The organism is Legionella stuttgartensis, from assembly GCF_977063405.2.
Window position 1 is genome coordinate 230,687 of the sequence record NZ_CDRUHA020000011.1, and the last position, 57,671, is coordinate 288,357.

Below are 57,671 nucleotides of genomic sequence, written 5' to 3' on the forward strand. Positions count from 1 at the left end.
GAATCAGATTGGCCTATCCAGGGTATCGCTCTCTGAATCTTCTATCCACTACATGATTTGATGAATGGAGGATACTTGAATTAAAATTCTGTTTTCGAGTTAATAATCAATTTTTAGGTACTGCTCAAGATTGTCGCTTGGATGTAACGCCAAGCCTATGCTTGCCAAAACCCTCATACCGATGCAAAAATGGTACAATAAACTCATCAATTAAAACGGACTTAACTGTATTCTATAATTTTCTAAATCTTGTCATTATCAGTGACAATGAATTACGGTAGAGGGTGTAAATGTTAGCTGCTCCTATTATATGTGGAAAATACAAGCATTATAAAAACGAAAAACTATATGAAGTCATTGGCCAAGCGCGTCATACTGAAACAGATGAAGAAATGATAGTGTACAAAGCCCTTTATCATTGTGAGCAATTTGGGGAAAACCAGCTTTGGGTTCGTCCTATGCAAATGTTTTTTGAGAATGTCATTCATAATGGAAAAACAGTTCCTCGATTTCAACGAATAGAATAGAAATAAAGGGTAAAGAATATTTCTGGATACTTTTAGTCTATTTGACGAAGAGAGCCTGCGTTGAATATCATGCATCAAATGACTACAATAATAAAATTTTAATGATAGAGTTCAAATGCGTTTACTTTTAGCTATATTCTTACCCTTTTCAGTCTTTTTTACTATTGGTCGTCCAATAGCGGGAATTTTTTGTTTAATATTACAAATCACCCTTATTGGCTGGATCCCCGCTGCTTTATGGGCTGTTTATTCTCTCTCACAATATAATACAGATAAAAAAATACGCGAATATCATAAACGCAGAGAATAACAATATGTTTGCCGTTCATGTTGTTTTTTCTTGCTCTCTAATAAGGCAGTCTACAATTAATTAATAAGTTCCGTAATCGCTACGCTTGCTGATTAAACTGTATTTTATAATGTTCTAAATCTAGAATAAAAAATAAAGGGAATATAAAAAATGGATTTTATACTTAGAAAAGGGATTGGTTTAATATGCACGTTTTTCTTTCTTGCTAATGGTTTTGCACAGACCTCTGCAACTCCAATTATATGTGATCAGGATTATGCGCTTTGCACTTCTGCTCGCTGTATTCCCACACCTGGAAGCTTAACCGATGCAATTTGTGATTGTGTCGTAGAAAAAGGTAAAAGTGCCGGTTATAAAACGTGTGAAGAGAGAAAACCTGTTCGAGATAGGTACAAAGTGATGTCACTCGTTTCAACATTTTCATTTGAACAATTTGCAACTAAAAGACCAATGAATTGTGCAGAGGGATTACCCTGGACGAATTGTGTAGATATGTTGTGTACAGTTGATCCTCAAAATTCAAAACGTGCTTTGTGCAACTGTAAAATAGAGAGCAAGCAAGCGTTTTTTACTTTTGGCGGTGATTGTAACACAGCTACCTGCGCTACCGGTTTTTGGTCTGGAGCAACCGAGGAAGATGGTATCATTCTTCGTAAAGCATTAATGCAAGAAGTACATTCGCTACCTAAGAAACCCCAGGCTTGTCCTGTTAAATCATCAAAAAAAACTGAGAGATAATACATGACTAGACAATCAATGAATCGGTCAAGGGTACCAAAAATAGTTATAATAGTATTTTGGGTGCACTGAATTCTACTCCTAAAGCTCATATTCCGGAAAATAATATGCAACAGGGCATAGAAAATATCCGAAGTGAAAGATTGGCTATTAAACAAGACGTTATCACGCCTATGATGATAGAACACGGCGCACTATGGCAAGAGATCGGGGCAAAACTTCATGATGCTCTTGCAGATAATGTGAAAGACCCAACAAATTCCTCCTATAGGACAAGATTTTAGAAGGCATTAGCAAACGTAGGCTGGGCTGAAAAGCCCAGCAAGTGATTTGATGAATGGAGTGATACTTGAATTAATATGCTGTTTTCGAGTTAATAATCAATTTCTATCAATGATCAAGATTGGTCGCTGGGTTTTATAGCCTATCCTACCCTTGCTGTTACTTGTCATTAAAGATTTTTATCCAGAACATACTTAATAAACTGTTGCGTTTCATTTAATTTATTTAGTTCTGAATCTGGTTCCCACGCGAGAGCTTTTGTAATTAAGTCTTCCCAAATATTATATTTGTTGATTACCCATTTGGCGGCTTCTATCTTTGAGGCGATATCGTTCATTTCTACGGAATAAAGGGTTCGACACATTGTAAGGATTGCAAAAACCTGATAATCACTTCTAGTTAACTTTGCTAGATCAAATACCATTGCTTGCCAATAATCATAAAGATTGTTCTTAATAGCTAACTGTAAATCTTGAGTGGAAATTTCTTGAATTAAATTTTTAATAGGGGGGCCCGATATACTGAATCCTTTGTTTCTAAGCATATATAATTCTATTATAAAATTACTGCCATAAGGGGCGTGATATAATTTTCCTTCATTAAAATAGGGGCGTGAATTTTCTGGATTAAAATTCCAAAGCTCAGATTGTGAAATATACGAAGCTTCAATTTTTCTTGCATAGGGAAGCGGGCTTGAGTATAACTGATTATGCATGATTCCAATTTGAGTAATGGTATTTTCAGAAAGAAGCTCGGTGGTAACAATATAACAATCGATATCACTTGTTTTGGGATCAAAACTATTATTAGCTATTGAGCCGCCAACATAAAGACCCACGAATCGTTCTAACAGAATTGATTGCAGTTGATAATGGAATTCCTGCAAAAGTGTAGTTACTTCACTACTAACCGATAGATTATTAATTTTTTCTTTGAGATTTTTATTCATCAGTTTCAAAAATTGATTATGTAAGCTATGACAATATTGGTCGCTTGCTCTTAACTAGCTATAAGCGCTCTGAATTATAATAAGGGCATTATACCTTAATTTAACAAAGTAAATTGAAAAACATTTGCCTGATTCATTGATCGGATCGAACTGACCTGGACCGGTTGATAGTCGATAATAATGAACGCTGAATTCTGAGGTGTTAATAGATGATCCTTCCCTGGATCGCGGACAGTTTCGCTGGTCATAACAGTCTCCATTCAAGTTATGTGCTCGCGGTCATAGGTCTGCCTATGTAGATCGCGCTTCGAGAGAGTATAGCTATCAGCTATACTATAATCAAATTGTAGCTTCGTCTAAACATGGTAAACGTATCTAAATCTTAAATACTAAACCAGACCTTTTTGCCTATGCAACCTGCTTTATGCTCTACATCCGGGAGATTTGGAATAGCATCAAAGCTAGATTCCTCGCACCGAACGTAGACATTTTGGTTTGATAATATCCGTTTGGATGCGTTAACCCTGTTCCTCTAACTACAAAATGAGCCTGAGAAATAGTAATTCTGTCTCAGGAGATGTCTTTCGTCAGTCAAGCTAAATAACTAAATTGATTGCACTTGTAACCAATACTCGAATTAGTTGCTAAAATATTAATTAGGTATAAATTATTTACTCAAGGAGCATGTTATGAAAAAACACGGAAAAGAGCATCCTGAGGTAACCCATATTGAACATATTTGCGATATAACACCTAACAATCCGCATACAGGAGAGGTTTGTGATAAAGTGAATAAACATAAAGGTTTTAAGCAAAAAATAAAGTCACATCAGAAAACCAAAAAAACTTAAAACCAGGGAAAATTCATCTTTCATCATATTGTTGCTCAAAAAATAATCTTATCCCAAGTTCCATAAGAAGATCGGATTTTTCCTCGTGGAATGGATAAGAAGAATAAAAGAACGCCGCTAATGAAACTTGCAAAAATTCCCCATGCTGATGCATGATAAATAAAGGGTGTAATAAACAAAGCAACTGCTAAAAATAAATTAAGTAGGCGTAGAATACGAACTGTTTCGGCTAATGCGGTTATGGTAATTGTTATGATAAGACAACCAATGAGGTGATCACTATTAGCCATTGTACCCGTTGCGTCCAAAGTGATACGGGTAAACATTAGCCAGACACCGATAAGTATACATCCTATTAAATTCCAAGGTAATGTTATGCCACCGCTCAACATTTTTCGTAGAATTATTTTAGGCGATTGCTCAAAATTATCGTCTTCTTTTCTAGTTTGGACGTTTTCTTCATCACTATCACCAACAAATAAAATTCTCAATAATGGCCTGCCAGCTTTCCATCTTCGCCAAAGAAAAGTACTTGTTGCAATTAATTCATCAAAGGAATAGGGGACTTGAATGAGCATGGCAGCCGCAGCGATTAGACATAAAGTACACCAGGTATTTAAAAGAATAGGTTGAATGACGATAAAGGTAATAGAAACTATTCCTAATGGTACAATCATAATACCAAACAAAAGCACCAACCAGGGCATTGTACGCCACCGATTTGAGCCACCAATAATACCTGTTAAAATTTCTAAAATGTAAACAGCAGCCCCTAATCCTGCATCTGGAACTGGAAACGCTTTAGATATAGAAGACGTAATAATCTCTTCAGTTCCATTTTTTGCATCAGGTAAAGCCCCCATAAAAAAAGGTTCCCAGACATGATCAATGTAACCGAGTTGATAAGCCGTCATATAGCGTGAAATAAAAAAACCAATATAAGCCAAGATGATTATCGGTAACCGCTGGAACCAGCTTGAAGGCGAAAAATCCCATCCAGGAGGAATGACAGGTCCTTCTAAAGCAGCATTAGGTGCTACTCCTATGTCAGGCCGAACTATTACAGAGAAACCAACAATTAGGGTGCCAATAAGAGTATCATTTAAATACGCGGCAGCGGTAGGGGCCCAAAAAATCAAAGGGGCAAATATTAACCAAAGACCGATTAAAGCACAAACCCATCGAGCAGATGATATACGCCAGGACAAGCTTAAAACAGCAAAGAAAATAAGGGCACTGCCACTAATAATATCACTTAATATTAGAGGATAAGATGTATACCCTGAGGATGCAGGCGACGTGATTAGCCACAATCCAAAACCCATATTTAAAAAATGTGCCCATAGGTTTTGCTGATGTTGTTTGCGGAAGCTACTTTCATACAAGGCGCGTATTTTCTCTGGGTTATGCTTAATGGCAACCATCCAGTCGGGTTGGATTAATCTATTTTTTTCATACCAAATTTCCGGATCAGTCTTTAAAGAATCGATGATTTTAGGAAGGGTTTCTTCAATTGAATATTGGGGTTCCCAATGAAGATGTTTTTTTGCTTTCGTAATATCTAAAGCATAATGATCTGAAGCAAGGTCTATCATAAATGAACGAATAAATGGTTTTTCGCCTTGATCAAAATCATCAGGTATCAAGGGTTCTGCTTGATGCTCCAGCCAAGCACCTGCTTTAGCGACAGTAGCGGGAACCTTGTAGAGAGAAGATTTTTCACCATGAATTAATTGGGCTATAAGATTTTGTAATTTCCTGTAGCTGAGTGTTTTGGGTTCTCCTGCTAAAATAATTTCATTTTGCGATAATTCATTACGGTAAAAAAGAGCTTTTTTGAAAAGCTCTATCAAGTCTTTCTGATGAATAAATGACTGACCAACATTTAAATCTCCCGCGTATAAATGACTTTTAATCTCTCGTTCATAGGTTCTAGCAATTTGGTTAGCGAGTGTTGGAACGCAGGTCGTGTCTTCATACAAACCTGCCAAGCGAAAAATCAGATAAGGTATTTTTCCATGATATTCTTTAATTACTTTTTCTGCTTCTAATTTGGATTTTGGATACGACCATTTTGGTCGAAGAGGAGCATTTTCATTAATAGTTTCCCCTAAAATACAAGGCTCATGTACGAGCATGGTGCTAGCATAGATAAATCGTTCCACCTCAAAATCTTGTAATGCAAGGAGTAAATTTTTTGTACCATTTACATTTACAGATTGATACAATGAAGACTCTTCGCCTGTAAAATCAAAATAGGCTGCAAGATGAATCACGGCGGCAATTTTATTTCCATATTTTTCTTTAAATAATCGAAAAGAAACAGCTAAAGAGGTAGCTGAGGTAATATCACAGGGAATCTCACAAGCATCTTTATCTTGGTCAAAGCCTACAATTTTATAAGAGTTTCGTAAAGCACGAGCAAGCGCAGTCCCTATTTTGCCACTGGAACCTGTGATAATGACAATGGGTTTGTCGGCTTTCTTAGCCATATAAAAATCCTTTTATAAATTTATCCCGTTTAACGATTAAATAGTTAGTACTATACTCTGAAATAATTTTACATAAATTATATAGGTATACTGCACTATTATTAAAAAAATTAAAAATCTTTATATTTTTTAATCATAAAAATAGATTTTTGATAGGGATGTCGCAAAGAATGTCAAACAACAATGTGTATCGAACCCAACCAGAGAGAAATCATGGAAAATTTTTTAGGGACAGACGAGCTCTTGGATTATGGCTTGTACTTACGAGGTATAGTGATTACCTTATATGCTATTGTGATTTTCAGAATGAACTTGTCTCGACTTTATGGAAATCATAGTGCCTTGGATTTTATTATTTATATAATTTTGGGTGCCATTCTGGGAGAGGCTATTGTTAATAATATTCCTCTATTACCTTCTATAATAGTATGTACACTCATTGTTCTTATGTATAAATTAATGGCTTTTTTAACTTATAAAAGTCATCGAATAGGAAAATATATTAAAGGAGAAAAAATTGTACTTATTAAAAATGGGAAATTAATTAAAAAAAATCTTGAATGCACTCGAATTACGAGAAACGATATAATGCAATCATTAAGATTACAATACGGTCTTTGTAATCTTCAATTAATAAATACGGCTATCCTTGAAAGAGGGGGGCAAATTTCCTTTCAAATGAAGCGTAGCGATTGCAATAAAACAACCTTATAGGCTAAATTAATGGATAAACCTACGCATCTTTTCAGGAAAAACAAGGCATCCATAGAACCAGGGAATAAATCTATCCATTAATATAAATATAATTATGTCCTTTCTACTATAGCTGTTTTGAGAATAGACTCAGATTTTAAAAATAAGTGTTTTAACTCGCTCATTACATGAGGGGAGTCAGACCTAAATAAAAATGACTTCTTTGATGTACTATAATTTTTCTAATAAATTTTTTTCTAGAGAAACAAAATCTAGATAATGGAAGCTCATTTCTAATCTAAAATGGAAACATAGAATTATACTTTTCGTTTAAGAGTTAAAGGGATAAAAAAATGATAAAGGGAATTTTTTCTAATTTAAAATATGACTTTCAGGCTTCGATAGTGGTATTTTTTGTCGCCCTACCATTATGCCTCGGTATCGCCCTGGCATCAGAAGCCCCTTTATTTTCGGGGATTATTGCTGGAGTAGTGGGAGGGGCTGTTGTTGGATTTCTCAGCGGCTCAGCATTGGGAGTCAGTGGTCCAGCTGCGGGTCTTATAGCGATAGTTCTTGCCGCTCAACAATCCTTAGGTTCTTGGAAAGCATTTTTATTAGCCGGGTTTATCGCAGGTATCTTGCAAATTGCAGCGGGGTTTCTACGTGGTGGAATTATTGCTTATTATTTCCCTTCGGCGGTAATTAAGGGCATGTTGAGCGGCATTGGGATTATTATTATTTTAAAGCAAATTCCTCATTTGATTGGATATGATGTTTCCCCTATTTTAACCGATTTAACCAATGGGCGGCTCGAATTTTTTTATATTAATAAAGCGATTGAGAACATTAACTCAGGAGTTGTCATCATTAGCACAATTTCACTGTTAATCATGATATTGTGGCAATGCTTAATTAATAAAGGGTACAAACTATTTGAGATGTTACAAGCTCCTTTAGTGGTGGTTTTGTGCGGATTTATTCTGTCTTTGCTTTATAAAAACGGTGGGCTCCCTTTTCATTTGGAGTCGTCACAGCTCGTACAAATTCCTGAATTTAAAAGTATTACTGATTTCACTCAAGCAATAACTTTACCTGATTTCACTCAACTAGGTAACATGGAGGTCTATCAAGTGGCAGTCATTATTGCTTTAGTCGCAAGCCTGGAAACTTTATTGTGCGTTGAAGCCACTGATAAGCTAGACCCTTATAAACGAGTTACATCCACAGACCGAGAATTAAAAGCTCAAGGGGTAGGTAACATGCTTTCTAGCTTAATTGGTGGATTACCCATCACCCAAGTAATAATACGCAGTTCTACAAATATTACCTTTGGTGCTAAAACCAAGTTATCCACGATTTTGCACGGAGTGTTACTTTTCGTTTGCGTGCTCGCTATCCCGATGATATTAAATCAAATCCCATTAGCATCTTTAGCGGCAATTTTAGTCATGATTGGCTATAAACTAGCCAGCCCATCTGTATTTAAACAAATGTATCAAATGGGGTGGGAGCAATTTCTACCATTTATCGTTACTGTGGTCGGAATTGTAGTGGATGATTTACTATTTGGTATCAGCGTTGGTTTTGTTGTAGCTATTTTCATTATTTTACGCCACCACTATCTAAACGCCCATGATACCAGTATTGTTATGGAAAAAGGGATGGTTTATCACATGGAGCTGGCGGAGGAGGTATCTTTTTTAAATAAAGGGAGCATCATCCATCAGTTTCGAAAAATTCCACCGAAATCGACTGTAATCATTGACAGCAGCAGCTCAAAATACATCGATAATGATGTGCAGGAGGCGATTAACAATTTTTTAGAAAGTGCTAAAACAAAAGACATAGTCGTTGAAATGCGAGGAGTCCACACTTCAAAAATAACCTAATGATGTAATCCATTCTCCAAACGAGATATCATAGAGTGTTTTTCCTAGCATGAATGCTCATAGCAATAACAATGCCTGCAGGAGTTGCATGAACACTAGATTTTAATACAGCGCTATTTTTTAAGGTCCAATCCGAGATCGTCCGTCTCCAGTAATAAATAAATTTCAGTGAGCTCAAAGCTAACTTGCCGATGCCATTTTATTCATTGTTATTTTGGCTCAAATTTAGGCAAATCTACTCCTTCTGATTTTTCTTTAGACGTAAGTTTTTCCTCATCTCCATTGGATTCATTTAAAGACTTTTTGAATGCTTTAAATTTTGAAATAGCCAAAGATGCTAGCGATTTTTTTGTTGTTTCCGTAAGTGCAGATTTTTCTTGCTTTTCCTCTAAAGGCTTGCTTGTTGTTATTGATGAAGGAGCAGGAATGTCCACCTCTTCTTTAGATTGTTTTACAGTTTCCACTTTAGAGGTTTTCTCTACAGTAGCGTGTTGATAGCTTTTTTTGGAAAAAATATCGGGATTATCGCCTACAGTTTTACTTCGTTGTCTTCTTTCTTCATTTTTATCTGTTTGCTCTGGTGTTCCAATGTCATCCACAAGTGTTTTGTTATATCTCCTCGTCTTCCATGTTCGCTGTAGTTCACCTGTTGGTGAGAACTCGTGGGTAATACTTGATCCTTTAGCCAGTGGGTCATGTAGGTAATTTTTACTTCCTAGTTCTCTGGATTCTTTGTACCACTGTTTTCTAGCTTGTTCTGTAGTTTCTTTTACATTAGGCGGTTCAGCTAGTTGTCGTTTTGCTCCTACAACAGTACCACGAACAGAATACTCAATTTCGCCTTCGAAATTTTCTACTGGATGAGTTAGATCCTCTTTACGAAAAACACCTCTCATAACAGTGCCCTTACCTTCTTTATTCGCAAATCGATTTGCTACATCATAAGCAGGTGTCCAAGAAGTGTAAGAAGAGTCAGTGGCGCCATCAATATGGTCTCCAACCGAGATATTTTGATCTAAAGGTTTTTTAGGGCCAATTACTGATTGTTTTTCACGAGTTTGTTCTTCATGGAGGTTAGTTTCATAAGTTTTCCCCTCAAAAAGCTTTCCCTCATGCGGTCTAATTCCTCGATAAAGTACAATTGTACCCTCCATATGTTCATCGTAGTCAGCCCGTATAATTCGATTTCCGGTTTTAGTGGAGTTACTTACGTCACTTTCACTTTTAGATCGAGATCTTGCCATGCTAACACCTACCCTTATTTATTAGTGCTAATGAAGGTGCACTAATAAAGGAGTATAAAAACAAGTCCTTTTATTCAGTTCCTGATGCTTTCTCTTAGTATAGATCTTAATTAGCCAATGTGCTCTTGAAATGACCATGGAAAGTGCATCTTCAAGTTAACTTTGCAACCACATGACGAATAGGATTCATATTCCCAGAAAATATCATTGCATCTAAAATTAGGTTATTGTTTCTGCATAAAAGCGAAGGAACATTTGGATAAGGGCAGTATAGAATCATTTGAAATTTTTTGAAGTATACAATAAGTTAATGATTTTTTTTGATATCAATTCATAAAGTAGTTTTATCTAAAGTTTCCTGAATGGCTTGAAAAGATGCGTGTGTGCCTACCTGGCGTATTATAATATTCCATTAAGCTTTCTTGTCTATAATTAAAACAATTAACCTCCACATTGAACTGAGCTTTTATGGCTTTTAATTGGAAACCTCATCCTATTAAGGTAGAGGATGAATATAAAATACTTGAATCTATCTTTTTGGATTTACACAAAAATCAGGAAAAAATTCCCGATTACACCACCTTTATCCGTGATTGTGCAAAAATTATAACCTTTCTACAAGATGAGAGTATCGTTGCTGAACATCTAAAATATTTAAATACGTTACTTGTTGAAGAAGCAAAAAAACAAGGTCTCTCCCTTGATAATCAAACTCAAGGGACTTATTTAAAACATAAAAAAGTTTTAAGGAATGTTTTAGAAAGAGAGCTCGCCAAAATGGGATTTCAACCAAAATTTGGAAAAGTTCTTCTTCCTATTTACCCGTCTTTATTCTTGGCTACGGTGTCCGAGGGATTTGTTCTTAAAGATCCTGGTGCAGGACTTGCACATGGGGAATTTATTCATGCTATTCAATGGCTTATTATCGGTTGGCAACAAAATCAAACTCAATTTTTAACTAAACCTATCATCCATGTATATAAACAACTTGGATTAGAGGACGAGAAAATGTGGAATTCACTGGTTGATAGGGTGGAAACCAATTGTGAGGATTTTAGAAGCCCTGAACGATTGCAACGATTTATTAGAAGAAGTAATGATCCGGATTTATCCTTATTAAAAGCGCTCTTTGATTCAAGAGTAGAAAAGAGAAAACATCAGGGGAGTTTTTTTAAAAAACAAGATTTATCAAATAAAAGTTATCAAATATATAAAGATAATGAAACGCTTCTTTTACCCATTTTTCGCAAAACAAATTTAGAATGCAAAACGATCTTGATAGCTCTTTATAGAGTTTCAAAAGATAAAGATAATTTTCTCGCCAATTTAAAGGAAATTATTATGTCTTCAAAACCTAAAGATCTAGATAGTGATTCGCTTCAATCAGAAATAAACAATTTTATAATCGGAAAAGCCACAGCAGGTTATGATGAATATAACAATAATCAAAATTCTGATGGTTTTAATAAACTTGTTTTACATTTAGATGCGGCTTTAAGTGATGAACACTTCTCCATTATATTTGCTAAACTTGATAAAAAAATCTCCCTTCTTAAGAGTGAAAATGATGTGGTCAAGCAAATGCCCTCACCAGGTTAATAGTTAAAAAAATCATCATAATGTTTTAAGAAAAGTTGTCGGGCCAAGGCCCCACCTACGCTAATGGTAGTATGATCATTTGTCTTGTAATTGAACGACATTATTCTTGAGGAATTATTTTTTGTTTCGCGCGTTTCTCTGATAGCAAAATTGCAAAAAATATCATTAATGCCCCAATGAAAAATTGGACAGTTAATTGCTCATGCAAATAGATTGCGGCAGTTATTGTTGCAAATACAGGTTCAAGAGAAAAAATAATTGCTGCTTTAGTAGAGCTGACATATTTTTGGAATTGGAGTTGTAGCAAAAAAGCAAAAATTGAAGCAAAGATACTGCAAAATAAAATGGAAATCCAAACATTACGTTGAGAGGGAATAGCAAGTTTTGTAGTAAATAAACTGGCAACTCCAGCTAAAATACAAACAAAAATTGATTGAATGAACGTTAAAGAGATTGGTTGATGAATCTGAGAGGCTTTGCCAGCGAATAAAATATAACTCGCAAAACAAAATGCACACAATAAAACCCAGAGATCACCTTGATTAATTGTTAATCCATCAGAAAGCGTAATGAACCCCACACCAACCAAGGCAGTTATAGCAGCCCCAATTACATAGATGGACGGCCACTGTTTATTAAGGAACGACTCGAAAAGGGCAACTAATATAACTGACAGTCCAGTGATAAAACTCGCTGTCGATGCAGTGGTGTAGCGTAAGCCGATGGTTTGGAATATCACTGTTCCAGCCAAGAAGAGACCTAAAAATGTACCATGAAATAGAGTTTGCCGATCGAACCTTATTTTTTTCAAAAAAATAAGGAATAGTAACAAGCTAGCAATACCAAAACGCCAAAACAAAAAGTTAAAAGGTGTTAGTGTTGCAACCGCATCCTTAATAAATGCAAAGGTCATTCCCCAAAACATTGTGGCTAATAAGATTGCTCCAGCACCCAAAATAGATTTATTTTTATTCATTGCACTTAATACTCTGGTGTTGCCTGCGAAAGCAAGGATAGCTTAGGGAGCGAAGCGGATTATGGGCTACCCTTGCTTAGCAGTCTCAAACTACTTCAATTTCAACAGGAGCAGTGCCTTTTATACCGAGTTTTTTAGCGGCACCAAAGGATAAATCAATTAGTCTGCTCGATAAAAAAGGACCTCGATCGTTAATTCGAACCACAATCGAGCGGCCATTATTCAGGTTTTTGACTCGTACTCGTGTAGCAAATGGGAGTGTTGGATGAGCTGCTGTCATCGCATACATGTTGAAGCGCTCTCCGCTCGATGTTTTTTTATTCCGAGCGTGTGTCCCATACCAGGATGCAACTCCTTTTGCTTTGTAGTGTTTGGCAGACTTCATCACATGATATGTTTTCCCTTTGATCCTATAGTGATCCGGACCATTAGCTTGCTGATGCACACAAGCAACCAGTAGCATTGGGAGTAAGCCTATAATGAGTCGTTTAATGATTAACAAAATCGCATAATAGTTCATAAAGTTATCTTCTACTTCCGTTACAGATTTTTAAAATGATGAATAGATCACAAGAAACAAAGTTATTTCCTGCAAAGAAAATTGTCAATGGTTAACTTATCATTGTCCATCATAAGACAATTTATTCTCCAGTGATTCTAAGCGGTCCTTAAGCGATAAATAGCGCGGTAAAACATAACTTAAAGAAGTTAATTTATTAGTATAAAAGAATGAATTATTATATGTTTTTATACCTTTTAAAATTACCTCTACTTCCTCATCTATGTTCATCTCGGTTTGTAGCCATCCTGATGCATCATGCACCAATAAAGGTAAAGTAATGGCTTTAGTTGACAGAGCTTGATTCAATTGACGACTATATATTCGTAACTGAAATCTTAAAGGGTCCGCTATGCAAGTTTGAACACTATAACCTAATGTAAGTAGTTTATTGGTTTCTCTAGGGGTTATACCTGGGATCGCAAGTTCTTTAAAATCATTAAAAGAAAAACACTGTGGTACTTTCTTTAAATAATTATAAACAACGGTCCCTTCATCGTTCTCAGCCACTCTATTTGGGTTGGATGAAGGAATTTTAGATAAGCCTGCATCATCCAAAAACATAATAATTTTTAAATCGAGATCACCCTTACCAGTTTTTTTTATTAAATCAATCGTAAACGGTCCATCCATGAAAGCAACTTCACGTTTAATAAAGGATAAGTCTGTATCTGTATCAACATGAGTTAAACTAACATTCCCTTTTTTATCCGCAAAAATTATTGCTACACAACCTTCTAATCCCACCGTAGCAGGGAACCCATTTTGCATTGCTGTTTTTCTAATGGTTTCATTTTGACCCGCTATCCACATGACTCTAGGTTCTTGCTCATAGATTTTACTGTTATACATCTTATATTCTTTAAAAAATAATTTAAGAGGTTTTCAATTATAATTGAATAGGGTCTACTAAGTACACCTTCCAGTTCGAATATCCAAAACGAAACTGAGAAATGCAATTCGTGCGAATAATGTTGAGCATACCAAAACTACAAATAAATTTAAGATTCATTGAATGAGTTAAAGACAACCTACTAGCTATGCGACGATATGGATCCATGAGAATCAGGCCTATTCATGATTTTATTTATCTGTGGATCTTTATATAAATTAGCACGAATATTGGCAAAGGTAGTTGAGGTAGGACTATTAAATGCAGCTCTCAACGAATGAACCTGCGTGTTTTCATCAGGGGCAGGGTCCATTTGAGAGATTTTCTTAATTTCAATGATGCTTTTTACAATATTCGATTCATTATTATAATCTATTTGTCTAAGAATATTCCTTAACTCTTTAATATAGAGAGGAGAAGTATTTTCTTCATTATAAAATAATGGGTCAGATAATAAATTGTAAATTGCGTTTATATTTGTGCGTCTATCCAGAGGGTCAATCTTCATAACATTAAGATGTATTCTCGAGGTGTTGGATTCATTAGAAGTAGTGGTTTGACTTAAGCTTCTTATGTATTTTAGACCGTCCAGAAAAGCCATATGTGTTGCATCATATAACTTCAATGATTTGTTTAATTTATTGCAAATCTCAACAGAAGTTAACTCAAGGTGTTCCCCTTTATTGGGATCAAAAAATGAATAGGTATTATCAGAGTTCTTTTTGATTAACATGGAGTGCCCCACCATTCTTCCAAATGATTTACTAAAAGCCATAAATTTTATATAAGTACCAGCTTCAAGTTCATCTAATTTTTTGGTGAATAAGGCAGGATTCAGCTGTTGTCCATCCTTACTTACATCTGATGAAGAAAAGAGCGAGTAAGGATATATATTTAACATGTAGGCTTTTAACTTTTCAAAGTGACTGCTAGTCTCCAAAATATGACTACCTAATACCCAGTTAGTATTTAATTGATATACTCCTGCCAATAACCGAATATCATTTAAATTTGAGGGTAAGATTCTGTTAAAACCACTGTCATCTACAGAGTCACTTTGAGAAGATAACCCCATTAGATCTTCTTTAATAATGTAATTGCAAATTAATTCACAAAGACCTGAAAATCTTAGGCGAGCGCTATTCAGTGATTGATAATTACTATCTTGTTGGAGTTTTGCAATAAAATCAGCTTGGTTATAATATTTTTTTACGGGCGCAGTAGGTGGGGTGGGGCTACTCCCCATTTCTTTTTCATCATAATTGGAAACAATTTTTTGGGTTAAAAAATCCAAAACATTTTTAAAGGATTCCATATTTTCTTCACTTATTGACTCATGCTCTTCCTTATTTTGTTCAAGAAAGTCATATAACTTATGGAGTATTTCAGTTTCGTTTTCTTCAAGAGATGTAGTATTTTTGTAATTTAGTAGTGCAGATAATAGTTGTGGCTTCAATTCATTCAAAAGAGGAGTGGATTTAATATAAGTATCTATAAAATATAATAAATTTTGCTCCGGGCTCGTATTTTTGGCTAACTCTTCTTTTAATCTGAGTTTAACGAGTTCTAGCGAGGAATTATAAATCATTTCAAGTTGAGCGGGCTCCCATATTTGTTCATCTTTTTTATGAAACTCATGCTTCATTTCTTTAAGTACTCTGAGCATTCCAGGGAGATCATTTTTGGATTGCGCGTCACTTAATAAAGTAAGATAGGAACTTTTTATTCGTTGATTTCTTTGTAATAATTTCTCAAGCTCTACCGCGCTGTTGTCTGAAATTTTTTCTCGGTCAAAATCAACTGAAGTAATGCTGATATTATTTTGTAAACTATCACATAAATCTTGGACAGAATTGAAATCATTTTCGATCAAATCAAGATGAACCAGTGTATTATTGTGTGGAAGTGCTTCACTCAAATACTTTAATCCTGTATTACTTATTTGATTTCTTCGTAAAACTAAAGTAGTTAGTGATTTGTTACTTGGAATTCCAGCTGCTAAATGACGAAGCCCTTCGTCGCCCATGGAGTTAGCCGTTACATTTAAAGATTTAATCGAGGAACTGTTTTTAATGATTTCAGTAGCTATAGGATATTGTGTAGGGCCAAACCCATTTGAGGATAAATCCAAATCGGTCAAGGAAGGATGTTTGCCCAAAACTTTAGCTAAATACTGTAATCTCCCAGGAGTAGAGGCATCTAATCCACAGGAGGATAAATTTAATCCTGTTAAATTTTTATTCTTGTTTAAGCCATCGGTTAAGTAATCTAAATCGTAGTGCCCAAAGGTGTTCATGCTCAGGTTTAATTTTTTTAAAGACTTGCTCTCAGTCAAGAGCTGCGATAAACCTGTATCAAGTTGTAAATAGGAGTTGCTTAGGTCAAGTGCTTGAAGCGATTCGTGTGTACTTAATATTTGGAACAAAGCGTTTGTACTTAGTCCAAGATTACTACCAGCAAGTCTTAATAATTTAAGACTTTTATTTTCCTTTAGGGCGAGTATAATTTTATAGAATCCCATATGATCAAAATGAGTATAACTTAAATCAAGTTCTTTTAATGTAGTATTAGACTTTAACATTTCTGCAATAAAAGTAGCCTCTGTATTTTCAATGGGATTATTTCTTAAATCCAAAGTTTTTAAATGTGTATTTTTAGATAAAGCAGAGGCTAATAGCTTTATAAACTCACAAGTTACCTGATTTTCAGGTAAGTTTTTACACCATAAATATTCTACCTTGGAATTATCCGCTAACGTTTGTATCGCCCATTGCCATTCGCGAAAATCCTTCGCAAGAGAAGATAAGTCAAGCACAGAGCTTGTTTTTTGTAAGCTTTTTAGCCTGGGATCCTCATGTAAATAAGAGGAATAATAATGGCGTATGAGTGACTCAAAAAGCGCTATTTGTACAACAAACATGGAGCTCTCAAAAATAATAAGTTTAATATACAGTATAGATGAATCTAATGTTTTTTATTTTGTAGTAATCGATTAGTAGGCTACTTGCTTGCCAGACATGGGCGTTTCTCGCTTGGCGTTATAATCTCAATTCTGATGATATCAATCGACTATACTAAATGATAATGCTATAGGATTTGGAGTTGTACCGATCATGGCAAGAGCAAAAGTTCAATCAAGTAACGATCTCCCATTCCAGATAATGGTCTGTGGAACCAACAATTCTGGTAAAACAAAACTATGTAATGCATTGCGAGGTGGGAGTTCTACGGGGAACGTACATACTTCTTCTATTGATATGTACGACACACTAATTGAAGATGGAGCTAAACTTAGATTGCTTGATTTCGCAGGATCATACGAGGGAGTAGCTCCATACATAAGAAAACATTACGTTGAACAATCACAAATTTGTGTGGTCTGTGTCGATAGACAAAATTCGCATTCATTTGAGGTTGCTAAAAAAGCTGTCGAAGAAATTCGCGAATTCGATCCTGGAATTCCTATCGTTATCGCTCTTACTAAAGAAGATCAAAATTTGGGTTTACATGACTATGAAATACTAGTGAAAGATAGGGAACTTAGAGCGCTTGAAGAAAAATATGGCCTCGAAGGCTCTATCAAAACCAGTGGAATAAATAATAAGGAGGGGACAGTAGAATTGCGAAGTACACTGCTCAAACTTAGAGAGGAGATCATTGTTAAGGAAGAAAAAGAAGTGCCTGATATTGAATCCATAGAAGAATATTTCCCTGAGACCGAATCCTTGGACGAAGTAAAAAAGAGAATGCATAATTTATCTGTACTCGTTAGTAACGCTCGGATTGAGCTGGCGGCGGATGCTGCTTTGGAAAGTAAAAAATCTGCTGCTGATGATCTTGCTGCAAAAAAATCAATGGATGTAGTGTCTGAATTTTCAAAAAAATTAACTGAGATAACAAAAATTCCGGATCAGATGAGGGGGGCATCAGATACAGAGAAGAGGGATGCCATGCTTAAAGCATATGAAGGAGCACTTAAGGAGTTTGCTCGCGAAGTCAAGTCCGACGTATTCACAATCCATCCTCCAAAAAATGTGAAGCATGTCTTAATAAGAATAGTGCGTGCGGTGCTTCTCAGGAAATTGTATACCGATGATGAAAAGGAAGAACTGCAGCGCGTTAAACACCAAACTGACTTCAAAAACCGACTTCAGAAAGAAGAGGGTCGATATAAGGAAAAAGATAGCAGCAAGGAACAACAAGCAGAAAAAAAGGACAATTCTGCATTAGATTCTAATACGCCTTGAATAGTTAACACATAGCTGAGCTATGCGCACATACTATAATTCCATGAGTTATTTCATCACAGAAATGGAAAAATACGATTACATTGTTCTATAAAGTATGTTTTCCATAGGTTCAGGTGTCTTGGTAGAGACTAATTGCGGTGTATTATACTTGGTAGTGAACTCGCTTACCTTAAACATATAACCAGTACCAGTCTCATTTTTCACCATCTCGACTTTTGCTTTTATTTCGGCGATCGGAACTATATTGTTTTCTGTTTCGCCTGTAACTTCTCTACCACATTGCTCCATGGTTTTCGCCAGCTCCTCATCATTAAGCTCTATTAAAGAAATACCATCACTAGCCATCGCAAAAATTCGTTGAGGACTACTTGTGTCAATAGGATCCGCATAAGAACAGGAGAGGATTTTCAAATTAACTGTTGCATAGAGTGAACCGTTACTACTCTTTTTAGACCAATTAATGTGTCCAATAGTACGTCCACGTTCTAAGCCTTGGATATCCCCCTCAACCAACTTAGTTGTATTAGTAAATTCTTGCAAGAGGCTGCCATGTAAAAATTGACCACCAAAATGATAAAGTTTATTCGCTCTTGAATGAGGTGTATCAATCTTATCACCAGCAAAATTTTGTATGGCTTCAATGAGTACCCTGTCTTTATGATCATCCACATTCCCCGGAATAATCGCAGCACCATATATTGTTACCCCTTTTCGGACAATATCTTTAATAACCGTAGACTTATCGCTCGTTTCTTCTTCTTGGGTAGAGGTTTCTATATCATAAAGTACTTGTGATTCCTTAAGCTCACTTTGGCTATAAGTAATTTCGCTGCAGGGGATTTCACCTTGAGCATGAAGATTGGCCAATTCATGATGACTGATTAAGGTATTATGGGTTTTGACAAGTAAACGAAATAAAGCAGAGTTTTCAGGTATTGAACATTGAGCATCTTTTTTCTCTGAGATACTTTCGTTCGCTTTCTTCTGTTCAATACCAATGTTTTGAGAGGTTTGATAACGATTTTCATCTAACCAGTGGGCAAAGGAAACTTTTTTAGAATCTGCGTTAGTAACAGTTAACTGTTCTAAAACGTGCAACGCGTCAGTCAATTCACCAATAGTCATTGGCTGACGATCAAGTGCTATCAGATTAAAAAAGTGATTAACTGCTGTTAAGCCACCGCCGGTTTTAAAAAAACTCTTCTCTTGACCTCTATTAATCAACTCCCTTAAGTTACCCCATTCCTTTGCAATGTGTGCAAGTGCGGTATGCTCTGTTTTCATATCATTGTTTCTCATAAAAATTGATCATTATGCTTATTTTATGATATAAAAATTAAGTCTATATTAAATTGAAGATGTTCATCTCAGGACCTGATATGAAAAAAACTCCTAACCTCATCTAATTTAAGAATATTTTTTTGTCTTCTTGACAGAATTATTCCAAGATTAAATTTAAATTATAAGGAAGTTTGACGATCATTCAGTTGTGTCTGCTCTGAATTTGCTATTTTAAAAGGGAGAATAATATGTTTTTTAACCAAGCACCCAAAAGAACTATCGAAGATGAAAAAGTACATTGTTTTTTCATTCCCATCGTGGAACAAATAAAAGCAAGTGATTACAATAAGACATATGTCTGGAATTTGGCGAAAGAAAACAATATAACACGCAAATTTTATTCTTCACCCGAGGAGCTCGCTCGCAGGGAAGCAGGACGATTGGGGCCAAGCGCTGTCTTATCTTGCTATAAAGTCTTATTGAGCGAAGCGCAACACCAACAATTAAGAGCAGTTAGCGGTAGAGACAATGTCTTTCTGGGTTCTTTGAATTTTAGCTACTCTGATATTGAAAGCATGATCCATTTTATTCAAGGCCAGCAACAGGAACATGCGAACCCTTTCTATGAACAGAATACCATTTTAACGCAACCGGTTTGTGCTGCTTAACTAATAAAACGAAAATTTATTACGAGCCTACAGAAAGTACCAAGTTTGGGGTATCCTCTTCACATCCTGGCTGGATTGTAACTTCATTAATTCGGGCAACCCAGTCAGCCACGGTACGCACTAATAATCCTTCCAAGGTTTTAGCTGGTGAAGTATCCATTTTAAGAATAAGATTATTATTAATCAAAATATAACAAATAAGACGACAGGCTCCGGTGCGAATATCAGGATTTTTGTTTTCCAGCAAGTTTTTATTTTTAACTGAATCGATAAGTTGATATAGCATGTCCTTATCCATTGCTGAAATAAATTTTAGGAGGCCGTTTAATGCAGAGACGCATGTCATTGGAGATGAGCTAACTAGAGTTTTTTCAAATGGGTATATCAGGGATATCTGAGTTTTTTTATCCATAAAAGGGGAGAGAGCTGCTAAACAATCTAGAGCGTTACTACGGGTTATCTCATTTTGACTATCGAGTTTACTTTGTAGGTCATTAATAAGCTTTTTCAGCGTATTTTTATTTATTTTAGAAGCAAATGCTATTAAACAGTGGCATGCTGCATGCCTGACATCTGAATTGGGTGCATCCAATTTGCTTTGTACGGGTTGTACAAGGTGTTCCAGTATTTTGGGGTCAATTCGAGAAGCTGCTGCTCCTAAAAATTTTAATATAGCTTTAGATTCAATAAATGTACTACCAATTAATTCTTTTACTAAATCAATCAGATTATTCAGTGTTTCTTTTTTCATGCTGGTGGCAAACTTTGCCAAACATTCGAATGCTACTTCGCGGACTCGTTCATTTGCGTCATCCAGTTTGGTTTTTATTATATTTATAATGTCTTCTGGATTTTTCTCACCCTTTGTAGAACATAACGCTACTAAATAATACAAGGTAAAAATTCGAACATTAAAATCGGGATCATTACTCATTTGTTTTATTAGCTCAGTAACAGGGTTTAGCATCTCTGTTTTAATTCGCGGTGCGAACGTTTGGAAACAGTGTAAGGCTGCACTCCGAACAGAAAATTCATGGTCATTAAGTGCATTTTTTATGGAATCAATTAGGTGCCCCTCAATTTCTTTTTCCAATACAAAAATAAGTTGTTTTAAACAATCCAATGCATGAGTTCTTACTTTCGGATTGTCGTCCGTCAGTGTTTGCTCTACTAAATTGATAAGTTCTTCCTGCATCTCTTCATCCATTGCGGGAACAAGTGTGGGTAAATAGCTTAAGGTAATACATTTAATATTCCATTTATCATTTCTAAGTTTATTCTTAATAGAATCGAGAAGGCTGAGGCGTAGCTCCGTGGTCATGCCAGAAGAACATGCTGACAAACATTTGGCTGCCGCTAGTGAACGACTAAATGAAGGAACATCAAGTTGTTTTTTTACTGGCTTGATAAGGAGTTTCAGTGAACTCTTTTCCATGGTAGGGACCAGCTTGGCGAGGCAATTTAATGCCTCTATACACACGTACTCCGGGTTTTCTTTCATTAAATGGGTACCAGCACTATCCATAATGTCTTTAACTAAATTGACCAGAGGTTCAAGAGTTTCCTTTTCTATTTTAGGCGCTAAGGTTGCTAAATAGCGAAACGCGCCTACAAACGGTCCTTTTTTGTCATCCAGGTGTTGCTTAACTGAGTCTAAAAGGGGCGCCAATGTTTGGCTGTCCAATTTGGTGGTCAGTATGGATAGGATTTCATTTATCGCGCCAGTAAGCAAACTATCGTTATAAGGGAGTATACTAATTAGCGGATCAACTAAAAGCGTGAGCGTTTTTTTATCTACCTTGTGGGCTAAGACTGATAAAAATACTATTGGGCTAAAATATAGCTCAGAATCTGAGGATTGCAGTATACTCTTTAAGTCATCAAATAAGGACTCCAGATCGTTTTTAATCACTGTTTCAATTAAAACCTTCCTTAAAACGGATAGCTCAAGGAAATTATGCACAGATAATGTATCGACAATATTTAAAGAGGGTAGTTGGACTTTATTTATCGCTGCTATGAGCTTTATCCCTTGTATTAGTTGCTGGATGCTTAAATTGGGATTATTTAATAGAGTTGCCAATTTTCTACCTAAATAGGATAGATGTCGGGGATCCATTTCTGTTAAGGTATTTTCAGAATCGATCAGGGTGCTTAATATCTTGACTTGGGCAGGATAAAATTTAATGCCCTCTTTGTGAAACAAAGCAAGTTCAATTGCTCGTTGATGTCTTTGAGTCCGTCTCTTTGGAGCATCATTTGCTAACCATACCGCTAAGAAATCCTGTGGAGTATCCATCTGAGAATACAGATATGTGGCTACTTCAAGTGGAGATTTTTTAAAGAATTTAGAACCATAAGACAAAGAGTTACCTCCGGTTGATAGTATGCGATGTAAGGGGTAAATATATATATCGCTGGGCTTTCACCCAGCGGGTCATACCCTCATCAAGAATAACGCTTTGCAGTAAATGAAGCTTGACCGAATATACTAGCGGCCAATTCTTCATCGGATATGCTGGTATCTTCGTTTGATTTATTGACCTTTGTTTCAAAGAGTCCTGGTGAATATGTGGAATTTGAAACGGTTTTGCTCTTTTGCTTACCTTGAGCAAATTTTGATTCAAATAAATCGAGCATTGTTCGTGCGTTGACATCATAGGGGTTACTATCGTTTTGAACTGCATAATTAAACGCTTTATGATTAGGATTGAGCTCAATAATTTTCTTAACTACCGCTATGGATGGGTGCTCAGGATCAGCTCCATGCTTAATTAAAGCACCAATTAGCCTGGAATCACCACCTCGCAATAGTAAGTAAGCAATAGGATTAACCGCGCAATAAATCGGTATGCCTGAATAGGTTTTAATGTAGAAGGTATTGTTAAACTCAACATGATGCTTTTTTAATATTGTTAGATTACGCAATGTTTTTTGGTGGGCGTAACTTTGGTGTATGGCAGCAAATACAGGGGACCAACCTTTCACTGTGGTAATGAAAGATGCCAAACCATCAGTGTTGTTCAACGCTTGTTTCAAGCTATACGTATCTCCTGAAAGCAATGATTCTTGCAATATGGCATAACTTCTTGAACTTAGAATATGGTCCTTTATGAGTTTTGCTGCTGCATGAAACTGTTGGGATAGAGCAAAAAAAAGAGGGGTACTATTTTGAAAGCATGCATTTTTAGTATTAGCCCCATTGTTAAGAAGGCATTGAACAACTGCTACTGCATCTAAAGAGTCACGATTAGAGCTGGATAATTGATTATTTATAGCGCGGTGCAAGGGTAGTTTTTTCATATTGTGATCAGGTATATCGGGGTTGGCACCCATATCAATTAATCTTTGGACTATTTCAACATTTTTACCATATTCGCAAACCAAACCTAACATGGTATGGCCATTGTCATCAAAAGCGTTAGCAGCCATATGAACTAATTTAGAGGGGTATTTTTCTGGGTGAAAAGATTCTAATATTTGTAGCCAATTATTCTTACCGTGATAAGGAAAAAAAGACATGATTTCCTTTAATTGCTCGATTTGCTCTACCGAAAGCTGCTCGTGACTGTCTATATAATTTTTTGAATTATTGAAATAATAACGCTTCATAATAAGTCCCTGTTCTTGTTTTTATTATTTTGCAGTCATTATATACACTAGTTCATAATTTTTGAATTTAAAAAGAGCAAAGGGTCCATCATTTTCAAAGACTGTGACTAATTAACAATCAGGGAACGTTCAGAAGTTCTTTTATTTGGGAAAAACAATAGATAGCGCGGTTGGTATGATTCAAAATGCGACAATCAATATGCATTCATTCGCTTATTTAATACTAATACTCTTTCCCTCTATAAAAGAGTATTAGTTAATAATTCAGTGTCTTAATCTATGCGCAGTATTAAAGCAAATCAAAACGATCTGCGTTCATGACCTTCACCCAGGCAGCAACAAAATCTTTTAGGAATTTTTCTTGGTTATCATCCTGAGCATATACTTCGGCATATGCGCGAAGAATCGAATTGGAACCGAAAACAAGATCTACTCGAGTAGCTGTCCACTTAAGAGCCCCAGTTTTGCGGTCACGAATTTCATACAAATTATTAGCTATTGGATTCCATGTGTTTGCCATGTCAGTAAGATTGACAAAAAAGTCATTGGTTAGAGCTCCTTCGTGTTTGGTAAAAACACCATGCTTCGTATTGCCGTAATTTGTGCCTAACATTCGCATACCGCCAACAAGGACTGTCATCTCAGGAGCGGTGAGTCCCATTAGTTGCGTGCGATCGAGCAAGAGCTCTTCTGCACTGACCGAGTAATCTTTCTTAAGCCAGTTACGATAACCATCATAAAGGGGTTCGAGCATAGCAAAGGAGGCTGCATCAGTCATCGCATCAGTTGCATCACCTCGTCCAGGAGCAAAGGGAACTGTAATATTAAACCCAGCGGCTTTAGCCGCTTTTTCGATACCAACATTACCGGCAAGTACAATCACATCAGCCACACTAACACCGGATTCGGAGGCGATATTTTCGAGAATGCTCAGTACTTTTCCAAGTCGTTGCGGCTCATTACCTTCCCAATCTTTTTGTGGCTTCAATCGGATACGTGCTCCATTTGCCCCTCCTCGCTTATCTGAACCACGGAAGGTTCGCGCACTGTCCCATGCAGTTGAAACCATTTCACTAATACTGAGACTACTAGCGGCTATCTTCTGTTTGACCGCATTTACATCATAATCGCTCTTACCTACAGGCACTGGATCTTGCCAAATTAAATCTTCTTTCGGAACATCAGGGCCAATGTAGCGTGATTTTGGCCCCATATCGCGATGAGTGAGTTTGAACCAGGCTCGAGAGAACACTTCAGCAAAATAATCAGGATCTTTGTAAAAGCGCTCAGCAATCTTTCGGTATATGGGATCCATTTTCATGGCCATGTCCGCATCGGTCATGATTGGATTATAACGAATAGACGGGTCTTCAACATCGACAGGTTTATCTTCTTCCTTGATATTAATCGGCTCCCATTGGTTGGCACCCGTCGGACTTTTCTTTTGTTCCCACTCATAATTAAGAAGTAAATAGAGATATCCGTTATCCCATTTTGTTGGGTGTGTTGTCCATGCACCCTCAATACCGCTTGAAACCGTATTACGACCAATACCTCTACTGATTTTGTTAAGCCAACCAAGACCTTGATCTTCAATATTTGCTGCCTCAGGAGCAGGTCCTAAACACTTTGCGTCACCATTACCATGACATTTGCCAACAGTATGACCTCCAACAGTAAGCGCGACAGTTTCTTCGTCGTTCATTGCCATACGTGCGAAGGTCACGCGAACATCCTGAGCTGTTCGAAGAGGGTCAGGATGTCCATCTACCCCCTCTGGGTTTACATAAATTAATCCCATTTGCACTGCTGCTAGAGGGTTTTCCAGCGATTCACGGTTTTTGTCAGTATAGCGCTTAGCACCCAACCATTCCTTTTCAGAGCCCCAGAAAATGTCTTTTTCGGGATGCCAAATATCTTCGCGACCAAAACCAAAACCAAAAGTTTTAAGCCCCATAGATTCATAAGCGATAGTGCCTGCTAATGCGATCAAATCTGCCCAACTTATCTTGTTGCCATACTTTTTCTTGATAGGCCATAACAAACGACGTGCTTTATCTAAGTTCACATTGTCAGGCCAAGAGTTTAAAGGCGCAAATCGTTGGTTACCCGTACCAGCACCACCACGACCATCCGCCTCACGGTATGAACCCGCTGCATGCCAGGACATCCGAATCATCAAACCACCATAGTGCCCCCAATCAGCAGGCCACCATTCTTGACTATCAGTCATCAATTTATATAAATCGTTCTTAAATGCTGGAAAATCCAGTTTTTTGACTTCTTCACGATAATTGAAGTTCAATCCCATTGGATTAGTTTTGGTATCATGCTGATGCAATATATCGAGGTTCAAGGTATTGGGCCACCAGTCTATATTCGATATGTTTGAGGAAGTAATACCACCATGCATTATTGGACATTTACTCGTTGTATTCACATTGTTCCCATCCATAACTCGTTCCCTCAATACTTTGTTAATCAAAATTTTAACTATAGTCCAAGAGATTAGTCTAAGCAATCAACGCTGCTATGTCTTAAGAAGGACATTAAGTTAAGAATATTTTTCTATATTCTGTCTACGTCCCGCGACGTGTTCGGGGTGATCCTGCTATGAAGCCTACATTCATTGGTTTCCGCGAACACGTCACGGAACGTAAGTTCTAGGTAAACAAGCTTAACTTAGTGCCATTAGACCATGTTTCATCTGCTTCAACCCTTGTGCCACTTTTTCTTTACTTAAGGCATAGCAAAGACGTACAACATGTTTTCCTTTATCCGGATTTAAATAAAAAGAGCGTCCAGGAACCACGGCAACTTTGGCCTGATCCAATAACATGCGTGCCATAGTGGCATCATCTTTAATGCCCATGCGTGAAAAATCAGCCATGATATAATAAGCGCCCTGAGGAACGGTGACTTCAAAACCAATCTCACGTAACTCACGAACTGTATGATCACGTTTTTCTAAATAGGTTTGACACATTTTTTGATAATAAGTTTCTTGTAATTTGAACGCATCGATCGCCGCATATTGTAATGGGGTTGCAGGGCACACATACAATAAATCTTGAATCAAGGCCATTTTTGCAATTATATGTGCTGGACCACTGGCATAACCTAAACGCCATCCCGTCATATTATAGGTTTTTGAGCATCCTGAAATCGTAATCGTGCGTTCTTTAAAATTTTTTAAACTGGCAAACGACACATGTGTATAACCAGGATAAGTAATATATTCATAAATTTCATCAGTAATAACGGCTAAATTATAGTGTTCTGCAATTTCGCCAATCGCTAATAATTCCTGCTCAGAAAAAACTTTGCCACAAGGATTACACGGTGTGCAAATGATAATTGCACGGGTTTTAGGAGTAATCGCTTGTTCAAGGTCAGCGATTTGAATGCTTAAATCATGCAAATTAATAGGGACCGCTTTAACATTAACTTGATACAGCTCCAAAATATTTTTGTGGTAGCCATAGAACGGTTCAAACAAAATAACTTCATCTCCTGGATTAAACAAAGACATCGCCGCACAGACAAATGCGCCAGTAGAACCGTGGGTCGCCAGAATTTCTGTTTCGGCATGAACCGGGATTTTATTAAACGTTTGAATTTTATCGGCAATAGCATGGCGTAAATTGAATACCCCTTCACAAGCAGAGTACACATTTTTTTCCTGTTCAATCGCACGTATAGCCGCTTGTTTGATAATCTCAGGTGTGGGTAAATCACAAATACCCTGACCTAAATTGATGCCGCCAATTTTTTCACACTCCGTGCTCGCCGCACGAATACCCGATTGACGCAAGGTTTCACTCACTTGACTCGTTTTCAGCATGTTGTTAGTTCCTTTTGATTCTTCGTCCTGCAGAAAAAGAAATTCCTGCCTCGTTACTGCTTTTTACTAAATCATTGCAATCGTTTAGTACACTCATTCACAAAAATTGAGGTGGGAAGGCAAGGATACCATTTAAAATTTATACGCCCAAAATATTTAGTTCGATATGAATATGTTATTTGAGTTTCCAAAATTTATTCTATATATTTGTCCTCATTTTGAACTTAGGGGCCAAACAATGTTCTCGAGAAAAGAAATAAAATTAGAAAAAGTTGGGATTAGGTTAACAGAAAATTCCCATTTCCCAGGCAGGCTTGCACCTTATTTTGTGTTCGGTATTGACCACCATGGAATTGGTAATGGAATAGATAATATTCAATGGTTTGCTACGCGTATATTTGCTTACAATGATTTTATAAATTCTGCTGAATGGAAAAACCTGCATCCCAAGGTGATGATGTTAATGTCGTCTTCGAGCGACTGCGAATTCTGTTCTAACGAGCTAAAAAAACCAGAGGATATTCTTCGCGAATTGCACAAAGTATTTGAGTCTCCCGTGCTCGATCAATTTATAGAAACGCTGGATAAGAGGGTTGATATCTCCGAGGCAATCAATTCGGGTATAACGCTTCACAGTAGCCCCAAAGGAAAGCAAGTAGTGGAAGCAAAAAAACAAGCGATGGAACAAGAAAATCCAACCGCTATTGAAAAAGTAACCTTGTCGTAAGAATTTAATGGATTTGGTAAAATCGTTTCTTGTATCTTAAGAAACGATTTTATGGGCTAAAAATCTAACGTCGGGTGTGCATCCAATCTTACTCATACTACTCTAATAACATTAATAGATTAGAAGTCGATATTGGACTCTATTTTCTTTTAGTTAAAGTGGTTGGCGTAATCTTACCAACCTCTTCTAATTCATCCTGACAAACAGTCCCAAGTTTATCCCTAAAAAAGCGCCGTGGAAAATATACTACGGGTTCTGGCCTACTTTCCTTTGTACTGCGTTTCTCTCTCTCAAATTGAAATGGGAAATGTGATTTAACATCAAACATTTTTTTGTCTTTTTCCAATCCTTTAGAAAGTTCTTTGTGTTGTTCCATAGATAATGCTTCTTGGAGCGCAATAGGTAACACTTCAATAGAGTTTTGGAGGTTACCTGGACAGTTTAAATTTTGTAATAACTCCCACTTTTGGGGATCTGTTTCCTTGAGGTTAGGATCTAGATTTTGTGTTAACTCGTTATTCAACGCAATGAGTGATGAATGCGCTAACTTCAGAATAACTGTTTGTCGTTCAACAGGAAGAGTACGAAACAATACAACCATCTTATTTGTATATTCAATGTCTTCGTCATGATGTATCACTTCAACACTTCTGCGCTCTAAATATTCGACTAATTTAATTTCATCAACACTGTTGCATAGCATGAGTTTTAGATATTCAGTATCACCATATGCACTGAACTTCACATTTGGATTTGGAAAATAAGCTCCCAGCGATCCGTCTTCCTTAATTTCCCTAGCTCCAACAATTCTTTCCGGAGCTAAATAAGGTAGCATATATTCCATGGCTGCTTCTGCATTACTTCTTTCAACCCCTTGAGTTTGGCGAACTTTGCCATCATATCCAACACCAAAACTGATGTGACGCGCAATAGAAGCAGCTTCATCACAAGAATAAACATAAATAAGTCCATTTTGTATACCGTAAGTGGCTGCAAAATCAAACGCTGCACAAAATTTTATATTGGCGGAAGTTGAAGTTATCCCACCGGACCAGCCCACTTTTTCGCCTGTGGTCTTGTATACATCATTGACGTAAGGCTTACTAATCACACCAGTTTGGAACGCCCATACACTGACAAATTGAGGCGCCAATCCTTCTTTAAAAGCTACAGCTGGTTTTCCATAATCCCCATCAGGCCGTATTGTTCTAAACTGCATTTGACCGTCCCGTGCAACAAATTCAGCTTGATATTCCGGGCCTTCCAAGGTTTGCTTAATGAAATTAACTCTATTTTTTCTAAACTCTGGTGAACTAACCATTAATGAATTAGCTAAAGTATTTACAATATTTTTTGCATCTTTTATAAATTGTTGTTGGTCTAAAATGTTTTTAGGATGATCAATTTGTTCACCTTTCTTTTTTCGTTGGTTAATATCTTTTGCTTCATCTGAAGCAAAATAGTTTGCTACATTTTTCTCATATTCGTCATATTGTTTAGGATTTCCACTTGCTAAACGAATTGCCTCTTTTGCATCTAGTTCCGCTTCATCAAAATTTGAAATTAAGTTAGTTCCTGCAGATAAAATTTTACTCTTTGCCATTAATAACTTATCAAAATAATCATACAATTCATCCACAAGTTTATTTAGTTTTTTTGTGTCTTCTTCAGAACTTGATTTATTCCAATTATCGATTTCCTCAGGTTTATCATGAATTAATTTAAGTGCTTTAAATTTTATTTCTTCTAATTTTTTATTATCATTTTTGTAGGTAATGGATTCTTGAGCTAATTTTAATAATTCAACCCGTTCTTCAAATTTTAAATTCTTCATAACATACTCAGATTAATTAGATTAGATAATGGTATAATAAAAATATTAAGGATTGATTAAATAATGAGCTCGATGGATAGATAAAGCGCGTTCACTGTCTATTTAAAGGCAACGTCAAGTTTTAATAGGGTGGTGTTGGGGATGGGTTTGAAATCATGAGAATGTTTAAAAAATGGACAATTTACTATTTAGATGGATGGGAGTTGCAATGAACTATCATGATATTAAACGATATTCCGAATACAGTTGACCTGTGACGTAAAATCGACCCTTTTGTCATCTTTATATTTTTGCAACACGACCATTAATTTGATATGGATTACCGCCTGCGGGGGAATGTCATCAATATAGAACAAGTAAGTTGGGCCTAAGCCCAACCTCATTTGTTGTTCTGCAAGAGACAATTTTTATTAGATTAAAGACCGAGAGTCATACGTGCATCCAAATCTTGTTCTATACTGTTTTTAACAAAGTCTCTATCTTCTCTACCGACCCAGAAAAAAGTGTGTTGACGGTTTTTAAGAAAAAATGCATCTTGGTCTTTTCTATATTTAGTCACAAATTCGGGTACCTCTGGAGATAAAGTTCTCGGCCCTTTCTCAGTAATAAATTCCTTTTTAGCATTCCAACTGTTGTCGTTGTTCACAGCTTTTTTAAATTGTTGACGAACCGCTCTGATTACAACTCGATCCTCTGGAGTTATTGGATTGGGTTGAATTAATTCTTGGTCGCGATCTTTTTTCCATAAGTAATAAAAAAGAGGGGAAAATGGAAGCAAAACGACAGAAACAACAGCCACAAATATACCGTTTTGATACCACTTCCTGTTATTTACTTGCTCTTGATAGAGTCTTTGCATATTAGGTTTGATAAGCTCTTCTTCGCTTTGCGTGAGTTCGATTGCGTTTCGACCTATACGAACTCGTAGGAGATTATCCTCTAACACGTTCACGATTTGGGTTCTTCTCTGTTTTTTTAGCTCATCAGGGGATGTATAGATGTTCCCCACAGTAGGATCAATTTGTTTCATCAATCGATTTAAGTCGTTACCTGCATTCACATAAGAATTATGTATGCCTACTCGAAATTTTACTAGAGGATCATCACTTTTCAGTGCCGCTTGATATTCTTTATCCTCTTCGGCCCAAATAATCTCGCATTCTTTTTTCTGCTTTTGGAATTTTAATAGCAGATGATCCAGATATCGCGCTGCATAAATTTTTTTTGAACTTGTATCAAGAGCCTGGTGTATCTTTTTTTCCAATAGCTCTTGAGTATTTTGTTTTAACGCGTCATCGATCTGATCTTTAAGCAAAAAGGGTACAAATTCTTTTGCCATGAATATCACTCCATATTTAGTAAATAAAAACGATTTTTAGTACTGTTCCTGGAGCGCATGATAACTAAATGATCAATAAATTGATACATTGACAAAAACGACGTTTATCAACCTCATGATCCTCTTTATTTTATTCACCAAAAGCCCATAATTGTTTGTTACGATCAATAACATACACCGTACCATCATCAGCAATAGCAGGTGATGAAACGCCACCAAGTACACTGCTGTTTTTATCCACATCATCAAGATTTAAAGAAAATGAATGGAGTCCTTCTTGAGCGTTTACATAAACACGATTCCCGGAGATGGCAGGGGATCCTAGTGCAGCACCAAGTGAATGTTCACTCATTTCAAATTGACGCAGCAATCTTCCTCCCGCATCTAAAGCTACTACCGATGTGCCTGCAGTAAAATAAATTTGACTAAGAAAAGAGGCCGGGGGTGATTGTATGGCTTGTCGCGCTTTATACCATGGTTTTAATAATTCAGAACCTGTTAACAGATCATAAAAAGCTAAAGTACCATCTTGCTGACCTGTTGCGACCATACTGCTTAAAAAAACAGCCGGGGAAGCTCTTAATCGTGGTTTTGCTGAACGCTTACTCCATAAAGGTTGGAATTGTCGATTTTGCCAACGAAATGCTGATAGTTGTTTGTAATTATCATCAACTACAATCACAGGTCTGGAAGAGAACGAACCAAAATCTGCAATAGCAATTGATGGCTCTGCCCACCCAAATAGTTGTTGTAAAGTCGGACCACCCCCGCTTGGTTCAAATTCCATACCATTGAGGAAATCCCAAATACCACCAAAAATACCGCCAAGAGTTACGCCTCCAGTAGTTTCAACAGGTGGGATGGGATATTCTGAAACGAAAACATTACTCACTACTTGACCTGTTTGATCGATAGCTAATAATTCCATTCTTGAGACAATTCTTGTGAACAGCACAGGAATAAAAATTAGTGGCTCTTGTGTATTCCATATTTTAGGTGATGATAAAGTATATCCATCTGTTATATTTCGATTTGGATTGATTGGAAAATTGAAAATCCATCGTAATTGCCCATTGGGAGTTAAGCTGTGTAGTTTACTGTGAGCTACATAAGAATAGACGGTGCTGCCTCCTCGATGATCACGCACTTTGGCTCTATGAGTAGTGATAACATAAATATTGCCATTCTTATCCACTGCTGGGCTTCCAGCAATGGTACAACCCCGTTGATCCAGCATTTTTTTCCATCTTATCGAACCAGTCGGCAAAACAGCCACGAGTTCACCCATTAAATTGCCAATATAAATGGTTCCGTCATTGCCAATGACTGGTGAAGCAAAGGCTACAGGACCTACTTCTACCTGCCATTTTGCAGAGGATACAGGCATATTAAAAAGCGGGGCAAACCCCTGGCTGGCTGCATTTGCTTGAAATTGATTCCAGTATGCCATTTTAGTAACTCCTTTTACTTTGAAACTACAATCTGCTTCGTTGATACTATGTTTAATATAGTACATTTGACTGTCAGTCGGTGTTATTAACTAACAATCGATCTATTTTTATATCAATTTATTTTTTAGAAAATGATATTAATAAATGGTTTTAATAGATCTTTTTAAGAGTCTGAAATTATAATTTACTCGTATAGAAATGAGCATTCATTGGAGGATATGACTCATGTTGATTCCTGAAATATCATTACTGGATCATCTTCCTGGCTACATTGGTTGGAAGGATTTAAACCGACATTATGTAGGCGCAAACAAAGCTTTGCTAGAATTTAAAGGTTGTACTGATGTCGAAGAAGTTGCTGGTAAAACAGATGAAGAACTGTCCCCTTATTCTATTGAAGAGAATCAAATATTCCATCAGCAAGATTTATGCGTATTGAACGGCGAAAAAGTATCTACCGTGCATTTAGATTCAAAAACTAATGACGTGTTTCTTTTAGAAAAAAGTCCTTTAACAGACCAAAACAATAACGTAACTGGATTGATTTATCATTGTCGTCCATGTCCTAAGAATGAGTTGTTTAGGCTGTTAAGTGAGTTCGATGAGCAATTGCATTTAAGTACCCATCATTACACGCTGAAGGGCAACGAAAATAAATATGCATTGTCAAACCGTGAGTGTGAATGTGTTTTTTTATTAATAAGAGGTAAATCCGCCAAAGAAATAGGGGCTTTGCTTTCTCTATCAACACGAACAATAGAGTCTTACATCGAACATATTAAAAATAAAATGGATTGTAAAAATAAAGCGGAACTACTGGTAAAAGCAGTGTTAAATGGTTATCACAATCTTATCCCGGCTCGATTAAATCAGGCTGCTATTATAAAGTCGCTTTAATGCGACGGATCACCGTATAAATACGGTAGTTGAAGCGGCTCAGAATTTTATATTATTTTTACGAATTTAACCGCATCATTTAAGGAAATCCACATGCGCCAGTTATTGATTACAGTGTTTATTTTTGCTTTTTCTCAAACCGCCTCTTGTGCACCCGTCTTCGAAGTTGTTCCTCTTGGAGTTTATGGTGGTATGAAAGATGGAAATTTATCTGCTTATTTGTTAAAGACAATCGAGAGCGAAAATTATGTGGCTCTTGATGGGGGGACTTTGGTGCATGGGCTTGCAGTTGCAGTCGATAAACAATCGATGCGTAATAAAAATGTTGAAGATTTGCTGCAAAACCATATTCCAGCGTACCTCATTTCTCACGCTCATCTTGATCATCTTATGGGGCTTGTGATGGCACAACCCGAACTGCGAGAGCAGCAAACAATTATGGCACGCGAAGAAACTATGCAGGCATTGCAAAAGAATGTTTTTAATTGGTCCGTGTGGGGGAATTTTGGCGATAAAGGAGAAATTCCACACTTGAATTATCAGCACTATCAAACGATGCCATTACTCCAGTGGGTTGCTATTCCTAATACTGAACTGCATGTCAAAGCGTTTCCTTTGAGCCATAGTGGTATGCCATCCAGTGCTTTTTTAATTCGTTATAAGACTGAATACATCTTATATTTTGGTGATACTGGCGCTGATAGTATTGAACAATCGACAAGCATGGAGAGTATTTGGAACGAGATTGCGCTACTCATAAGAAATAAGCAACTGCACGCTATCATGCTCGAGTGCTCATTTTTAAACTCTCAACCCGATAACAAATTATTTGGTCATTTAAAACCAAACTTATTTATGTCTGAGTTACGGCAATTGGCGTCGATTGTTGATCCATTAGACTTAAGAAACTCTCTACGGGGATTGCCAGTTGTGGTTACTCACATCAAACCCAGATTATCAGACTTTTCAAATGCTAAGGACGATGTAGGAATACAGGTTATAAACGAACTGTCCCAGGAAAATGATATTGGCGTAGAATTAATTAAACCTAAGCAAGGTGTAACGTTAAATCTATAATCGATGCAAGTTAGCGACAGTAAGACTGGGCTGATAAGCCCAGCAAACCAATGTGACGAGATAAGGCTATTTGACCTAGGGTACGTCATCTTTTTATGCAAAAGATTTTTTAATGTTCAATATTGATGGCAATAATACATTGCTCCCTAAATTCACGCCATTCCTGCGTGGGCGGGAATCCATCTTACAAACATAGTAAGGAATTACTTTGATGATAGATTCCCCATGCGCGGGAATGACACTATAAACAATTTGTCCATTAAAAACCCGAAAAATTGTTCAAAAAAATACGATATCTTGGATCAGTTGAATCGATTAATAAACCGGTTCCACTAGGGTCAATTGATAATTACTATTCAATTCATCCAGTGCACTCTTTATACATTCTTGGCTTGCAGAGAGTCCGTTTTGGTCGCTTAGAAAACCAAGCATCCTCACTGCGTTCGAATAGAATAAATTCATAATACTCTGGTGTTTGAAGACAGGGTGCAATAAAGCTCGTTGTAAATAATCGCTCTTCGATTCATTATCCCAATCATCTCTCTTCATTACCGTTTCGATGATTTGTTGGGCAACTATTAAGCTTATGACTTCTAATTGTTCTCTACTATATGTATCCATTAAACGATCAAGTTCATTAGTTAAATGATTAACTAACTCGATATGAGCTGGTGTGGGTTGAACTAATGTTATTGGTGATAAATCTAAGAACTTTGCTCCAGTTAATTTGGTATTGTTCAAACGAACATGTGTTAAATTCGCGCCAATAAGAATGGCTCCACTTAAATCAGTACCACTTAAATCAGCTCGAGATAAATTGATTCCCCTCATATCAGCGTATTTTAAGTTGGCATATTTTAAATGGGCGTCACTTGCATCAACACCAATTAATCGCGCGTACTCCATCTTCGCATTCTTACCTTCTAACCAAACATGGGTAAGTGATGCCTGCTCGAGATTTGCTCTTGAAAAATTAATTTGATTTCCTTCTGGGGTGGTTTCATTAACCTTTGAAAAACAAGTCTGATCCAGATTGGCTCGATTAAGTCGGGCATCACCAAAATCAATTTCGCTATTAGGAGTACAATATGCATTACTAAAAATTGTTTCCTCTAAAATCGCGTGATTAAAGCGTACGCGACCAGAGAAAAAGGCTTTTCGCATACTCGTACTGATTAGCGAACTACGAGTGAAATCAACATTCTTTATATGGGAGCTCGATAAATTGCTCTCATTAATAAGTGAATCTGATAGAGATACATTATTTAACATGGATTGCGGTAGTTGGCTATTTGATAATTGTGATGCAATTAAGTTGGCATTTATTATTTTTGCTCTTGCTAAATACAACCCATTCCATTGTGCTCTTGCTAAATTTAGATTCGTAATGTCGAGAAGAGGGCCGTCCAAATAATCAATCGGAAGTAAGGCATAGGGTGCAGTATTATGTCGAGCTAGTTGACTGCACGTCTCTTGATTCAAAAGGCGACTCAATTCAACAGAAAGGTTATTGTCCGCGTCTGATTTTAATAAGTTAATTTTTGCCATGGAGTGTTTAAGCAATAAGTATTGATATCTATCTTTAGGCTGGCTACCTTCTCGTTGGCCAGGGTGCTGTGTGATGGCTTGGGTAATTGTGGTTAAAGTCCTGTTTGGGAGTGCAATGATATCTTTTGCCGAAGCAAATGCTGTATAAAACAAAAATTCATCCAAACTCAACGTAGTTTCTTGTGCTTTTATAGTTAGTTTCTCAATTAATCCCAGTTTATAAAACAAGGCCGAAATCGGCACCAAACTTTTAGATGCTCTTAAAAAGAGTGCAAGTGTATCCAGCGGTACATGAATATTTTCATTCGAAAGGGCAGGTATTTTATACCCTATAAATTCAATCAATTTATTGAGCGTTATATTGATCCCAACCTGTCGCTGGGGAGCGGTGTGGTTGTATTGATTAAGTAATAAGTCCAATATGGATAATCTTTGTAGGGGATTTTGAATTCGATCTTGAATAATATTTAATATAAACGTGTCAACTCCCTTTTGCCTTCGTATGAATTCCCCACACCAATAATTAAATTCAATGAGTGATTCAATCGTGGATAATTTATTTCTTAGCTCGCATTTAATTTCGTCAGGAATCGGTCCATCAGGGCCTACAACAGCATTAAGCATTTTATTAATTTCCTCAATTGATTCAAATTGAGAAACAATTTCTTCAAGAAGGGGCTGTGTAAGTGAATGTGTCATTTATAATATTCTCCAAGCAATATGGGTCACTATTGTGCATTTTGCTGTCGTATTATTCAATGTCTTTACTGATACTTCAAAGCTGCTTTTAGGTTGAGAAGAATGTTGAATGGTACTTGGCTGCGGTCTCTTAAGCTAAAGAGGTGCTCAAGAGGCAACTGCCAAGCAAATAAAGTATGCCTGGTCGCATTAAATGTATACCTGCGACATGTTAGTGGGAGCGGCACTTAAATGACTATCTGTTTGTTGCGTTTCAAGTTTCCAGAACATATCTCTGGATACAGATACAACTTGAAGTTTCTTTAAGGTTTTATTGTCTTCATCAATAAGCAAATCAATTAATTTTTCATTGGAACTCGCTTGCGGGCGGCGCATAGCGGCATATTTTGAAGATAATCTTACTTTTTCATTTAGGGGCTTAATCTCAGTAAGATAGTAATCCAATCGTTCCTCAAGAAGTTCGTTTGCATCGAATGATCTCAAATAGTTACTTAGACACAGATCTGCATCCAGCTCAAGAAACACTTTGATATCCAATTTTGAACGTAATTGTTCATTTAAAAAAATATCAGCCCCAAAAATAATGATATCGCCCTGGGCATTGTCGATAGCAGATAATAGTAAATCGAGCGATTCATAAGCAGAACTATCAATCAATTGAGTCTTCTCTTTATTTAATAGAGAATAACATTGTTCACTGAACGCCTTAAAATCACTACCTATAGGTCCACAAACCGCTAGAATTGTCATTGCAATCACCATGATGGATAAAAAAGCGGCAAGTATACTTTGTTGTTAACCAATTTGAAATCATTAAGTCGAAATAGGTTGGTCCTTTTGACTCAATTTGTGATGATAAAGTTGCACATTTTTAAGAAAAAAGGAAAATGAGAAAAAAGTCTATGAGGTAATCTTATGAAGTTAATTGTTTTTGGTGGTTTACCTGGGACAGGAAAAACGACAATTTCTAAAATTATTGCCAAGCGCTTAAAAGCGGTTTACTTACGAGTAGATACTATTGAGCAGGCCTTAATTAACATAGACGGTTATCCTGAGGAATTGATAGTAGGCTCAGAAGGGTATTTAATCAGTTATGCAGTAGCTCGAGAGAATTTGGACCTGGGTTTAAACGTCGTGGCCGACTCGGTTAATCCAATAGCGATAACACGCCAACAATGGCAGCAGGTAGCAAAACAAACTGAAGCAGATATTATCGAGATTGAACTAATGTGTTCCGATGAGCAAATACATCAAAGTCGAGTAGAAGGACGCGTTGCAGATATAGATGGCCATGAACTGCCCACATGGCAAGCCGTTTTGGATCGTAATTATGAACCGTGGGAAAGCAAGCAAATTATGATTGATACGTCCAAGTACTTAATCGATGAATCGATAGCGATCATTATGAATTTTATCACTTCTAAGCAAGCGTAAAACAAGTGCGATGGGTCATTTTACCCACACAAAATACAAAAAAAATTTTGTTTTTGAAGGTGATTCTCTATTTAATTTATTAGAATCGAATAAATTCGAGCTTTTTTTAGATATAATTAATCCTTCTCTAAGGAAAGTAGTTCTACGCATATGACATTAAAATTAACTATTCAAAATATGACTCATTTGAAAAATTAAATTTTTAGGTGACATAGATGATTTGAACAAAGCAAAAAAAACTTTATCAAACTGTACTATTGAGGAAGGAAAATCCATCGATTGGGAAGATATAGATGCTCCGCAAGTTTTTGCCTCTTTTGATATGAGTATTTTAGATTTATATAAGAACATTCAAGATCAAAGTGTTGCGCAAGTGATTTTAAATTTCATGGATGAAAATCAATTTATTATTTCACCTCGCAATCGTTATTTGCTGCAATATTGGGATTATGAAGCGACAATGATTGTTAGGGGAGAAAGTAATTACAAATCATGGAGGACGTACGAGTGTAGTCATCTTTCGTCGCCTATCTTATTGAATGCCATATTAGATGAATGTGAAAAGAAAAAATATGTACCTGGTTTTCAGCAATTATTTCAATTTCTTGAGCGTTCTGAAAAAATGAAAGGAGACTATTTGAATCCATCGCTCTATATTTGCACACCTTTTAAGCTTGCTTTTGAGGAAGTGCAACAATTTATCAAAATAAATGAAAATAATTTATTGGGTACTGAAAGTGACAGAAGAATACATGGCAAGTATCACTTATTTTTATTTGATAAAAAATTAACAAAAGTTTTTGAAGATTATGCATCTGAACAAAAAACTCTCCAGATATAATGCAAAAGCAAGCGTAGCCAGGGTGTAATGAAGTGAAACCCGGGTTTCGGTTCATTGATGGTAGGAGCCTTTGGAAACAAAACAAGCGACTACCGGATGAATTTGCTTGTTATAAAACAGGACGGTGATAGCCGCTTTTGCTTCCAAAACTTTATCGAATTATTATTGCAAGCATTGTTGATTTGCAAAAGCCTCTGCTTCAGAGCGAGTTTTATTCATACCCCCACTTGAATAGGCAAACTTGTAATTATCGATATAACATTGCAATGAGTTTTTAGTGTAAAACTTTGAAGCTTCGTAATCACTTATCTTCGTGGCAACGTTCTTCGCGTCCGATCTGGTTTTATTCATGCCATCGCTTGCGTAAGCGAATTTGTAGGAGGGTTTAAAAACGTTTAAGTAGGCTGCAGGGCAGGGTTTACTTATTATTAAGGTGGCAAATTTTTCTGCTCCAGACGATGTTTCATTCAAACCATCAGAGCTATAAGACCATTTGTACGCTTCTTGAAATACATCGCTCTTATTTCCACATGTGACATCATTAGGTGTACTTATGACGGCTTCAATTTGATTGGAGAGCTCTTCCGTCATTTTGCGTTGTTCTGGGCTTAATGAATACTCAGTATAATAAATTTGTTCTGCTAACCTGTATATTTTTTCATATAAACTAGAATTGCTTGTAGATGCCATGGCTGACATAGATAAAGAACCCAGTATTAATAATACTGATTTATTTATAGTTTTCATTATTTCCACCTATGTTTAAATTCAAAAATCCTAGCGCAGCTTAACAGGAAAGGAATGGTTTTTTAACTCAAAGAGTGTCGAAAAGAGAAATAATTTTGTGAAGATTAAACACCCTCATTTTCTTTAAAACGCATCAACGCTCGCTATGGCTTACCCATCTCAGTTGCTTCTCAAGGTGTGCAAATACTGCTACAATTCTAAGTGCTGCTGCAGTTTGTATGACGATTTAAGAAGCATCCTTCTAAATATCGCCCATTTGTCCATTTATCAAGAAGATAAGTATTATGGCATTAAGATCATTTCGGCTATCACTGGTAACCCTCATTATTATTTCATTATTAGGCTGCTGTATGGAAATCGATATTTCCTTACCCAGCTTTCCTAGCATTATGAAGTTCTTCGGTAGTACCGAAGCCCAGGTACAAAGTACATTAAGTCTTAATTTTTTAGCATTCTGTCTTTCTGGGTTGTTATATGGACCATTATCTGAATCTTTAGGGCGGCGTGGTTTAATGATTTTTGGGGCAACTTGTTTCTTAATTGGAGCAGTGGGTTGTGTCTTTTCATTTTCCATATACCAATTAATGTTTTGGCGTTTTATTCAAGGTTTAGGTGCTAGTAGCACGGTAGTGCTCGGCTTTACCATGATATCTGATCGATATAGTGGTGCCGTGGCTGCAAATTATATTGGTAAGATTAACGCCTATGTCACTATTTTTATGGCAGCAGCTCCGATTGTAGGCAGCACGCTCATCAGCTATTTTACTTGGCGAGCTAATTTTACGTTTATTGCAATTATTGCATTGATTTCATGGATTTTTTTGGCATGGCAATTACCGGAAACTAAAAAAGAAAAGCAGCCCTTAAAGCTTTCGACCATATTTAATGACTATCGAACCGTTTGCACGCATAGTAAGTTTTTAATATATGCCAGCATGCCAAATATGTTAGTTACGGCCTATTTAACTTTTGTGGGTAGTGCTTCGTTTTATTATATTAATACGTGTAACTTGTCTTATTTCCAATTTGCGATGCAACAAGGGTTAATCGTATTAATTTTTTCGCTCACCAGTTTTTATGCAGATAAAATAATTAATCAAATTGGCAGTCGAAAAGCGGTCTACTTAGGGATGGTGTGTTGCACCATATCAATAGTACTACTCACTTATTTTGCGTTTAAATATCCAAGTTATCCACGTTTGATTACATTTGCAATGTGCTGGATGGCGTTTGGTTGCGCCTTTCCAATGAGCGTGACCTTTGCAAAATCATTAGAAATTTTACCAGATCTCAAAGGAGTTTGTTCTTCGTTCATTATGTCAACCCGGTTGTTATTTTCTTCTGGGGCCGTAGCGTTAACAGGCGTTTTGTTCGATGGTTCGATGCGTCCTGTTGTTCTAGTTATTGATGGCGTCATCATTTTGGGAATGTGCATGTACATTATAATGGAACGAATGACCATGCAGGATGAAGATCTCTCCAAAGCGACCAGTATAGTCATTTAAATCTCAGATCATATAGCCTGGTTGCTGGCAACCAGGCTATATTTAACCCCTTAAGTGATTAACATCGCATTAATTCACCTTATATAATCACATAATAGAGCATCTGCCTGAATCTTTATTAGTATTAGTTGTCTTAAGCTCTTGTTTCATCTCGACTGTTTTTTGAGATTGCTCCAAAGTGGTACTGACTTCGTTGGTCGTAGTAGTTCTTTATTGCGATTTATTAACCCTGTATGATTGCAAAAAAATTAACAATAGAGTTTTTATGGAATCAGTTTGTGTCTATCTTGGTGCAAGTTTGGGAAATAATAAGTCCTTCGAAGATGCCACGATAAAACTTGCTCATGAACTTGTTAATATGAGACTGACCTTAATCTATGGTGGCTCAAGTTTAGGAATGATGGGCCTTTTGGCAACTACTGTAAAAGAATTAGGCGGTAAAGCAATAGGAGTGACAACCACTCATCTTTTAGATAAAGAAAAACCATTAGAAATCTTAGACCAGCTGCATGTAGTTGATTCAATGCAGCAACGAAAAAAAATGCTTCAAGCGTTGGCCGATGTATTTATAGTCATGCCAGGAGGATTAGGAACTCTAGAAGAGGCAATTGAAACATGGAATGCTATAAAAATAGGCGAGTTCGATAAAAAAATAGGGTTTCTTAATATCGATAATTATTTCGACAAGTTATTAGATTTTATGGATCATTGCAAAGCTAAAGACTTTATGAATGCCCACCATTTGGCAATTCCAATCATTCATAATAATCCTTCTTTATTGCTGGGTAATTTAATTCGACCCGTTGTGGAATTAGATAAAACTTCAACATGATTGCTCGTATCTATTACTTCATTTTCTCTAGAACAAAGTAGTCTGTTTGAATCTTTTTTTATACATCATTTATACTGAGGAACAAGCGCGTTTGTTTTTATTATTGGTTTAATATCTACTATTAATTGTGGTGAAAATAGTTCTAAACTAACTTGATACCGATATTGGGTTTCAAAATTTAATAATGAAATGGGGATCTTAATGTATCAATTTTTGTTAGCACTTTTTCTTTCCCTAAGTTATATCAATTTATCGTATGCTGAAGCCCCTTTGTCAAAACCTTTGGCTCCTGTTTTTGATAATCTGGGTTCGTTTCATTTTGCTGTTTCTACGAAAAATCAATTAGCGCAAAAATTCTTTAATCAAGGCATTGTACTCTTTTATGGTTTTGAATGGGGAGAGTCTGCTCGTTCTTTTAAAGAAGCTATGCGATTGGACCCTCAGTGTGGCATGTGTTATTGGGGATTTGCTTTGGCAACTGGTTCTAAAATTAATGCACCTATGTCGGGTCATGAATATCCGGATGCAAAAAAGGCAATTGAAAAGGCAGTTACGCTCAAACAATTCATGACACCCCGTGAAAACGCTTATATTCTTGCTTTGATAGAACGGTTTAAACACCAACCGCGACAGCAACAAACTGAGTCTTCGGGAACTTTTAGTTGTCATCGTTCAAGCACTAATTTTGATAAATCATCTTCCACTGAAATTGCGGCTTATGCTCAGGCAATGGAAAAAATTGTTGCTGATTATCCTACTGATAATAATGCAAAGGCATTATACGCTTATGCACTTTTTGAAGTGATTGAATGGAAATTTTGGGGAATCGATGGCAAAGAAAATCCCAAAACAGCACTCATAGTTAATGCCTTAAAAAATATACTTGCGAATGAGCCTACGCATATTGGTGCGAATCATTACTTCATCCACGCGATAGAAAGTTCCAAAGAACCACAAAAAGCCATGGATAGTGCAAACAGGTTAACCTTGTTAGTTCCTGGTTCAGAACATCTCGTCCATATGCCGACACATATCTACTTCCTTACTGGAAAATATCATCAAGGAAGTGAGTCTAATCTACAGGCAATTGATGCATTCAATACGTATAATAAAACGTGTAGACAACAAGGATTTACTCCGGAAATTAATTATCTTTATATGCATAATTATGATTTTTTAAGAACTACTGCCACAATGGAGGGGAGACAAAAATTAGCACTCTGGGCAGCACGTACCATGCTTGCACCGCCGTTTAGTGACTGGTTAAAAAATGAAGCTTCTCTGCAGTGGTTTATTCCCATTCCTTACTATGTTGAGGCGCGTTTTGCTTTATGGGATGACCTGCTTAAAGAGCCTAAACCGGCTAAAGAGTATCAATATGCTGAGGGGATGTGGCATTACGCTCAAGGCATGGCTTTATCCCATACCCGTCAAATAAAACGTGCACAAAAGGAATTAACGGAATTAAGAACCATTATTGAACAAGGTCCTATTAATAAAAATTTAGGAAAGAATGGTGTGTCGCTTTTAAAAATTGCTGAGGCTGTTTTAAGTGCTCATTTAGCCGATCTGCAGGGTAATGAGGAAGAAACCATCAATCAATTGAAGATCGCATTAAAAATTCAGCACAATATGGGTTATCATGAACCACCAGATTGGTATGTTCCGGTTAAAGAACTGTTAGGTGATGCTTATTTAAAATGGAACCATCCCTTAGAAGCACTCAAGATGTATGAAGCTGATTTAAAGGACTATCCCAATAATGGTTGGGCCCTTTGGGGATTATCAAACAGCTTTAAAAAAATGGGACGCACAAAAGAGGCAGAACAAGTGGAACAAAAATTTTACCAAGCATGGAATACTGCAGAGGTAAAAACGCCTCCCGCCATATTTTAATTTTGATTATAATTCGTTCCTAAGTTGCTCATTTCTTAGAGGAATTGTGAGTTATGGCCTCGGGAGGCTCTATAATATTTTTGGTGATAGCGCTTACTCGTGTCTTATAATCTTGTGTTACTTTGCCTACAGCACGTTCGTATTTAAACTCAATATCCAGGGCTTCACATAGCTCTGAGATTGCATCCATAACTTTATTATACGCCTGAATCATAAGATCATCGCCTGCCTCATCAAGTTCATTAAAGTGTTGCTCATTGAAACATTGAGAAACTTCAGTAGGTAAATCCGTAAGAAATTTTGAAGCTTCAGCGATTGCTGTATCAAACTCCTGGGAGCCTGGATAAGAGCGCTCAAGATCACTTATTATTACTTTCGCAGATCCTGACAGATTATTTATCTTTCCATTTACTGTTTGTAATAAAGTTTTTTGCTCTTCAGTAATCGCTTCGCTCTGTATAAAAGTTGTATAAATCCCATCATTTAGTTGACTAAGTATTTTTATTGCTGCAGTCAATTTTTGAGGCGACTCACCGACCTTCTCTTTACGTATGTTTTCTAATTGTTGATAATAATCGCGTCCGGCATCCAAAATAAGTTTATTGTCCGTCAACGCCATTAATAAATTTTTATAATCAATATTGGCTTCAAAACCATGTTCTTTTACTTTTTCCAATTGGGCACGATTCGCTCGATATTCTCTTAAATTTTGTTGTACTTGGGGATTATTTATAACAGTGTTGATGTGATCCCATTCATCAACTTGTGTTTGATGAAAACGGGGATTGTAGGTTTTTGATTCACTGGGATAAGCTTTTAATACGTTATCAATCATCATCATCCATTTTTTATGAATTTCAGATAATTTTTCAACCTGTGTGGCACATTGGTTTAATCTGCCAACTAGATTAGAACATCCTTCTACGTTTTGGGGCTCAGTTAAAATAATGCGGTTGATTTCTTCGTTTAAGTTCATCAACCAAGAAGGGTGAGCAACCGCTTGAAGGAATTGTTTATCTTCTTTAGAAATGAGCTGAGCACCTGATTCTCCTAAGGATCCTTGCAACAAGTCAGACCACTTTAAAAAATCCTCACTTTGTTGTATTAGAGAATAAAAATCCTGTGGAAATCCTAGTCTTGTTAATGATGTTGGTGAAGGATCTAAGGAATGACTCTGGATGTTGGCTTTAATTTTTTCCTGAAGTCGACTTAGCTTTTCCGAAGCATCAGTTATGGGTGTCTCTAAATCACCTAATTCCTTAGCTAGTGAATGGCCTAGTGCTATTGTTTGTATTTCATAGAATTGATTAAAACTATTATAAATTTGTTCCTGCTTTAGTTCTTTTAACCGGTTGTCTATAGACGCACTATCCTCAATATTTCTTTTATTCTCTATTTCCCCCGATAAATTATTAGAAAGGAAAGCGTATATGGGGTTTGACAAAACAGACTGTTTTAAGTTGAGTAAATCGTCCATTATTTTAGATTTTGGATCGACAGCTTGTTCTATTTCAATTTGCTTTTGAATTAGAGTGAGCCAATGTACTTTGAGGATGGTGGCAATGAAATCGCGGCTGGACCTTAACGCTGGTAAATCCGAGAAATTATAATGCTCGAACTGCTCACTGCTTGGAATATTCTCGTTCCGATTTGAGTAATAATAAACATCCAATTGTTCACGCAAAAATGCTTCAAGATCGCCCTGATTGTTTACATCCGTCAATATCTGCGCAAGTCGTTCATCGCTAATTTGTCTCAAAATCTCTTCTGAAAATTGTAGTTCTGAAAGAAATGTCGGGGTTGCTTCTATATTAATATCGGGATATTGCTTTTTAAAGTCTCTTTGTAAACCTAAACGGCTCGAATAGACTGATTTAATTGCTCTATCCAGTTCATCTGTATTATCAGACGCAACTGAAATGAATGCAGACATTTGACGGAATTTGGTAAAGGGATTTTCTTGCGAATGTGGGGTAAATGCCATTGCATCTTCAAATGCTGTAACCATTTCTGCATTGTATTGTATTGAATAAGCCTCAATACCTCCTAGGAGTGCAATATCAGCAAATTTGGCAAGTTGTTTGCAGTAAGCGACTAAATCTTCTCGTGACCAAAGGGAGAGATAGTTAATTTTCCATGCCTCAAAGTCTAAATTTTCTTCGGCAATAAGAAAATCGGCTTCCTTGAGTGTTTCTCTGAATCGAGTGTACTCGGAAAAATCCATTGTTAAGCGTATATCTCGATGGTGTGGTGCATCTCTCAACTGTTCCATGGGAGTTAATAAAGGATCCGATCTGGTCCGATACGTGTTACATAAAAATGTAAAGTGCTGCTGAGCAACTCTTGGTGTTACTTTTGCTCTATGTAATATTCCAGTTAAGCGTTCGAGCGTAGAGTTAATGGCCTCTAGCTCTTCTTCGATTTGTTTGATAGGTGCTTGAGTTAAGTCTTCTTCAAAGCGAGGTATTGCCGTATCTAGGAACTTGATTGCATCGAGTTGTACTTCTTGAGCTTTGAATTGAATGTGAGATACACGAAGGGTTTGGTTAATTTCAAGAAGAGTTTCTCTTTTAATCCAAAACTCATCTCTTAACTGATTTTCTCTTTGTTGTTCGGGGATTTTTTCTTCAATCTTTTTGAAAATACTCTTTGCCCTTTCTTCCGCTGTTCTCAATTCAAAAACATGGTTTAATAAATTATTGTAATTTCCCAGATTTGTTTTGGTGTTCTCTTGGATTTTTTTATCTGCAGTGAGGGTCTGTTGAACTAATTGATCCAACTCTTTTTTCAATGCATCAATCTCAGGGCTATTCCTACTCTTTAATTGTAAAAACAGCTTTTGTTCAAAATCAGCAACTTCTTTTAAAAATGGTTCATAGTGCTCATAGAACTCTGCTTTTTTTTCAGCAAATAATTCTTCCTGTTTATCGGAATTGTTGAAGGAAACTAATATCTGATCGATCGCTATTATTTTATTAATTATCGGGTTTACTTTCTCAAGTTGTTCTTTCAACACCTTGTTTTGTACTTCTAATAATTTATTGGCTTCTCGGAGATAGTTTTCACGATTTAATCCTAACGCTTTAAGGTTTTCAGCCTCCTGAGAAAAGTTATCCATATCTTTTTCAAGTTGCAGTAATTGAGCATCTACTTCTGCTTTTAACTGTTTTGCCTCTTGATTTTCCTCACCTAATAGTTCGTTTATTGTGTCACTAATTTTTTCGGTAATTTTAAAAAGATGGTCCGGAATATTTACTCGAGAGCTTCCTTTAGCCGAACGATAAAAACTTTCAAGTTTTGTAATGGCCTTATTTTGTGGTAAGGATTCAAGACTAAGTTCCTTCCATTTGGTTGTTTCTAATAGGCGAATAATTTCTAAATGGCTAAGAATTGTTGAAATGAGTGAGGCGTTTAATTCTGAAAGAAAGTTTGTCTCATCATGAACACCCTCTACGATATTCCCTATTTTAATTTTCTTCTTCCTAGGGATAACTTTTTCGACTTTGTCGGGTTGAGGCGTCATGTTTAGAGGTATTTTTTCCATTTCCTCTAATTGATGAAGTGCATTTAAAAGATTCACATAATCTTGGGTCGTTGGTAGCTCTTTTGGGAATTCTTTGCTGATAATTTCTGCGGCTTCTTGCCATTTTTGGTGTAAGGAATGTGTACGAAATTCGCCTTTTAATTTTTGTTTAATTGAAGTCATCTTTTTCTGTGCAATGGATTGCATCGCACCATATGAATCGCTCTTGCTGTATTCAAAGGATTTTATATCGGTATCAATCTCAATTGCTCTTGCGAACTTAGGACCTATTTGTTTTAAAGCTTCTGTAAAAATAGCTTTTTGTTTGGGGAGACGATCTTTTTCTGGAAGTGATGCAATGGAATTAATATCTAATTCTAATTGGGAAAAGATTTTTCTAAGTTCCTGCCACAAACCATTCGCTTCATCCACCTCTAAATCTGATTTTTGATCTGGCCGTTCAGTGGGTATTAGTGAATTGAGAAAATTATTGGCAGATGAAAAGGGAGAAAATTTTTTGACGAGTCCATTAAATACTATTTCTCCAAACTTAGGTTGTTTGAGTTTATGAAATTGAGTATTTTTTAAGCTACGTAACTCATTGATGAGAAGTCGAACCTCATCAATTATATCGAGTTGCTCTTCCTTCGATTGTGACATATTTTGCAATACCTATAACTGGGTTATTTATAATCATATAGTACAAACATTAAGTGTTTATTAAGATCTATACGTTTAAATAAGCATCGATCTATTATTCCAAGTAAAGGTTTAAGACCAAGCAAACAGTATTAGCATTGCAATAAGGTTTTTGGATGAACCAATTTTAAAAAATCGCTCCCTTTGATTTTTAGGAGTTGATCATGGTTTCCAGCATTAAAGACGAGCCATTCTTGATGCGCAAGACTATCTGCCAGATAGACCTCCATATTATAGAGCTCACCTAAAAGAGGAATCGCGCCCACTTCACATTCTGTAAATTTGTTTTGAAACTCGAACTCTTTAGCAATTTCTGCTCGTTTTGCTCGGGTCTCTTTTTTAAATTGATCTAAATTGAGTCGCGTATTAGCTGGGATAGCAACAAGTACAAATTTACCATCCAATTTAACAACTACAGATTTAGCAAAATGATTTCCTTTAATATGTGCTGCTTGAGCACATTGCGATGCTGTATATGCTCTAGGATGACTGATGGTCTTATAAGGAATATTATGACTGTGCATGTATTTTCTAATTGACTGGCTTAACATGAGGGACTCCCAAGATTGGATATGGTTAATTATAGAACAATTTGTCGGTAATCGGGGTTATATCCTAGGATCTTAACTACCATCAGTTTTAAATTTGTGACACTATATTTAACTTATCCTGCTGGTTTCTTATATGATTTCTGATATTGCTAAGATGACCAGAGGATCGAAAGGTGTGGGCTACAAAACAAGGAATAGTCAATGCGCAATACCGGCCAACAAAATCATAGTCTCTTTGATAATCTGGCTAATGAAATGTTATTAGCCATTCTTAACTCTCAAAATAAAGATAAAAATTATATTCTGAACCCAAAAGATATTTTGTCTATTGCATTAAGCTGCCGACGCTTTAATTGGATAAGCACAAACGCCAATTGCTTTTTTTCTCCTTACAAGTATAAGACTATTCGACAAAAAGCTTCGGATTATCACGAATATAAGGAAAGACGTCTTAATCAATTGAGGGAGATTCAAAGAATACGACATGAAAATAACGGAGCGTTTTATTGGAATAAAACTTTTAGAAATAGAGTAGCCACCGGCTTGGGTTTACTTATAGGAGCTATACTCGCCTTTCAGTTTGATATGGACTATGGACCTTCTTTATTAACTATTTTGGCTTCATCCGTATTGGCTTTAGTTATTAATGATCTTATTTTCACGCATTTAGAGCGTTCCATAAATTCATCGGAAATAAAAAATATTCCTCTTCAGTTTTTTGAAGAGGAAATAGTAGGAGGCCCAACTCCTTGAGTGCGTAATTTGCTTGTATGTGCAAATACTCTTTATCAAATTAAGCGGCATTAGGATTATTATAAATATAAATGCCGCTTTATGAAGGGAGTTAATTGGGTTTTGAAAAAACTATTGCTGCTGTCTTAATATCTGACTCATTTTCTTCAATAACATCCTCATTCTTTCCTGTTAAAGAGGCTATTTTATGCAGAAGCTCTTCAGGTAAAGCACAGAATAAAGAGGTTCTAGTACGAAATGCTTGAGCAAGAGTCCGCGAATTTTTTCGTATTTCTGAGATTCTATTAAACTCAGTTTGTAACGCTTTGGATGTAGGTTCTAAATCTTTCTCAGATAATGCAACTTCTATCTTATATTCCCCAAATTTTTGGTCATCTAGTACTGATTTATTTATAATCTCAGCAGTTAAATCGGCTCCTAATTCAATAAGAGATTTAACCGTTTTAGCTTGTAAAGCATAGATACTATAAGAGGGATCAACCGCACTGCCTCTCGCCCAGGCATCATGAACTGCTTTTTGGGTCACTGCAGCTCGATTGGTGATCATTATATCCAAGCATTTTGTCGTAGGTTTCAAACTTGTTTTCCGCGCATATTCCAAAATATCCTCTATTATCATCCAGTCATAAGTAGCTAATGCTTTTTCTAATAACTCTGGTGTTAAGTCTATTTCTTGTTGGGTAAGGGCTTTAACTTTTGTTCTTCGCTCAAAGAAATTTTTAATTTCTAGTACCTTATCTAATTGTAAGTCTGAATTTACCTCATGTTTCATTTTCATAATTTTAAAACCTTAATATTTAAACGATTAAACTGTTGAACTTTTCTTCAGTTCTTTAGTAAGTTGAATTAATTCACCAATTTCTGAATGAGTCTCGATTTCGCTCAGGATGAAATTAATTCTGGACTTATATTTAACCAATCGATTAAAATAAGTTCAAACTGAATATATTTATATGTCATATCGCGTATTTTTATATCTATATGGATTCAAGCAGTTATATTTTTTGGATTACATGGTTAGTAATTTACGATGGAAGTTTTTGTTGTTAGAGGCAGTGCTTTTTAATAATCTTTATAAGCCATTGCAGCGGTTTGTAATTGTTAAAACGTTTGTGATAAAACATGTTCACTGTAAAGCTCTTTTTTACAAAAGGCAGAGGTTTAATCTCAAAATCGTGCTGTTCATTTAGAAAAATCGCTAAATGTCGCGGTACGATTGCTAGGTAATCCGTGCCGCGAATTACTTCAAGCGCACTAATTAAATTAGATACTGTTACTTTAATATTTCTTTTAAGAGCAGGATCAGTGTATTGTTCATATAATGCATTTTTAATAAATTGGATATCCACATGATCTGCTGTCATCAGCAATTTTTGCGTCAACTGTTTATTGGCAAGCGGATGTGATTTACGCATTGCACAAGCCATTTCTTCTTCAAGTAAAAACTCTTTATTTATAGAGGGGCCGTAGGGTAGAAAATCTGCGCTAATTGCTAGATCCACTGTGGTTCCTAACAATTCATCAAGATTGAAATTCTCCGATACCCAAATAGTTTTTAAAGTAAAATTAGGAGCGTGTTGTGCTAGATAGGCAGATAATTTAGATAAAATGAGCAGCTCTCCATGACTTCCAAGTACTAAATTAAACGTAACTACTTCTGTGCAAGGGTCAAATTCATCTTTTGTAAAAATTTCGTGTGCATTAGTTAAAAAAGTTTTGATCTTGGGGCTCAAAGCTAAGGCTTTGGGCGTAGGTTTAAGCCCATGGGCTTCGCGAACAAATAAAGGATCGTCGAAAATATATCTTAATTGCTTCAAAATCCCACTCATGGCCGCCTGGCTTAGATGAGATTTCTCGGCAGCTTTTGAAACAGAACATTCGTTTAATAACGTATCAAGATATACCAGTAAATTTAAATTTACCTTTTTTAAATCCATGAATTAATAAACCATTCAATACTATATACGTTGTAACTAAAGTATAGTTAATTTTAAATTATCCTTACTTAATTAACTGAACCATCAGAAAAAATAGATTGCCTGTAGTGAACGCGTTGGATAAGTCATTTGTAATAAATCTGTAAAAGAGCGAACCTCAAATAAGTATTGATTAATTTTTAGTCTACAATCAGTCAAAAATAGCTGGAGTATTATTTATGAGTGCAAATCAAGAAGAGCTTAAAAAAGATATTCAACGATTACTTGATTTAAAGAAAAAACAGGAAGAGCTGGGTATTTTAAATCAAAAGGACATGCAAGATAAAATGAGGCTTGAGACGAGGCATAAAGAGTTTTTGCAAATGAGCAGCCAGCAAATGGAAGAAGAATTGAAGAAAAAAGGTATGATGAAAAAAGTTGGAGTTGAGAGTGAGGATTCTAAGCTTATTCTTGAAGACTATAAAAGAAAATACAGCGAGGAAAGCTGGTATAAAGAACCGGAAGAAAAAGATGGAAAAACCACTTTAACTTTTCCTTCTGAGGAAGAAGTAGGTATTTTCTTTGGAGAGCAGGCTAAAGCAAATCGCTCTTTTATTCTTGTTGATCATAAAACAAATATAGTTATCGCTTATTCCAATGGTGATGGTACTTTATACAATGGAAATGGAAGTGTGTATGAAGGTGGAAAATTCCAATCAGCGAATCAAAGTCTTCGCGATTTTATAATGCCTGAAAGAGAGGAACCCTCAATGAGGATGAGCTCCTAAATCAAAAGTTAGAGTGGGATTAAAAGATCGCTGTAATGAATTAAGGATTGTAATACTTGTCATAAAGTGAGGTATAAGTCCCATCTTTTTCTAAACCGATGATCGCTTTATTGATTTCCTCGATTAATGACGTTTTGTCGGGAAGAGCGATAATCCCATAGCCTTCTCCTAAGGGCATGTCTTGCCCTATGAGCTTAATGTCATACAAATTATTGTTTACCAATCGTAACGCAATGATATTATTAAGGACAATTACGTCGATTTTATGCTGTGCTAAATCAGATAAAAGTTCTGACTCTGTATTGTAAGCAACAATCTGATTGTCCTTCTGGTAAGGTGTTTGGACTAAGAGATCATAAAAAGTTATTTTAATTACACCAATTTTTTTATTTCTTATATCAGCTATATCATTGATAGGACTATTCTTAGTAGTAATAAAATGTATTTTGCTGACCGCATAAGGAATGCTGGCGGCATATTGTTTTAGCTCGGAAGATGAATACGGTTTAATTGGAATGAGTACATCAATCTTACTACTATCCAAGAATTCAAATTCATTTTCAAGTGTGATCTCTTGATAGATACATGGTGTTCCAATGCGTTTGCAAATGTTATTCATGAGATCGATAAAAAAGCCAAAGAAATAGGTCCCTTGAGGGGTGTCAACTCTCTCCACAAGGGGAGGGCCTACAATGCTTACGCCCACTTTTATTGGATTGCTTAATGAAAGCGTGCTGATACACAGCATCATGATAAATACTATGGTCGGTATCTTGGGGATTCGAGTTAAGTCCATGTCATTTTGTCGTATTTTTCTTAAAATTTAGAAAGTAATTGATGCTTTGTCAATTTGGGCTGAATGGTTTTATGTCAATGATCTTATTTGTTTTTGACAAACGATTGTGTTAAAAATCAACTACTTGTTTTCATAATAAAAGTTACACTATCTTATTATCTAATAAAGAGATTTTCATGGACGAAAATAACAATAAATCCCTAGCCTTTCATGTTTGGATAGTGTGCGCCCTGGGTTTGTTCATTGATGGTTATGATTTATATATTGCTTCAGTAGCCGAACCGTTTATTAATGCGGTATACCATCCATCCTCCTTCATGATTGGGCTCACTCAGGCTGCAGCACCTTTGGGTGCGGTATTTGGCGCAATCATTGTGGGACGATTGGCAGATATGGTCGGTAGGAAAAGCATGCTCATTATCAATCTTATCTTTTTTGTAGTCATTGCGATTTGTTCCGCATTTGCTTGGAATATAACCTCTCTTTGTGTGTTTCGATTCTTACTTGGTTTTGGGGTCGGTGCGGATTATCCTATCTGTGCAGCCTATTTGGCCGAAATGATCCCGCCACATAAAAATAGCCAATTCATCGCGACGGCGATGTTTATCAATTGTCTTGCTTCACCAGTAGGTGTTATCGTTGCCTGGTTATTATTTAAGCTTCATCCTCAACTGGATGTGTGGCGCTGGATCTTTGCTTCAGGAGCAATTCCTGCCATAGTAGGGTTGTTATTAAGGGCCAAATTACCTGAAAGTTTTTTATGGAAAGTTCATCAACGTTTAAAGCCACGTTCCAAACATACAATTCTTACAAATTACCGATTTATATTTTCTCCACGAATGATAAGGATTTCCGTTTGTCTTTGCCTGTGCTGGTTTTTATTAGATATCTCTTATTACGGCATAGGGTTATTTACTCCCTATGTTTTACAAGCATTTAACTTATCGAGCGAAGCTAATTTTTTAAATGCACAAACCGAAGTACTGAAAAGCACTTTAGTGGTCAATGTTTTTGTTTCGTTAGGGGCTTTTGCAGTCATTTTTTTTGTAAATCACGTGCCTCTGATTAAATTGCAAAAAACGGGATTCTTATTTTCGTTTTTGGGTTTATTAATCCTTAGCATAAGCTATCTATTCCCCAGCAATATTATGATTTTCGCGGGGTTCATCCTCTTCAATTTCTTTATAAATTTTGGCCCTGGAATTTCAACATATCTGCTGCCTGCAAAGCTTTATAATCCTGAATTTAAAGCTACAGGCCATGGCCTTGCGGCCGGGACAGGTAAGTTTGGAGCCTTTATTGGAACCGTATTTTTACCTGTATTTCAAGTTCGATTGGGTATTTATCTGACATTAGCTATCCTGGCCAGTACGCTCCTGCTGGGTTGGTTATTAACAAAATGGTTAGAAGGAGAAGAGGCTAAAATGGCTACTCTATCCGAGCCAATTTCTGAACATACATTGCTAACAACGTCTTAAAAGGGAAATTATGAATTATCAACTGAGTGAAGAACAACACGGTTTTTGGAATGAGCAGGGATTTATAATAGTACGTGATTTCTTATTTATTGAGTTGAAACAACAACTTAAAACCTGGTGTGATGAATTAACATCCTGGCCTGAAACACCAGGAAAATGGATGAAATATTTTGAGCAAAATGCAAAGGGAGAGCGCCAGCTTTGTCGCGTTGAAAATTTTATTGATTATCATCAAGGTATGAATGATGTTGCCAATAGTACACGCACTTTAAACTTAGTCTCCTCATTAATGGGAGAGAAAGCGGCTATTTTCAAAGAAAAAATTAATTATAAATTCCCCGGTGGAGGTGGATTTAAACCGCACCAAGATGCTCCTGCTTTTATTAGTTTTAATCAGCGATATCACATTACCATGATGGTGGCTATAGATGATTGCACTTTAGAAAATGGTTGTTTGCAAGTGGTTAAGGGCGGTGCGAATAAGCCGATAATCCTTCCTCAAGAGGCGGATGGTTCAATTAGTAAAGAGATGGCCGAGACTTTTTCCTGGTCTCCAATCGAATGTAAAACTGGCGACGTTATTTTATTTGATTCCTACTTACCTCATTATTCTGAAGCTAATCGCAGCAATAAACCTCGGCGGGCTCTTTTTATTACCTTTAGCAAATTTGCTGAAGGGGGGATTAAACGAGAAGCTTATTATCAGGATAAAAGAGACAAATTTCCTCCTGACTGTGAACGTGATCCTAATAAAGATTATTCGGCCGGTGCTGCTATTTATAATGTGGCTAATCCTATTACTGCTACTGAAGTCATGTAATGAACACAATGAATCTAATAAACCAAAAAATTGATAGGGCATTTCAGTATTTGTGTTTCGCCGAAGACATGGATTACATAGGAGAGGCTGTTTCGCAATTAGAACATGCCTTACAGTGTGCTTATTTTGCTGAGCAAGCGGGGCATAATCGGGAGGTTATTCTGGCATGCTTATTTCATGATGTGGGGCATTTTATTCCAGATACCAAGCAAAATACGATGGCCGATTTGGGGGTGGTGCATCATGAATGGCTCGGAGCCCAATTGGCATATGCCCTTGGATTTTCTGCAAAAGTTGCTTTGCTCATTGGCCATCATGTGAATGCCAAGCGCTATTTGGCAGCCAAGAAAAAAGATTATTTTACACGATTATCTACGGCAAGTAGGCAAACACTTATCTTTCAAGGTGGCGTAATGTCGGATGAGGAGATGGTTAACTTTGAAAGGAATATGCATTTTAAAGATATATTACGCGTTCGGGTTAATGATGAAAAAGCCAAAAAACTTGATTTTCAGGTCCCTGAGCTCACTTATTATCGCCCCTATTTATATAAGCATTTTGAAGAAACAGGGCGTACTACTGAGCATTTAGTACTACCCGATTTTGTCGATAATGCATGGGTAGAGCAATTTAAAGCGTCGCTTGAAAATGAATGTAATGCAGTAGGCTAATTCCAAGACTGACCATGAGGTCAGTCAGCTTTTCCCACGATATGATTCAATAATTGTGCTTTATGAAAAAATATCGACCTATCAAGAAAAAAAAGATAGAATAATAGTGATCTTTTAAGTCGGTTGCCCGGTTAGTTCAATGGCCAAGAATGAACATGTACACACAAATAACTCAAGAAAAAAGACAACTCTGGATTATTTTACTGATCGTCTTAATCAGTTTTATTGGTTCATCTATTGCTTATCCAATTCTGCCACCTCTGTTTTTACAATCTACTAATCAGTTAATTATCTCTCCCGAATGGACTGAAAACAGCAGGCGTATTTTACTCGGGCTAACCCTTGCAATTTTTCCGCTCGGACAATTCATTGGTTCCCCCATTTTGGGGCGAAGTTCTGATTTGTACGGGCGTAAAAAAATACTGATAATTAGCTTGGCGGGTAGCACGCTGGGTTATCTCTTAACGGTCATATCATTTTGGACAAACTGCTTTTGGCTTTTATTATTCAGCCGCTTTTTAACGGGATTTATGGAGGGTACCTTTGCGGTGGCAAGAGCACTCGCGTCAGAACTAACCACTATTAACAAGTTTGTGAGTTTTGGCAGGATCAACAGCATGGCGGGTATTGGCTACATCATTGGACCAATCGTCGGTGGGTTATTATCCAATTCATACATTGTCCCTTGGTTTTCATGGTCATTCCCTTTTACTTTTGCAGCAATCGCATCAATTACCACACTGGGACTTTCCTGGTGGAAATTGCCGGAACATAAAATTCTGCACCAAGCGGAAAAAGAAAGTATATTGAGCAAACTCAACATTATTAGACAATTCAAATTATTATTTCAAAATCATCCCCACTTAATTCATTTGCTGATTATCAGCACACTGTTTACCTTTGCCGTGGATATCTTTTACGAATTTGGCCCAGTTTATCTAGCCGGAAAATGGGATATGTCTCCGGGGATGATCGCAGCTTATAATGCTGTATTATCAGCCGCACTTGCTTTAGGGGCCGCATGGCTTCCGCAGCATCTTTCAAAACGAATGCCGATTCATAAAATTATTATCTTGGCTATGTTGGCGACTTCTTTGATTTTTGCTGCCATGATTGCTTTTCAATATCCTTCAATCATGTTGCTGTTCTTTGGACTCATTGGATTTAGCATTACGAGTGTCACAACAACCTTG

Annotated in this window: 47 protein-coding genes (1 of these 47 cut by a window edge); 23 read left to right on the forward strand and 24 right to left on the reverse strand. The window is 36.5% G+C overall.

The window, feature by feature from the left end; translation table 11 throughout:
* Positions 1-290 precede the first annotated feature (290 nt).
* From ACWTEW_RS03345 to ACWTEW_RS03355, 3 genes are all read left to right on the forward strand, one after another.
* Positions 291-527 (forward strand): DUF1653 domain-containing protein, encoded by a 237-nt coding sequence (locus ACWTEW_RS03345; protein ID WP_454780342.1) that lies wholly within the window; start codon positions 291-293, stop codon positions 525-527.
* A gap of 115 nt (positions 528-642) precedes the next feature.
* Positions 643-837: a YqaE/Pmp3 family membrane protein gene (locus ACWTEW_RS03350; protein ID WP_454780343.1), complete on the forward strand. Its 195-nt coding sequence runs from the start codon at positions 643-645 to the stop codon at positions 835-837.
* Between the two features lie 150 nt (positions 838-987).
* Positions 988-1,575: a hypothetical protein gene (locus tag ACWTEW_RS03355; RefSeq protein WP_454780344.1), complete on the forward strand. Its 588-nt coding sequence runs from the start codon at positions 988-990 to the stop codon at positions 1,573-1,575.
* Positions 1,576-2,026: 451 nt separating this feature from the next.
* Here the strand turns inward: ACWTEW_RS03355 and ACWTEW_RS03360 are convergent, their stop codons facing one another.
* Together ACWTEW_RS03360 and ACWTEW_RS03365 are read right to left on the reverse strand one after the other, a co-directional pair.
* Positions 2,027-2,806 carry an aminoglycoside adenylyltransferase domain-containing protein gene (locus ACWTEW_RS03360; protein ID WP_483099559.1) on the reverse strand — a complete coding sequence of 260 codons (780 nt, stop codon included), beginning with the start codon at positions 2,804-2,806 and terminating at the stop codon, positions 2,027-2,029.
* A 95-nt stretch (positions 2,807-2,901) separates the two neighbouring features.
* Positions 2,902-3,054: a hypothetical protein gene (locus ACWTEW_RS03365; protein WP_454780346.1), complete on the reverse strand. Its 153-nt coding sequence runs from the start codon at positions 3,052-3,054 to the stop codon at positions 2,902-2,904.
* A 441-nt stretch (positions 3,055-3,495) separates the two neighbouring features.
* Here ACWTEW_RS03365 and ACWTEW_RS03370 point away from each other — a divergent pair, with 441 nt between their 5' ends.
* Positions 3,496-3,657 carry a hypothetical protein gene (locus ACWTEW_RS03370; RefSeq protein ID WP_454780347.1) on the forward strand — a complete coding sequence of 54 codons (162 nt, stop codon included), beginning with the start codon at positions 3,496-3,498 and terminating at the stop codon, positions 3,655-3,657.
* Between the two features lie 35 nt (positions 3,658-3,692).
* Here ACWTEW_RS03370 and ACWTEW_RS03375 read toward each other — a convergent pair whose 3' ends face one another.
* Positions 3,693-6,149: a vitamin K epoxide reductase family protein gene (locus tag ACWTEW_RS03375; RefSeq protein ID WP_454780348.1), complete on the reverse strand. Its 2,457-nt coding sequence runs from the start codon at positions 6,147-6,149 to the stop codon at positions 3,693-3,695.
* 213 nt (positions 6,150-6,362) lie between these two features.
* Between ACWTEW_RS03375 and ACWTEW_RS03380 the strand changes: the two genes are divergently transcribed.
* Together ACWTEW_RS03380 and ACWTEW_RS03385 are read left to right on the forward strand one after the other, a co-directional pair.
* Complete coding sequence (locus ACWTEW_RS03380) at positions 6,363-6,863, forward strand: DUF421 domain-containing protein (RefSeq protein ID WP_454780349.1); 501 nt, start codon at positions 6,363-6,365, stop codon at positions 6,861-6,863.
* A gap of 332 nt (positions 6,864-7,195) precedes the next feature.
* Positions 7,196-8,731: a SulP family inorganic anion transporter gene (locus tag ACWTEW_RS03385; RefSeq protein WP_454780350.1), complete on the forward strand. Its 1,536-nt coding sequence runs from the start codon at positions 7,196-7,198 to the stop codon at positions 8,729-8,731.
* A 209-nt stretch (positions 8,732-8,940) separates the two neighbouring features.
* Here ACWTEW_RS03385 and ACWTEW_RS03390 read toward each other — a convergent pair whose 3' ends face one another.
* Positions 8,941-9,975 (reverse strand): hypothetical protein, encoded by a 1,035-nt coding sequence (locus ACWTEW_RS03390; RefSeq protein ID WP_454780351.1) that lies wholly within the window; start codon positions 9,973-9,975, stop codon positions 8,941-8,943.
* 468 nt (positions 9,976-10,443) lie between these two features.
* On the opposite strand from ACWTEW_RS03390, the gene ACWTEW_RS03395 reads away from it, so the two are divergent.
* Entirely contained in the window at positions 10,444-11,574 is a 1,131-nt protein-coding gene (locus ACWTEW_RS03395) for a LirA/MavJ family T4SS effector (RefSeq protein WP_454780352.1), read from the forward strand.
* Between the two features lie 100 nt (positions 11,575-11,674).
* Here the strand turns inward: ACWTEW_RS03395 and ACWTEW_RS03400 are convergent, their stop codons facing one another.
* The 4 genes from ACWTEW_RS03400 to ACWTEW_RS03415 form a co-directional block, all read right to left on the reverse strand.
* Complete coding sequence (locus ACWTEW_RS03400) at positions 11,675-12,550, reverse strand: DMT family transporter (protein ID WP_454780353.1); 876 nt, start codon at positions 12,548-12,550, stop codon at positions 11,675-11,677.
* An 85-nt stretch (positions 12,551-12,635) separates the two neighbouring features.
* On the reverse strand, positions 12,636-13,070 hold the full coding sequence (locus ACWTEW_RS03405) for a septal ring lytic transglycosylase RlpA family protein (RefSeq protein ID WP_454780354.1): 435 nt from the start codon (positions 13,068-13,070) through the stop codon (positions 12,636-12,638).
* A gap of 99 nt (positions 13,071-13,169) precedes the next feature.
* Positions 13,170-13,961 (reverse strand): hypothetical protein, encoded by a 792-nt coding sequence (locus ACWTEW_RS03410; protein WP_454780355.1) that lies wholly within the window; start codon positions 13,959-13,961, stop codon positions 13,170-13,172.
* A gap of 182 nt (positions 13,962-14,143) precedes the next feature.
* On the reverse strand, positions 14,144-16,921 hold the full coding sequence (locus ACWTEW_RS03415) for a leucine-rich repeat domain-containing protein (RefSeq protein ID WP_454780356.1): 2,778 nt from the start codon (positions 16,919-16,921) through the stop codon (positions 14,144-14,146).
* Positions 16,922-17,114: 193 nt separating this feature from the next.
* Between ACWTEW_RS03415 and ACWTEW_RS03420 the strand changes: the two genes are divergently transcribed.
* A complete protein-coding gene (locus ACWTEW_RS03420; protein WP_454780357.1) occupies positions 17,115-18,248 on the forward strand; it encodes a GTPase domain-containing protein in 1,134 nt (377 codons plus the stop codon).
* A 78-nt stretch (positions 18,249-18,326) separates the two neighbouring features.
* Here the strand turns inward: ACWTEW_RS03420 and ACWTEW_RS03425 are convergent, their stop codons facing one another.
* On the reverse strand, positions 18,327-19,550 hold the full coding sequence (locus ACWTEW_RS03425) for a hypothetical protein (protein ID WP_454780358.1): 1,224 nt from the start codon (positions 19,548-19,550) through the stop codon (positions 18,327-18,329).
* Between the two features lie 230 nt (positions 19,551-19,780).
* Here ACWTEW_RS03425 and ACWTEW_RS03430 point away from each other — a divergent pair, with 230 nt between their 5' ends.
* Positions 19,781-20,200, forward strand: coding sequence for a hypothetical protein (locus ACWTEW_RS03430; protein ID WP_454780359.1), 420 nt, complete (start codon positions 19,781-19,783; stop codon positions 20,198-20,200).
* Between the two features lie 19 nt (positions 20,201-20,219).
* Here ACWTEW_RS03430 and ACWTEW_RS03435 read toward each other — a convergent pair whose 3' ends face one another.
* The 4 genes from ACWTEW_RS03435 to ACWTEW_RS03450 all read right to left on the reverse strand — a co-directional run bounded on the left by ACWTEW_RS03435 (position 20,220) and on the right by ACWTEW_RS03450 (position 27,656).
* Complete coding sequence (locus ACWTEW_RS03435; protein ID WP_454780360.1) at positions 20,220-22,499, reverse strand: HEAT repeat domain-containing protein; 2,280 nt, start codon at positions 22,497-22,499, stop codon at positions 20,220-20,222.
* A gap of 149 nt (positions 22,500-22,648) precedes the next feature.
* Complete coding sequence (locus ACWTEW_RS03440; protein ID WP_454780361.1) at positions 22,649-23,812, reverse strand: ankyrin repeat domain-containing protein; 1,164 nt, start codon at positions 23,810-23,812, stop codon at positions 22,649-22,651.
* 289 nt (positions 23,813-24,101) lie between these two features.
* Positions 24,102-26,267 carry a catalase/peroxidase HPI gene (katG, locus tag ACWTEW_RS03445; RefSeq protein ID WP_454780362.1) on the reverse strand — a complete coding sequence of 722 codons (2,166 nt, stop codon included), beginning with the start codon at positions 26,265-26,267 and terminating at the stop codon, positions 24,102-24,104.
* Between the two features lie 222 nt (positions 26,268-26,489).
* Positions 26,490-27,656: a pyridoxal phosphate-dependent aminotransferase gene (locus ACWTEW_RS03450; protein ID WP_454780363.1), complete on the reverse strand. Its 1,167-nt coding sequence runs from the start codon at positions 27,654-27,656 to the stop codon at positions 26,490-26,492.
* Positions 27,657-27,894: 238 nt separating this feature from the next.
* On the opposite strand from ACWTEW_RS03450, the gene ACWTEW_RS03455 reads away from it, so the two are divergent.
* Positions 27,895-28,383 carry a hypothetical protein gene (locus ACWTEW_RS03455; RefSeq protein WP_454780364.1) on the forward strand — a complete coding sequence of 163 codons (489 nt, stop codon included), beginning with the start codon at positions 27,895-27,897 and terminating at the stop codon, positions 28,381-28,383.
* Between the two features lie 139 nt (positions 28,384-28,522).
* Here ACWTEW_RS03455 and ACWTEW_RS03460 read toward each other — a convergent pair whose 3' ends face one another.
* The 3 genes from ACWTEW_RS03460 to ACWTEW_RS03470 all read right to left on the reverse strand — a co-directional run bounded on the left by ACWTEW_RS03460 (position 28,523) and on the right by ACWTEW_RS03470 (position 33,006).
* Entirely contained in the window at positions 28,523-30,217 is a 1,695-nt protein-coding gene (locus tag ACWTEW_RS03460; protein ID WP_454780365.1) for a hypothetical protein, read from the reverse strand.
* Positions 30,218-30,632: 415 nt separating this feature from the next.
* Entirely contained in the window at positions 30,633-31,556 is a 924-nt protein-coding gene (locus tag ACWTEW_RS03465; RefSeq protein WP_454780366.1) for a hypothetical protein, read from the reverse strand.
* A 130-nt stretch (positions 31,557-31,686) separates the two neighbouring features.
* A complete protein-coding gene (locus tag ACWTEW_RS03470; RefSeq protein WP_454780367.1) occupies positions 31,687-33,006 on the reverse strand; it encodes an outer membrane protein assembly factor BamB family protein in 1,320 nt (439 codons plus the stop codon).
* Positions 33,007-33,232: 226 nt separating this feature from the next.
* On the opposite strand from ACWTEW_RS03470, the gene ACWTEW_RS03475 reads away from it, so the two are divergent.
* Together ACWTEW_RS03475 and ACWTEW_RS03480 are read left to right on the forward strand one after the other, a co-directional pair.
* Positions 33,233-33,904, forward strand: coding sequence for a helix-turn-helix transcriptional regulator (locus tag ACWTEW_RS03475; RefSeq protein ID WP_454780368.1), 672 nt, complete (start codon positions 33,233-33,235; stop codon positions 33,902-33,904).
* 93 nt (positions 33,905-33,997) lie between these two features.
* Positions 33,998-34,981: an MBL fold metallo-hydrolase gene (locus ACWTEW_RS03480; protein ID WP_454780369.1), complete on the forward strand. Its 984-nt coding sequence runs from the start codon at positions 33,998-34,000 to the stop codon at positions 34,979-34,981.
* 315 nt (positions 34,982-35,296) lie between these two features.
* Here the strand turns inward: ACWTEW_RS03480 and ACWTEW_RS03485 are convergent, their stop codons facing one another.
* The gene (locus ACWTEW_RS03485; protein WP_454780370.1) at positions 35,297-37,228 is read right to left on the reverse strand and encodes a pentapeptide repeat-containing protein; all 1,932 of its coding nucleotides are present in this window, start codon (positions 37,226-37,228) and stop codon (positions 35,297-35,299) included.
* Between the two features lie 189 nt (positions 37,229-37,417).
* Positions 37,418-37,978, reverse strand: a complete 561-nt coding sequence (locus tag ACWTEW_RS03490) for a nucleoside/nucleotide kinase family protein (RefSeq protein WP_454780371.1) — start codon at positions 37,976-37,978, stop codon at positions 37,418-37,420.
* 165 nt (positions 37,979-38,143) lie between these two features.
* On the opposite strand from ACWTEW_RS03490, the gene ACWTEW_RS03495 reads away from it, so the two are divergent.
* Entirely contained in the window at positions 38,144-38,662 is a 519-nt protein-coding gene (locus tag ACWTEW_RS03495) for a P-loop nucleotide/nucleoside kinase family protein (protein WP_454780372.1), read from the forward strand.
* A gap of 220 nt (positions 38,663-38,882) precedes the next feature.
* Positions 38,883-39,503, forward strand: a complete 621-nt coding sequence (locus tag ACWTEW_RS03500; protein ID WP_454780373.1) for a hypothetical protein — start codon at positions 38,883-38,885, stop codon at positions 39,501-39,503.
* A gap of 162 nt (positions 39,504-39,665) precedes the next feature.
* Here the strand turns inward: ACWTEW_RS03500 and ACWTEW_RS03505 are convergent, their stop codons facing one another.
* Positions 39,666-40,250 (reverse strand): hypothetical protein, encoded by a 585-nt coding sequence (locus tag ACWTEW_RS03505; RefSeq protein WP_454780374.1) that lies wholly within the window; start codon positions 40,248-40,250, stop codon positions 39,666-39,668.
* A gap of 284 nt (positions 40,251-40,534) precedes the next feature.
* On the opposite strand from ACWTEW_RS03505, the gene ACWTEW_RS03510 reads away from it, so the two are divergent.
* From ACWTEW_RS03510 to ACWTEW_RS03520, 3 genes are all read left to right on the forward strand, one after another.
* Positions 40,535-41,755 (forward strand): multidrug effflux MFS transporter, encoded by a 1,221-nt coding sequence (locus tag ACWTEW_RS03510; protein WP_454780375.1) that lies wholly within the window; start codon positions 40,535-40,537, stop codon positions 41,753-41,755.
* Between the two features lie 265 nt (positions 41,756-42,020).
* Complete coding sequence (locus ACWTEW_RS03515; RefSeq protein ID WP_454780376.1) at positions 42,021-42,587, forward strand: LOG family protein; 567 nt, start codon at positions 42,021-42,023, stop codon at positions 42,585-42,587.
* A gap of 201 nt (positions 42,588-42,788) precedes the next feature.
* Positions 42,789-44,483, forward strand: coding sequence for a tetratricopeptide repeat protein (locus ACWTEW_RS03520; protein ID WP_454780377.1), 1,695 nt, complete (start codon positions 42,789-42,791; stop codon positions 44,481-44,483).
* A gap of 28 nt (positions 44,484-44,511) precedes the next feature.
* On the opposite strand, the gene ACWTEW_RS03525 is transcribed toward ACWTEW_RS03520, so the two are convergent.
* Together ACWTEW_RS03525 and ACWTEW_RS03530 are read right to left on the reverse strand one after the other, a co-directional pair.
* Positions 44,512-48,666 (reverse strand): GumC domain-containing protein, encoded by a 4,155-nt coding sequence (locus ACWTEW_RS03525; protein ID WP_454780378.1) that lies wholly within the window; start codon positions 48,664-48,666, stop codon positions 44,512-44,514.
* Between the two features lie 131 nt (positions 48,667-48,797).
* The gene (locus ACWTEW_RS03530; RefSeq protein WP_454780379.1) at positions 48,798-49,256 is read right to left on the reverse strand and encodes an aminoacyl-tRNA deacylase; all 459 of its coding nucleotides are present in this window, start codon (positions 49,254-49,256) and stop codon (positions 48,798-48,800) included.
* A 201-nt stretch (positions 49,257-49,457) separates the two neighbouring features.
* On the opposite strand from ACWTEW_RS03530, the gene ACWTEW_RS03535 reads away from it, so the two are divergent.
* Positions 49,458-50,009, forward strand: a complete 552-nt coding sequence (locus ACWTEW_RS03535; protein ID WP_454780380.1) for an F-box protein — start codon at positions 49,458-49,460, stop codon at positions 50,007-50,009.
* Between the two features lie 91 nt (positions 50,010-50,100).
* Here the strand turns inward: ACWTEW_RS03535 and ACWTEW_RS03540 are convergent, their stop codons facing one another.
* The gene (locus ACWTEW_RS03540) at positions 50,101-50,787 is read right to left on the reverse strand and encodes a hypothetical protein (RefSeq protein ID WP_454780381.1); all 687 of its coding nucleotides are present in this window, start codon (positions 50,785-50,787) and stop codon (positions 50,101-50,103) included.
* 268 nt (positions 50,788-51,055) lie between these two features.
* Positions 51,056-51,946: a LysR family transcriptional regulator gene (locus tag ACWTEW_RS03545; RefSeq protein ID WP_454780382.1), complete on the reverse strand. Its 891-nt coding sequence runs from the start codon at positions 51,944-51,946 to the stop codon at positions 51,056-51,058.
* A 218-nt stretch (positions 51,947-52,164) separates the two neighbouring features.
* Between ACWTEW_RS03545 and ACWTEW_RS03550 the strand changes: the two genes are divergently transcribed.
* Positions 52,165-52,713 (forward strand): Dot/Icm T4SS effector CegC4, encoded by a 549-nt coding sequence (locus ACWTEW_RS03550; RefSeq protein WP_454780383.1) that lies wholly within the window; start codon positions 52,165-52,167, stop codon positions 52,711-52,713.
* Positions 52,714-52,753: 40 nt separating this feature from the next.
* On the opposite strand, the gene ACWTEW_RS03555 is transcribed toward ACWTEW_RS03550, so the two are convergent.
* Positions 52,754-53,509, reverse strand: a complete 756-nt coding sequence (locus tag ACWTEW_RS03555) for a transporter substrate-binding domain-containing protein (protein ID WP_454780384.1) — start codon at positions 53,507-53,509, stop codon at positions 52,754-52,756.
* 176 nt (positions 53,510-53,685) lie between these two features.
* Here ACWTEW_RS03555 and ACWTEW_RS03560 point away from each other — a divergent pair, with 176 nt between their 5' ends.
* The 4 genes from ACWTEW_RS03560 to ACWTEW_RS03575 all read left to right on the forward strand — a co-directional run.
* The gene (locus ACWTEW_RS03560) at positions 53,686-54,987 is read left to right on the forward strand and encodes an MFS transporter (RefSeq protein ID WP_454780385.1); all 1,302 of its coding nucleotides are present in this window, start codon (positions 53,686-53,688) and stop codon (positions 54,985-54,987) included.
* Between the two features lie 10 nt (positions 54,988-54,997).
* On the forward strand, positions 54,998-55,807 hold the full coding sequence (locus ACWTEW_RS03565; RefSeq protein WP_454780386.1) for a phytanoyl-CoA dioxygenase family protein: 810 nt from the start codon (positions 54,998-55,000) through the stop codon (positions 55,805-55,807).
* Between the two features lie 8 nt (positions 55,808-55,815).
* On the forward strand, positions 55,816-56,478 hold the full coding sequence (locus ACWTEW_RS03570) for an HD domain-containing protein (protein WP_454780387.1): 663 nt from the start codon (positions 55,816-55,818) through the stop codon (positions 56,476-56,478).
* Positions 56,479-56,633: 155 nt separating this feature from the next.
* Positions 56,634-57,671, forward strand: partial view of an MFS transporter gene (locus tag ACWTEW_RS03575; protein ID WP_454780388.1) — the 5' portion only. Its footprint extends 216 nt past the window's final position; only the first 1,038 of its 1,254 coding nucleotides appear in the window; its start codon is at positions 56,634-56,636; the stop codon falls past the right edge of the window.

Bases quoted from the DNA above. Each gene is read 5' to 3' on its own strand.
- ACWTEW_RS03345 (WP_454780342.1), top strand. From the start codon at position 291: ATGTTAGCTGCTCCTATTATATGTGGAAAATACAAGCATTATAAAAAC.
- ACWTEW_RS03350 (WP_454780343.1), top strand. From the start codon at position 643: ATGCGTTTACTTTTAGCTATATTCTTACCCTTTTCAGTCTTTTTTACT.
- ACWTEW_RS03355 (WP_454780344.1), top strand. From the start codon at position 988: ATGGATTTTATACTTAGAAAAGGGATTGGTTTAATATGCACGTTTTTC.
- ACWTEW_RS03360 (WP_483099559.1), bottom strand. From the start codon at position 2,806: ATGAATAAAAATCTCAAAGAAAAAATTAATAATCTATCGGTTAGTAGT.
- ACWTEW_RS03365 (WP_454780346.1), bottom strand. From the start codon at position 3,054: ATGACCAGCGAAACTGTCCGCGATCCAGGGAAGGATCATCTATTAACA.
- ACWTEW_RS03370 (WP_454780347.1), top strand. From the start codon at position 3,496: ATGAAAAAACACGGAAAAGAGCATCCTGAGGTAACCCATATTGAACAT.
- ACWTEW_RS03375 (WP_454780348.1), bottom strand. From the start codon at position 6,149: ATGGCTAAGAAAGCCGACAAACCCATTGTCATTATCACAGGTTCCAGT.
- ACWTEW_RS03380 (WP_454780349.1), top strand. From the start codon at position 6,363: ATGGAAAATTTTTTAGGGACAGACGAGCTCTTGGATTATGGCTTGTAC.
- ACWTEW_RS03385 (WP_454780350.1), top strand. From the start codon at position 7,196: ATGATAAAGGGAATTTTTTCTAATTTAAAATATGACTTTCAGGCTTCG.
- ACWTEW_RS03390 (WP_454780351.1), bottom strand. From the start codon at position 9,975: ATGGCAAGATCTCGATCTAAAAGTGAAAGTGACGTAAGTAACTCCACT.
- ACWTEW_RS03395 (WP_454780352.1), top strand. From the start codon at position 10,444: ATGGCTTTTAATTGGAAACCTCATCCTATTAAGGTAGAGGATGAATAT.
- ACWTEW_RS03400 (WP_454780353.1), bottom strand. From the start codon at position 12,550: ATGAATAAAAATAAATCTATTTTGGGTGCTGGAGCAATCTTATTAGCC.
- ACWTEW_RS03405 (WP_454780354.1), bottom strand. From the start codon at position 13,070: ATGAACTATTATGCGATTTTGTTAATCATTAAACGACTCATTATAGGC.
- ACWTEW_RS03410 (WP_454780355.1), bottom strand. From the start codon at position 13,961: ATGTATAACAGTAAAATCTATGAGCAAGAACCTAGAGTCATGTGGATA.
- ACWTEW_RS03415 (WP_454780356.1), bottom strand. From the start codon at position 16,921: ATGTTTGTTGTACAAATAGCGCTTTTTGAGTCACTCATACGCCATTAT.
- ACWTEW_RS03420 (WP_454780357.1), top strand. From the start codon at position 17,115: ATGGCAAGAGCAAAAGTTCAATCAAGTAACGATCTCCCATTCCAGATA.
- ACWTEW_RS03425 (WP_454780358.1), bottom strand. From the start codon at position 19,550: ATGAGAAACAATGATATGAAAACAGAGCATACCGCACTTGCACACATT.
- ACWTEW_RS03430 (WP_454780359.1), top strand. From the start codon at position 19,781: ATGTTTTTTAACCAAGCACCCAAAAGAACTATCGAAGATGAAAAAGTA.
- ACWTEW_RS03435 (WP_454780360.1), bottom strand. From the start codon at position 22,499: ATGGATACTCCACAGGATTTCTTAGCGGTATGGTTAGCAAATGATGCT.
- ACWTEW_RS03440 (WP_454780361.1), bottom strand. From the start codon at position 23,812: ATGAAGCGTTATTATTTCAATAATTCAAAAAATTATATAGACAGTCAC.
- katG (WP_454780362.1), bottom strand. From the start codon at position 26,267: ATGGATGGGAACAATGTGAATACAACGAGTAAATGTCCAATAATGCAT.
- ACWTEW_RS03450 (WP_454780363.1), bottom strand. From the start codon at position 27,656: ATGCTGAAAACGAGTCAAGTGAGTGAAACCTTGCGTCAATCGGGTATT.
- ACWTEW_RS03455 (WP_454780364.1), top strand. From the start codon at position 27,895: ATGTTCTCGAGAAAAGAAATAAAATTAGAAAAAGTTGGGATTAGGTTA.
- ACWTEW_RS03460 (WP_454780365.1), bottom strand. From the start codon at position 30,217: ATGAAGAATTTAAAATTTGAAGAACGGGTTGAATTATTAAAATTAGCT.
- ACWTEW_RS03465 (WP_454780366.1), bottom strand. From the start codon at position 31,556: ATGGCAAAAGAATTTGTACCCTTTTTGCTTAAAGATCAGATCGATGAC.
- ACWTEW_RS03470 (WP_454780367.1), bottom strand. From the start codon at position 33,006: ATGGCATACTGGAATCAATTTCAAGCAAATGCAGCCAGCCAGGGGTTT.
- ACWTEW_RS03475 (WP_454780368.1), top strand. From the start codon at position 33,233: ATGTTGATTCCTGAAATATCATTACTGGATCATCTTCCTGGCTACATT.
- ACWTEW_RS03480 (WP_454780369.1), top strand. From the start codon at position 33,998: ATGCGCCAGTTATTGATTACAGTGTTTATTTTTGCTTTTTCTCAAACC.
- ACWTEW_RS03485 (WP_454780370.1), bottom strand. From the start codon at position 37,228: ATGACACATTCACTTACACAGCCCCTTCTTGAAGAAATTGTTTCTCAA.
- ACWTEW_RS03490 (WP_454780371.1), bottom strand. From the start codon at position 37,978: ATGACAATTCTAGCGGTTTGTGGACCTATAGGTAGTGATTTTAAGGCG.
- ACWTEW_RS03495 (WP_454780372.1), top strand. From the start codon at position 38,144: ATGAAGTTAATTGTTTTTGGTGGTTTACCTGGGACAGGAAAAACGACA.
- ACWTEW_RS03505 (WP_454780374.1), bottom strand. From the start codon at position 40,250: ATGAAAACTATAAATAAATCAGTATTATTAATACTGGGTTCTTTATCT.
- ACWTEW_RS03510 (WP_454780375.1), top strand. From the start codon at position 40,535: ATGGCATTAAGATCATTTCGGCTATCACTGGTAACCCTCATTATTATT.
- ACWTEW_RS03515 (WP_454780376.1), top strand. From the start codon at position 42,021: ATGGAATCAGTTTGTGTCTATCTTGGTGCAAGTTTGGGAAATAATAAG.
- ACWTEW_RS03520 (WP_454780377.1), top strand. From the start codon at position 42,789: ATGTATCAATTTTTGTTAGCACTTTTTCTTTCCCTAAGTTATATCAAT.
- ACWTEW_RS03525 (WP_454780378.1), bottom strand. From the start codon at position 48,666: ATGTCACAATCGAAGGAAGAGCAACTCGATATAATTGATGAGGTTCGA.
- ACWTEW_RS03530 (WP_454780379.1), bottom strand. From the start codon at position 49,256: ATGTTAAGCCAGTCAATTAGAAAATACATGCACAGTCATAATATTCCT.
- ACWTEW_RS03535 (WP_454780380.1), top strand. From the start codon at position 49,458: ATGCGCAATACCGGCCAACAAAATCATAGTCTCTTTGATAATCTGGCT.
- ACWTEW_RS03540 (WP_454780381.1), bottom strand. From the start codon at position 50,787: ATGAAAATGAAACATGAGGTAAATTCAGACTTACAATTAGATAAGGTA.
- ACWTEW_RS03545 (WP_454780382.1), bottom strand. From the start codon at position 51,946: ATGGATTTAAAAAAGGTAAATTTAAATTTACTGGTATATCTTGATACG.
- ACWTEW_RS03550 (WP_454780383.1), top strand. From the start codon at position 52,165: ATGAGTGCAAATCAAGAAGAGCTTAAAAAAGATATTCAACGATTACTT.
- ACWTEW_RS03555 (WP_454780384.1), bottom strand. From the start codon at position 53,509: ATGGACTTAACTCGAATCCCCAAGATACCGACCATAGTATTTATCATG.
- ACWTEW_RS03560 (WP_454780385.1), top strand. From the start codon at position 53,686: ATGGACGAAAATAACAATAAATCCCTAGCCTTTCATGTTTGGATAGTG.
- ACWTEW_RS03565 (WP_454780386.1), top strand. From the start codon at position 54,998: ATGAATTATCAACTGAGTGAAGAACAACACGGTTTTTGGAATGAGCAG.
- ACWTEW_RS03570 (WP_454780387.1), top strand. From the start codon at position 55,816: ATGAATCTAATAAACCAAAAAATTGATAGGGCATTTCAGTATTTGTGT.